At 71.0% G+C, this 56743-nt stretch carries 53 protein-coding genes (1 of these 53 cut by a window edge); 17 read left to right on the top strand and 36 right to left on the bottom strand.

What is annotated here, in order from left to right; genetic code table 11:
* Window positions 1–283, top strand: the final stretch of a protein-coding gene (locus tag AB0L64_RS40570) for a universal stress protein (RefSeq protein WP_359928858.1). 593 nt of this gene lie to the left of the window's left edge; 283 of the gene's 876 nt are visible here — the last part of the coding sequence; its start codon lies beyond the left edge, outside the window; the stop codon is at window positions 281–283.
* Window positions 284–379: 96 nt separating this feature from the next.
* Here the strand turns inward: AB0L64_RS40570 and AB0L64_RS40565 are convergent, their stop codons facing one another.
* A complete protein-coding gene (locus AB0L64_RS40565; RefSeq protein WP_363718333.1) occupies window positions 380–1429 on the bottom strand; it encodes a zinc-dependent alcohol dehydrogenase family protein in 1050 nt (349 codons plus the stop codon).
* A 162-nt stretch (window positions 1430–1591) separates the two neighbouring features.
* On the opposite strand from AB0L64_RS40565, the gene AB0L64_RS40560 reads away from it, so the two are divergent.
* From AB0L64_RS40560 to AB0L64_RS40545, 4 genes are read left to right on the top strand one after another with little or no spacing between them, the layout of a single operon-like run.
* Window positions 1592–2458 (top strand): universal stress protein, encoded by an 867-nt coding sequence (locus AB0L64_RS40560; RefSeq protein WP_363718331.1) that lies wholly within the window; start codon window positions 1592–1594, stop codon window positions 2456–2458.
* Between the two features lies 1 nt (window position 2459).
* A complete protein-coding gene (locus AB0L64_RS40555) occupies window positions 2460–3374 on the top strand; it encodes an ABC transporter ATP-binding protein (protein WP_363718329.1) in 915 nt (304 codons plus the stop codon).
* Window positions 3353–4156, top strand: coding sequence for an ABC transporter permease subunit (locus tag AB0L64_RS40550; protein WP_363718327.1), 804 nt, complete (start codon window positions 3353–3355; stop codon window positions 4154–4156). Before AB0L64_RS40555 ends, AB0L64_RS40550 begins: the two co-directional genes overlap by 22 nt.
* A 2-nt stretch (window positions 4157–4158) precedes the next feature.
* Complete coding sequence (locus AB0L64_RS40545; RefSeq protein ID WP_363718325.1) at window positions 4159–4509, top strand: hypothetical protein; 351 nt, start codon at window positions 4159–4161, stop codon at window positions 4507–4509.
* Window positions 4510–4520: 11 nt separating this feature from the next.
* Here the strand turns inward: AB0L64_RS40545 and AB0L64_RS40540 are convergent, their stop codons facing one another.
* The 8 genes from AB0L64_RS40540 to AB0L64_RS40505 all read right to left on the bottom strand — a co-directional run bounded on the left by AB0L64_RS40540 (window position 4521) and on the right by AB0L64_RS40505 (window position 12008).
* Window positions 4521–5012 (bottom strand): DUF2231 domain-containing protein, encoded by a 492-nt coding sequence (locus AB0L64_RS40540; RefSeq protein WP_363718323.1) that lies wholly within the window; start codon window positions 5010–5012, stop codon window positions 4521–4523.
* Window positions 5013–5081: 69 nt separating this feature from the next.
* Window positions 5082–5528, bottom strand: a complete 447-nt coding sequence (locus AB0L64_RS40535; RefSeq protein WP_363718321.1) for an FMN-binding protein — start codon at window positions 5526–5528, stop codon at window positions 5082–5084.
* On the bottom strand, window positions 5525–6058 hold the full coding sequence (locus AB0L64_RS40530; RefSeq protein WP_363718319.1) for an FMN-binding protein: 534 nt from the start codon (window positions 6056–6058) through the stop codon (window positions 5525–5527). Before AB0L64_RS40530 ends, AB0L64_RS40535 begins: the two co-directional genes overlap by 4 nt.
* Window positions 6059–6071: 13 nt before the next feature.
* Window positions 6072–7493 carry a ferredoxin reductase family protein gene (locus AB0L64_RS40525; RefSeq protein ID WP_363718318.1) on the bottom strand — a complete coding sequence of 474 codons (1422 nt, stop codon included), beginning with the start codon at window positions 7491–7493 and terminating at the stop codon, window positions 6072–6074.
* A 23-nt stretch (window positions 7494–7516) separates the two neighbouring features.
* Window positions 7517–8749 (bottom strand): HAMP domain-containing sensor histidine kinase, encoded by a 1233-nt coding sequence (locus AB0L64_RS40520; protein ID WP_363718316.1) that lies wholly within the window; start codon window positions 8747–8749, stop codon window positions 7517–7519.
* The gene (locus tag AB0L64_RS40515; RefSeq protein WP_363718314.1) at window positions 8746–9405 is read right to left on the bottom strand and encodes a response regulator transcription factor; all 660 of its coding nucleotides are present in this window, start codon (window positions 9403–9405) and stop codon (window positions 8746–8748) included. Before AB0L64_RS40515 ends, AB0L64_RS40520 begins: the two co-directional genes overlap by 4 nt.
* Window positions 9402–10151 carry an FAD:protein FMN transferase gene (locus AB0L64_RS40510; RefSeq protein ID WP_363718312.1) on the bottom strand — a complete coding sequence of 250 codons (750 nt, stop codon included), beginning with the start codon at window positions 10149–10151 and terminating at the stop codon, window positions 9402–9404. The genes AB0L64_RS40515 and AB0L64_RS40510 overlap by 4 nt, the downstream gene beginning before the upstream one ends.
* An 18-nt stretch (window positions 10152–10169) precedes the next feature.
* Entirely contained in the window at window positions 10170–12008 is a 1839-nt protein-coding gene (locus AB0L64_RS40505) for a copper resistance protein CopC (RefSeq protein ID WP_363718310.1), read from the bottom strand.
* A gap of 227 nt (window positions 12009–12235) precedes the next feature.
* Here AB0L64_RS40505 and AB0L64_RS40500 point away from each other — a divergent pair, with 227 nt between their 5' ends.
* Together AB0L64_RS40500 and AB0L64_RS40495 are read left to right on the top strand one after the other, a co-directional pair.
* On the top strand, window positions 12236–12901 hold the full coding sequence (locus tag AB0L64_RS40500) for a response regulator transcription factor (RefSeq protein ID WP_363718308.1): 666 nt from the start codon (window positions 12236–12238) through the stop codon (window positions 12899–12901).
* Window positions 12894–13994 (top strand): HAMP domain-containing sensor histidine kinase, encoded by a 1101-nt coding sequence (locus tag AB0L64_RS40495; RefSeq protein WP_363718306.1) that lies wholly within the window; start codon window positions 12894–12896, stop codon window positions 13992–13994. Before AB0L64_RS40500 ends, AB0L64_RS40495 begins: the two co-directional genes overlap by 8 nt.
* A 4-nt stretch (window positions 13995–13998) precedes the next feature.
* Here the strand turns inward: AB0L64_RS40495 and AB0L64_RS40490 are convergent, their stop codons facing one another.
* From AB0L64_RS40490 to AB0L64_RS40440, 11 genes are all read right to left on the bottom strand, one after another.
* Window positions 13999–14481 (bottom strand): hypothetical protein, encoded by a 483-nt coding sequence (locus AB0L64_RS40490; RefSeq protein ID WP_363718303.1) that lies wholly within the window; start codon window positions 14479–14481, stop codon window positions 13999–14001.
* Window positions 14482–14546: 65 nt separating this feature from the next.
* The gene (locus AB0L64_RS40485; RefSeq protein WP_363718301.1) at window positions 14547–17594 is read right to left on the bottom strand and encodes a multicopper oxidase domain-containing protein; all 3048 of its coding nucleotides are present in this window, start codon (window positions 17592–17594) and stop codon (window positions 14547–14549) included.
* A 10-nt stretch (window positions 17595–17604) separates the two neighbouring features.
* Complete coding sequence (locus tag AB0L64_RS40480) at window positions 17605–18894, bottom strand: multicopper oxidase domain-containing protein (RefSeq protein WP_363718299.1); 1290 nt, start codon at window positions 18892–18894, stop codon at window positions 17605–17607.
* Window positions 18895–18910: 16 nt separating this feature from the next.
* Complete coding sequence (locus tag AB0L64_RS40475; protein WP_363718297.1) at window positions 18911–20188, bottom strand: multicopper oxidase domain-containing protein; 1278 nt, start codon at window positions 20186–20188, stop codon at window positions 18911–18913.
* 72 nt (window positions 20189–20260) lie between these two features.
* Entirely contained in the window at window positions 20261–25621 is a 5361-nt protein-coding gene (locus AB0L64_RS40470; RefSeq protein WP_363718295.1) for a hypothetical protein, read from the bottom strand.
* Window positions 25622–25781: 160 nt separating this feature from the next.
* Window positions 25782–26393 (bottom strand): DedA family protein, encoded by a 612-nt coding sequence (locus AB0L64_RS40465; protein WP_363718293.1) that lies wholly within the window; start codon window positions 26391–26393, stop codon window positions 25782–25784.
* Between the two features lie 46 nt (window positions 26394–26439).
* Window positions 26440–27108, bottom strand: coding sequence for a CBS domain-containing protein (locus AB0L64_RS40460; RefSeq protein WP_363718291.1), 669 nt, complete (start codon window positions 27106–27108; stop codon window positions 26440–26442).
* The gene (locus tag AB0L64_RS40455) at window positions 27105–27953 is read right to left on the bottom strand and encodes a universal stress protein (RefSeq protein WP_363718289.1); all 849 of its coding nucleotides are present in this window, start codon (window positions 27951–27953) and stop codon (window positions 27105–27107) included. The genes AB0L64_RS40460 and AB0L64_RS40455 overlap by 4 nt, the downstream gene beginning before the upstream one ends.
* Window positions 27954–27967: 14 nt before the next feature.
* Window positions 27968–28861, bottom strand: a complete 894-nt coding sequence (locus AB0L64_RS40450) for a fructose-bisphosphate aldolase (RefSeq protein ID WP_359928885.1) — start codon at window positions 28859–28861, stop codon at window positions 27968–27970.
* 126 nt (window positions 28862–28987) lie between these two features.
* Window positions 28988–29929, bottom strand: a complete 942-nt coding sequence (locus tag AB0L64_RS40445; RefSeq protein ID WP_363718287.1) for a DUF2157 domain-containing protein — start codon at window positions 29927–29929, stop codon at window positions 28988–28990.
* Between the two features lie 139 nt (window positions 29930–30068).
* Entirely contained in the window at window positions 30069–30968 is a 900-nt protein-coding gene (locus AB0L64_RS40440) for a universal stress protein (protein ID WP_363718285.1), read from the bottom strand.
* 147 nt (window positions 30969–31115) lie between these two features.
* On the opposite strand from AB0L64_RS40440, the gene AB0L64_RS40435 reads away from it, so the two are divergent.
* Window positions 31116–31931 (top strand): sigma 54 modulation/S30EA ribosomal C-terminal domain-containing protein, encoded by an 816-nt coding sequence (locus tag AB0L64_RS40435; protein ID WP_363718283.1) that lies wholly within the window; start codon window positions 31116–31118, stop codon window positions 31929–31931.
* On the opposite strand, the gene AB0L64_RS40430 is transcribed toward AB0L64_RS40435, so the two are convergent.
* From AB0L64_RS40430 to AB0L64_RS40400, 7 genes are read right to left on the bottom strand one after another with little or no spacing between them, the layout of a single operon-like run.
* Window positions 31906–33540 carry an NAD(P)-binding protein gene (locus AB0L64_RS40430; RefSeq protein ID WP_363718281.1) on the bottom strand — a complete coding sequence of 545 codons (1635 nt, stop codon included), beginning with the start codon at window positions 33538–33540 and terminating at the stop codon, window positions 31906–31908. The two genes, AB0L64_RS40435 and AB0L64_RS40430, sit on opposite strands and share 26 nt — an antisense overlap.
* Window positions 33541–34530, bottom strand: coding sequence for a thiamine pyrophosphate-dependent enzyme (locus AB0L64_RS40425; RefSeq protein ID WP_363718279.1), 990 nt, complete (start codon window positions 34528–34530; stop codon window positions 33541–33543).
* A 21-nt stretch (window positions 34531–34551) separates the two neighbouring features.
* Complete coding sequence (locus tag AB0L64_RS40420) at window positions 34552–35727, bottom strand: transketolase C-terminal domain-containing protein (protein WP_363718278.1); 1176 nt, start codon at window positions 35725–35727, stop codon at window positions 34552–34554.
* Window positions 35711–36301 carry a 2-oxoacid:acceptor oxidoreductase family protein gene (locus AB0L64_RS40415; RefSeq protein WP_363718277.1) on the bottom strand — a complete coding sequence of 197 codons (591 nt, stop codon included), beginning with the start codon at window positions 36299–36301 and terminating at the stop codon, window positions 35711–35713. The genes AB0L64_RS40420 and AB0L64_RS40415 overlap by 17 nt, the downstream gene beginning before the upstream one ends.
* A 5-nt stretch (window positions 36302–36306) precedes the next feature.
* Window positions 36307–37272, bottom strand: a complete 966-nt coding sequence (locus AB0L64_RS40410) for a PEP/pyruvate-binding domain-containing protein (RefSeq protein WP_363718276.1) — start codon at window positions 37270–37272, stop codon at window positions 36307–36309.
* Between the two features lie 20 nt (window positions 37273–37292).
* Window positions 37293–38300, bottom strand: a complete 1008-nt coding sequence (gap, locus tag AB0L64_RS40405; RefSeq protein WP_363718275.1) for a type I glyceraldehyde-3-phosphate dehydrogenase — start codon at window positions 38298–38300, stop codon at window positions 37293–37295.
* A 36-nt stretch (window positions 38301–38336) separates the two neighbouring features.
* On the bottom strand, window positions 38337–39842 hold the full coding sequence (locus AB0L64_RS40400; RefSeq protein ID WP_363718274.1) for a DUF4389 domain-containing protein: 1506 nt from the start codon (window positions 39840–39842) through the stop codon (window positions 38337–38339).
* Window positions 39843–39991: 149 nt separating this feature from the next.
* Here AB0L64_RS40400 and AB0L64_RS40395 point away from each other — a divergent pair, with 149 nt between their 5' ends.
* Window positions 39992–40309, top strand: a complete 318-nt coding sequence (locus tag AB0L64_RS40395; protein WP_363718273.1) for a 2TM domain-containing protein — start codon at window positions 39992–39994, stop codon at window positions 40307–40309.
* A 31-nt stretch (window positions 40310–40340) separates the two neighbouring features.
* On the opposite strand, the gene AB0L64_RS40390 is transcribed toward AB0L64_RS40395, so the two are convergent.
* From AB0L64_RS40390 to AB0L64_RS40380, 3 genes are all read right to left on the bottom strand, one after another.
* On the bottom strand, window positions 40341–40952 hold the full coding sequence (locus AB0L64_RS40390; protein WP_363718272.1) for a hypothetical protein: 612 nt from the start codon (window positions 40950–40952) through the stop codon (window positions 40341–40343).
* Window positions 40953–41059: 107 nt separating this feature from the next.
* Window positions 41060–42022: a hypothetical protein gene (locus tag AB0L64_RS40385; RefSeq protein ID WP_363718271.1), complete on the bottom strand. Its 963-nt coding sequence runs from the start codon at window positions 42020–42022 to the stop codon at window positions 41060–41062.
* Window positions 42023–42045: 23 nt separating this feature from the next.
* Window positions 42046–43482 (bottom strand): DUF779 domain-containing protein, encoded by a 1437-nt coding sequence (locus AB0L64_RS40380; protein WP_363718270.1) that lies wholly within the window; start codon window positions 43480–43482, stop codon window positions 42046–42048.
* A gap of 115 nt (window positions 43483–43597) precedes the next feature.
* Between AB0L64_RS40380 and ppk2 the strand changes: the two genes are divergently transcribed.
* From ppk2 to AB0L64_RS40365, 3 genes are all read left to right on the top strand, one after another.
* On the top strand, window positions 43598–44392 hold the full coding sequence (gene ppk2, locus AB0L64_RS40375) for a polyphosphate kinase 2 (RefSeq protein ID WP_359928911.1): 795 nt from the start codon (window positions 43598–43600) through the stop codon (window positions 44390–44392).
* A gap of 107 nt (window positions 44393–44499) precedes the next feature.
* Window positions 44500–45309: a 2-oxo acid dehydrogenase subunit E2 gene (locus AB0L64_RS40370; protein ID WP_363718269.1), complete on the top strand. Its 810-nt coding sequence runs from the start codon at window positions 44500–44502 to the stop codon at window positions 45307–45309.
* On the top strand, window positions 45306–46088 hold the full coding sequence (locus AB0L64_RS40365) for a universal stress protein (protein WP_363718268.1): 783 nt from the start codon (window positions 45306–45308) through the stop codon (window positions 46086–46088). The genes AB0L64_RS40370 and AB0L64_RS40365 overlap by 4 nt, the downstream gene beginning before the upstream one ends.
* Window positions 46089–46101: 13 nt before the next feature.
* Here the strand turns inward: AB0L64_RS40365 and AB0L64_RS40360 are convergent, their stop codons facing one another.
* From AB0L64_RS40360 to AB0L64_RS40345, 4 genes are read right to left on the bottom strand one after another with little or no spacing between them, the layout of a single operon-like run.
* Window positions 46102–46620, bottom strand: coding sequence for a DsrE/DsrF/DrsH-like family protein (locus AB0L64_RS40360; RefSeq protein WP_363718267.1), 519 nt, complete (start codon window positions 46618–46620; stop codon window positions 46102–46104).
* 10 nt (window positions 46621–46630) lie between these two features.
* On the bottom strand, window positions 46631–46936 hold the full coding sequence (locus AB0L64_RS40355) for a TusE/DsrC/DsvC family sulfur relay protein (protein WP_363718265.1): 306 nt from the start codon (window positions 46934–46936) through the stop codon (window positions 46631–46633).
* Window positions 46933–48177 carry an FAD/NAD(P)-binding oxidoreductase gene (locus tag AB0L64_RS40350; protein WP_363718264.1) on the bottom strand — a complete coding sequence of 415 codons (1245 nt, stop codon included), beginning with the start codon at window positions 48175–48177 and terminating at the stop codon, window positions 46933–46935. Before AB0L64_RS40350 ends, AB0L64_RS40355 begins: the two co-directional genes overlap by 4 nt.
* Before the next feature lie 57 nt (window positions 48178–48234).
* The gene (locus AB0L64_RS40345) at window positions 48235–48660 is read right to left on the bottom strand and encodes an Hsp20/alpha crystallin family protein (RefSeq protein ID WP_363718263.1); all 426 of its coding nucleotides are present in this window, start codon (window positions 48658–48660) and stop codon (window positions 48235–48237) included.
* A 151-nt stretch (window positions 48661–48811) separates the two neighbouring features.
* Here AB0L64_RS40345 and AB0L64_RS40340 point away from each other — a divergent pair, with 151 nt between their 5' ends.
* On the top strand, window positions 48812–49822 hold the full coding sequence (locus AB0L64_RS40340; protein ID WP_363718262.1) for a YbhN family protein: 1011 nt from the start codon (window positions 48812–48814) through the stop codon (window positions 49820–49822).
* Here AB0L64_RS40340 and AB0L64_RS40335 read toward each other — a convergent pair.
* A complete protein-coding gene (locus tag AB0L64_RS40335; RefSeq protein WP_363718261.1) occupies window positions 49777–50523 on the bottom strand; it encodes a phosphatase PAP2 family protein in 747 nt (248 codons plus the stop codon). The genes AB0L64_RS40340 and AB0L64_RS40335 overlap by 46 nt on opposite strands.
* A gap of 265 nt (window positions 50524–50788) precedes the next feature.
* Here AB0L64_RS40335 and AB0L64_RS40330 point away from each other — a divergent pair, with 265 nt between their 5' ends.
* The 4 genes from AB0L64_RS40330 to AB0L64_RS40315 all read left to right on the top strand — a co-directional run bounded on the left by AB0L64_RS40330 (window position 50789) and on the right by AB0L64_RS40315 (window position 55386).
* Window positions 50789–51625: a lysylphosphatidylglycerol synthase domain-containing protein gene (locus tag AB0L64_RS40330; protein ID WP_363718260.1), complete on the top strand. Its 837-nt coding sequence runs from the start codon at window positions 50789–50791 to the stop codon at window positions 51623–51625.
* Complete coding sequence (locus AB0L64_RS40325; RefSeq protein ID WP_363718258.1) at window positions 51622–52245, top strand: glycerophosphodiester phosphodiesterase; 624 nt, start codon at window positions 51622–51624, stop codon at window positions 52243–52245. The genes AB0L64_RS40330 and AB0L64_RS40325 overlap by 4 nt, the downstream gene beginning before the upstream one ends.
* A 119-nt stretch (window positions 52246–52364) precedes the next feature.
* Window positions 52365–52691 (top strand): hypothetical protein, encoded by a 327-nt coding sequence (locus AB0L64_RS40320; protein WP_363718257.1) that lies wholly within the window; start codon window positions 52365–52367, stop codon window positions 52689–52691.
* Between the two features lie 85 nt (window positions 52692–52776).
* Window positions 52777–55386, top strand: a complete 2610-nt coding sequence (locus AB0L64_RS40315) for a cation-transporting P-type ATPase (protein WP_363718255.1) — start codon at window positions 52777–52779, stop codon at window positions 55384–55386.
* On the opposite strand, the gene AB0L64_RS40310 is transcribed toward AB0L64_RS40315, so the two are convergent.
* A partial coding sequence (locus tag AB0L64_RS40310; RefSeq protein WP_363718254.1) for a heparinase II/III family protein occupies window positions 55307–56743 on the bottom strand: 1437 nt, incomplete at its 5' end. The two genes, AB0L64_RS40315 and AB0L64_RS40310, sit on opposite strands and share 80 nt — an antisense overlap.

Genomic DNA, 56743 nt, shown 5'->3' with positions numbered 1-56743 from the left:
CGGCGCGTCGATGCTGCAGTTCGACGAGGCGAAGGTCCGCGAGGAGGCCCGGTTGCTCGTCGCGGAGTCCGTGGCGGGCGCGGCGGCCGACCATCCGGACGTGCACTGGACGACCGAACTGACGATGGGCGCCGCCGCCCAGGCCCTGGTCCGGCGCGCCGAATCCGCGGACCTGGTCGTCGTCGGTTCGCGCGGCCGGGGCGGATTCACCGGCCTGCTGCTCGGGTCCGTGGGCCAGACCGTGCTGCACCACGCCCACTGCCCGATCGCCGTCGTGCGCTGAGTACCCCGCAACGCACCGCGGTCCGCGACGACTCGTCGCGGACCGCGGTGCGTTGTCGTGTCAGTTGTGGTGTCAGTTGTGGTGTCAGTTGTGGTGTCAGAAGCCCTCCTCCCCGAACAGCGCGACCTTCAGCGCGCCCGTGGTGGCCGGGTCGGCGAACACGTCGTACGCGTCCTGCATCTCGTCGAGGCCGAACCGGTGGGTGATCAGGCCGGGCAGCTGCAGCCGGCCGGCCGCCAGCATCGACAGCAGACGCGGCGTGGAGAACGTGTCGACCAGACCGGTCGTGATGGTCACGTTCCGGATCCACAGGTCTTCCAGGTGCAGCGTCGCCGGAGCGCCGTGGACACCGACGTTCGCGACGGTGCCGCCCGGGCGGACGAGGCGGGTGCACAGCTCGAAGGTGGCCGGTACGCCGACCGCCTCGATCGCCACGTCGGCGCCGAGCCCGCCGGTCAGCTCGCGAACCTTCGCCTCGACGTCCTCGTCCGGACCGAGCGCCAGATCGGCGCCGCGGTCGAGCGCGGCCTTGCGCCTCGAGTCGGCGGCGTCGACGACCACGACCCGCGCGGGTGTGAACAGCTTGCTGGTGGCCAGCGCCGCCAGCCCGATCGGCCCCGCGCCGACGATCACGACGGTGTCGCCGGGCGCGACGCCGCCGTTCAGGACGCCGACCTCGTACGACGTCGGCAGGATGTCCGCGAGCAGCACCGCTTCCTCGTTGCTGACGTTGTCCGGCAGCTTGTACACCGACCGGTCGGCGAACGGAACGCGGACCTGCTCGGCCTGGGTGCCGTCGATCAGGTGGCCCAGGATCCAGCCGCCACCGCCGAGGCACTGACCGTAATGGCCTTGCCGGCAGTACTCGCACCGGCCGCAGGCCGTGATGCACGAGATCAGGACCCGGTCGCCGACCGCCACGCCGCGGACGCCGTCGCCGACGGCTGTGATCGTGCCGACCGCCTCGTGCCCGAGGATCCGCCCGGGCTCGACGGTGGGCACATCGCCTTTCAGGATGTGCAGGTCGGTGCCGCAGATCGTCACCGCGTCGACGCGCACGATCGCGTCCTCGGGATCCTGGATCACCGGATCCGGCACGTCGTGCCAGCTCCGCTTGCCCGGACCGTTGTAGACCAATGCCTTCATCACGAACCTCCCTGAGCGTTACGTCCCACCTCGACTCTGGCTCGCGGGCCGGACGCGGACAGCGGCCGAACAACACGTCCCGGCGGGACCTTCGGCCCTGCCCCGCCCACCGGCGTCCGGCTTGACTGGGACTGCGGTGGTACGACCTCGAGGAGGCGCCCGATGACCAGCGAACTGCCGGTACTGGCCGGGATCGACGGATCCCGCGACGGCCTGATCGCCCTCACCTGGGCCGCGTCGTACGCCGTCCTGCACGGCGCACCGCTGCACGCCGTGTACATCGTCGACGACGACCAGCAATCGCCTCCCGGCGCCCCGCTCGAAGGCCCGGACGACGGCACCGAGGTGCTCGACGACGCACTGCGAGAGCTCGAACGGATCGGCTTCCGGTCGGCGTCGCTCGAGGTCCGGCACGGGCACCCGGCGCAGGTGCTGCTCGAGCTCGCCGAGCGGTCGATCGCCCTGGTCGTCGGCCGCCGCGGCATGGGCGGCTTCGCCGAGCTGGTCCTCGGCTCCACGTCCCAGGTCTGTACGGCGCTGAGCACCGACGTGCCGCTGATCGTCGTACCGGACACCTGGGACCCGGCCGCACCCGCGCGCGGCCGGATCGTGGTCGGCATCGACGGATCCGTCGAAGGACAGGACGCGGTGCGGTACGCGTTCGAGCTGGCCGCCGCCACGCACGCGGGGATCGTCGGCGTGCACGCCGTCGAGCTGCGGGAGAACTACCCGGATCCGCGCGTGTGGCTCGACCCGGACCGGCAGCCGTGGATCGACCAGTCCGACGAACTCCTGGCCCAGACGCTCGACGGCTGGACCGCGAAGTACCCCGAGGTCGCGGTGCAGCGGCACAGCGTCACCGACCATCCCGTCCTGGTCCTCGCCCGCGAGTCCGCGGCCGCCGACCTGGTCGTCGTGGGAGGCGTCGGGCAGACCGCGTTCTCGGAGCTGCGGCTCGGATCCGTCGCGCGCGGACTGCTCTACCACTCGCAATGCCCGGTCGCCGTCATCCACCATCGGGAGCCGTGAGATGGACACCGTCATCAAGACCCGCGGGCTGACGAAGCGCTTCGGCCGGCGGACCGCCCTCGACGGGCTCGACCTCGACGTACCGCCCGGTGTGATCGTCGGGTACCTCGGGCCGAACGGCGCCGGCAAGACCACCACGATCCGGCTGCTCGCCGGGCTGATCCGCCCGACCGCCGGCTCCGCGATCGTGTTCGGCTTCGACGCCGCCGACCAGTACGACGCCCTGCAGCGGCGGATCGGCTACCTGCCGGGCGAGTTCGCGGCGTACCCCGACCTGACGGGCACGCAGTACCTGGACTACTTCGCCCACCTGTACGGCGGTGTCGACCGGGCCCGGATCGACCTGCTGGCCAAGCGGTTCGACCTCGATCTCGGTGTCCGCATCGGGGCGTTGTCGCGCGGCAACCGGCAGAAGATCGGGATCGTCCAGGCGTTCATGCACGAGCCGGACCTGCTGATCCTCGACGAGCCGACCTCGGGCCTCGACCCGCTGATGCAGCGCGAGTTCCGCACGCTGCTCCGCGAGACCAGCGACGCCGGCCGGACGGTGTTCCTCTCGTCGCACGTGCTCTCGGAGGTCGAGGCCGTCGCGGACACCGTCGCGATCCTGCGGGCCGGCCGCCTGGTCACCGTCCAGTCGGTGCAGGCCCTCAAGGACCGCGCCCGGCGCCGCCTCGACCTCACGTTCGCCGACGTACCGCCGGCTGCCACGATCCACGCCGTCCCCGGCGTTCACGACGTCGCCGTGGACGGCCGCACCGCTCGCGTCACGGTGACCGGGTCGACCGCCGAGCTGATCCGGGCGGTCGCGCCGTACGAGGTCACCAACGTGCTCAGTCACGAGGCGGATCTCGAGGCCGCGTTCCTCGACTACTACGACGGCCAGGAGGAGCCATGTTCCGCAACGTCTTCCTGAAGTCGCTGCACGACGCCCGCCGCGGACTGATCGGCTGGTCGATCGCGATCGCCGTCCTGGTCCTGCTCGAGTGCGCGCTGTGGCCCTCGGTGCGGGACATGCCCGACCTGAAGGACCTGTACTCCTCGTTCCCCGAGCAGCTACGCAAGTTCTTCAACCTGGAGGCGATGACGACCGGCGCCGGATTCCTCAACGCGGAGCTGTTCACGCTCCTGCTCCCGGCGCTGTTCCTGGTCTACGGCATCGGGCACGGCGCCCGGGCGGTGGCCGGCGAGGAGGAACGCGGCACGCTCGAACTGTTGCTCGTGACACCGGTCTCGGGCTCGCGGATCGTCGTCGACAAGGCAGCGGCCCTTGCCGTGTCGGTGACCGTGCTCGGCGTCGCGCTGTTCGCGGCGACGACGATCGGCAGCCTGGTCTTCGACCTCGGGATCTCGGTGCCGCAGGCCGCGGGCGGCGCGCTCGCGCTGACCCTGCTCGGCATCGAGTTCGGTGTTCTAGCGCTCGCGGCCGGTGCGGTCACGGGCCGTCGCGGCACCGCGATCGCCATCGCGGCGACGGCCGCCACCGCGGCGTACGTCGTCTACGCGATCGGGTTGATCCTCCCGCGGTTCGAGGCCTGGCAGCCGTACTCGCCCATCTACCAGGCCTTTCACGGCGGGCCCCTGGGCGCGGGGCTCCAGCTCAGCTACCTGTGGCTTGCCGCCGGGGCGGTCGTGGTCACGCTGTTCGCCCTGCCGGCGCTCGACGGCCGCGACATCTCGACCGCGCACGCAGGCTGACCATGGCCACCGTTCCCCGCCGCGACGTCCTCGCCTCGCTGCTGATCGCCTTCCTGCTGGCGGTCCAACTGCCATTCGTTGCGCTGAGCAACCGTGCGGGTGCCTGCCTGTCGCTGATGGCGATCGGCGGCGTCGTCCTGCTGCTCGGCGGCGCGCTGCACCAAGACCTCGGCGGATGGCTCGCCCTGTCCCTGGCCGTCGTGTCCGCGGTGACCGGCACGCTGGCGATCCCGCTACCGTCGGCCCTGGTTTCCACGATCTCGATCGGCTCGATCCTGGTTCTGTGGTCGGTCACGCTCACCTCACATCTGACCTTCCGCGCCCCCGAGCTCGACCCAGCCACCCGCCACTGACGGACCGCTGGTCAGGGGCGCGCGGCCCAGTTGCTCCAGCTCGCCTTGGCTCCGGAGTCACCGATCCGGACGACGTCGTACACCGAGGCAGCCGAGACTACGACCGCGAGCACCGTCAGCGTCACGGTGACGGCGTTCGCGGACGGGGCGAGAAACGTGCGCCGCGCCGGCGTCCGCCCGGAGCTCTCCCGCTGCCTCCACCAGATCACGAGCGCCAGCGCCGCGACGCCGATCGCCGCGTAGATGGCGGTGTCGCCGAGCTCGGCGTGCCGGTGGACGAGAGGGTTCGCCGCGACCCGGTGCTCCAGCCATTCACCGGCGCTCGTGGTGATCGGCACCAGCACGACGACCAGCACCGACAGCGCCGCGTTCGGCCCGGCGAGCCGCCTTCGGCCCGCGGGCCAGACCGCAGTCAGCGCCAGGAGTGCCGCCGACAACGGCAGCAGGACGACGATGGCGTGCACGAGGAGCACGTGGGCGGGGAGACCGTTGACAGTCTGCATTCAGGTTCCTTCGACTCGACTCGGAGGCCCCACACTGGCAGCCGGATCTTGGGGAATTCTTGGAACCCGTCAGCCCGCCGCACGGAAGTGCGCGGCGTCCAGGGCCGACTGGAGCGACCGGCGGTACCCGTCCGAGGTGAACGTCGCCCCGGACACCGTGTCGATGCGGCCACTCTGGGCGGCGACCGCCTCCTGCTCGAGCCGCGGCAGCGCGAACGAGCTGATTTCACGATCGCGCCCTCCGGACGACGGGTAGGCCACCGCGGTCACCGCCACCAGCCGCCGCCCGCGAATGGTGACCCGCACCTGCACCGGCCCGTACCGGGTGCCTTCGGATGTCCCGTTCACCGTCACCTCACCGGAGCCGGTGCTCACGATGCCTGGTGTCGCGGCGGGATGCGCGGGACTCGACACGTGGTTCCGGCTGGACGGGTAGAGGAACAGCAGCACCAGCAGTACGCCGGTGGTGCCGCCGACCACGATGTTGCGCCGCAGCCGTTGCGAATGCGCCGTCATCGCGCACCGGCCTGGTGCGCGGCGTCGAGCGCGGACTGCAGCGATCGGCGGTAGCCGTCCGAGGTGAACGTCGCGCCGGACACCGTGTCGATGTGGGCGCTCTGCGCCGCCGTCGTCTCCTGGTCGAGGCGCGGCACGGCGTACGCGTTGATCTGGTCGGTCTGCCCGTCGCCGCTCGGATGCTGCAGCGCGCGGGCCTCGGCGATCCGTCCGCCGCGAACGGTGATCTGCACCTGCACCGGACCGTACTGCGTGTCCGCCACGCCGCCGGCGACGACAACCGACTTCGCCGGCGCACTGGTGCTCGGCCTCGTCGACCGCGTCGGCTTCGTCGACTGGGTCGGCCTGGTCGGTCTGGCCGGTCGCGGTGCCGAGCGGGGCGTTGCCGCCGGTCGGGTACGAGGTGCGGCTTCGGGACTCACGATCGCTGCCCCTGGAGCGGTTGCCTGCGGCTGCAGGCTCGCCCGGAAGGCCACCGCCACCACGGCCGTTGTCGCGATCGTCATCAGCAACCTGATCCCGCGCCTCACCCGCGCTCTCCTCTCACCACGAGAACCGTTCCTGGTGCAGTTGTCCGGCGGGCAGCCCGGCGGCGAGCACAGCCGCGCAGGCCGCATCCATCCAGCGGTCCGGACCGCAGACATAGACGTCGTACCGCGGGAGTCCCGGCACCAAGCGGCGTACGGCGTCCGCGTCGGACCAGGACGCGGCGCTCTCGGGCAGCCACGACCTGCGCCCGCGCAGCCGCGGGCCGAGCAGGTAGTGCAGCGTGATGCCCCGGCGGCGGGCGAGCTGCTCGAGCTCGTCGCGGAAGACGAGGTCCTCGACGCTGTGCGCGCGGTACACCAGAACCGCGTCACCCGGCGCGTAGTCGAGCTCCTCGAGCAGCGCCCGCAACGGCGTGATACCGATGCCGCAGGCAAGCATCGCGACCCGGTCGGTGGCCCGCCGCTCGGCGGTCAGCCGACCGTACGGCCCCTCGACCGCGACCCGCGTTCCGGGCCGTAGCCGGGCGAGCCGGCTGCTGCCGTCGCCGGCGGCCTTCGCGGTCACCCGGAGCCGGTCCGGTGCGGGTGACGCCGACAACGAGTACGGGTTGCCCCGTGACCAGCCCGGACCGTCGAGGAACCGGAACACGAAGTACTGCCCCGCCCGGACCGGCATCCGGTGCAGTCCCCGTCCGCCGAGCGTGACGGTCACCACTCCCGGCGCTTCGTGGACGACCTCGCGCACCGTGAGGCCGTGCCGCAGCGTCCGCCAGAGCGGCAGCAGCAGCCGGTACAGCACGATCGCGCCGAGCGCGGCGCCGTACGCCGACCACCAGTACACCTGCGCGAGCCGAGAGGTCGTGAAGTCCGCACCGGTCCAGATCTCGTGCGGAATCGACAGCCCGACGCCCACGTACGCGTACAGGTGCAGCAGGTGCCACGACTCGTACCGCAGCGCCCGCCGCGCGACCTTGATCGACGTGAGCACGACCACGGTCAACGCGACACTCGCCGCCGCGGCCAGCAACATCCCGCCGTACGTCGTGACCACGGTCCAGGTCTCACGCAGGACGTTGTTGTGATCGCGCATCGTGTAGCCGACGAGGATCGCGGCGATGTGGACCAGCAGGAGGTTGAACGACCAGAAGCCGACCAGGCGGTGCCGCCGCGCCAGCTCGTCCTGACCGTAGCTCCGCTCGATCATCGGCACGCGCGCCATCAGGAACACCTGCACGAGCAGCAGATCCGCGGCCACCAGCCCGGACAACCGCCCGAGAGAGGTGAACAGGTCGGCCGGACCGTTCAGGAGCGTTTGGACGCCGCGCCCGGACACCCACAGCGCCACGACGACCAGCACGCTCGCCCAGCAGAGCACACCGGTCAGGTCCCGCCACCAGGACGGCGTCCGTCGCGGTCGCCGGCGGACATGCGCGATGCGCGGCCGGTTCGCCACCTGTGCAGCACCGCGGTTCGTCATACTGCGACGATGACCGCGGAATCTTAGACCTTCCTTGGACCGTCGTCCGGGAGCGCGGGCAGCACGAGTTCGAAGGTCGCGCCGATCTCGCTCGGAACGAGCCGGAGCTGCCCGCCGAGCCGGTTCGCGACGTCGTGGGCGAGCGCCAGCCCGAGGCCGTAGTGTTTCCGGCCGGACCGGTGACCACCGGAGTCGAAACGGCGCAGGACGCGCTGCGCCGCTTCCGGACCGATCCCCGGGCCGGTGTCGCTCACCGCGAGGATCACCTCGCCGCGCCGGCGGCGGACGTCGATCCGGACGTCGCCGTCGCGTGGCGTGTGGTCGATCGCGTTGTCGACGAGCGCCATCGTGGCCCGCCGGACCGCGCTCGGCGACCCCAGCGCGGCCGCAGGGCCGTCCTCCGCCGTCCATCGCAGCCGCACCCCGGCCTGCTCTGCGTGCGCGCCCGCCGCGGCGGCGACATCCTGCGCGATCCGTGCCAGGTCGACCGGCTCGTGGTCCTCGGCGCCGCGCGGATCGGCCGCGGCCAGCAGGTCGTCGACGACCTCGGCGAGCCGGCGCGTGTCACCGACCACGCCGCGCGCGTCGTCGAGCAACTGGTCCTCGGCGCCATTGCGTCGCAGGGCTCTCTCGAGGACCTGCGCACGCGTGCTCAGCAGCGTCAGCGGCGTCCGCAGCTCGTGCCCGGCGTCGGCCACGAACGCACGCTGCAGAGTGAGGGCCTGCGCCAACGGCCGTACGGCGCGCCGCCCGATCAGCACGCCCAGCAGGCCGGCCAGCAGCAGCGCGAGGACGGTCGCGAGCGCCATCGCCTGCAGGAGGCGAGCGCGTTCCTTGTGGGCCGTCGCGAGGTTCAGCACCGCTTGCACCGGCCGGGCTTTCACGAGACCGGTGGCGATGCGGTACTCGCCGTCGTCGTTCTCGACCGTGATGACCTTGATCTGTTCCGTGGCCTGGCCCCGCAGCGCCTCCAGCTCCGGCGCCAGCTCGTCGGGCAGGCCTGGTGAGCTCGTCGTGCCGGACGGTCCACTCATGACCAGCCAGGTCCCTGCCGGTGGATCGCCTACGTCGTCGGCGGTCGTGATCGCGGACCGGAGCAGGTCGTCCGCCGCGCCGGCCTGACCGCGCACGACGACCACGGTGACAAGGGCAATCAGCAGCAGCATCGCCAAGGCGACCAGAGCCGCTGCTTGGACGGCGACGCCGCGACCGGCCCGGCGTACCAAGACCTCGTCACCGATCGGGCTGCCGCTCACAGCTTCCCCAATCGATAGCCGAGCCCACGTACGGTCTTGATGACGTCACGCCCGAGCTTGCGGCGGCAGTAGTGCACGTAGGTGTCGACGACGGTCTCGGACTCGGCGGCGTCGAACACGCGGTCGAGCAACTCCGCCCGGCTGAACACCGCCGCGGGCCGCGCCGCCAGGAGCCCGAGCAGCGTGGCCTCCCGCTCCGACAACTCGACCGATCCGCCGTCGGTCCGCCTGACCGTCCGGGCGGCCAGGTCCAGCGCACCACCCGGGACGGCGAGCTCGACGGCATGATCCAGGTGACGCCTGAGCAACGCGCGCACGCGGGCCAGCAGCTCCGTCAGCTCGAAAGGTTTCGTCAGGTAGTCCTCGGCGCCCGCGTCGAGGCCGTCGACCCGGTCCGCGGTGCTGTTCCGTGCCGACAGCACGAGGATCGGCGTACCCACGCCGCGGCTCCGCAACCGCGCGATCAGGTCCAGGCCCTCCACAGCGGGCAGGCCACGGTCGACGATCATCGCGTCCACCGGCTGCGTCAGCGCCAGATGCAGTCCCCGTTGACCGTCGGGCGCCCACGTGACGGCGTACCCCTCGTCGGTGAGCACCCGCTCCAGGAGGCGGGCCAGGTCGGCGTCGTCCTCGATCACCAGGATCCTCGACGTCACTCCTGCCCCCAGCGCGTCGTGGCGAACAAGTTGCCGTCAGCAAGAACACCGAGCCCCTCGTAGCCCGGCGGCAGCACGGTGGGCCAGTCGTCACCGGCCACGAAGGCCGCCGTCGCCAGCACGTCGGCGCACTCCAGCGACGGACCGGTCACCGACACCGACAGCCATCGCGTGCCGGCCGGACGGCCCGTCCTCGGGTCGTACAGGTGCGCGCCCCGGGCAGCCGTCCCACTCGTCGCGACCGCTCCCCCGGTCCGCGGCACGCCGGCGATCACCTGGCCGGGATCACGCGGATCCTGGATGCCCACGGTGAACGGCTCACCGCTCGGACACACCACGAGGACGTCGCCGCCGGCGTTCAGGCACCAGTCCACCCCGCCGGCCTCCCGCAGTCGTTCACCGGCCCGCTCGACAGCCCACCCTTTCACCAACCCCGAAGGGTCCCAGCTGCCGCCGGGCACCTGCGCGTCGAACAATCCACCGGTCGCCTCCCGCGCGGCCACGCACCGCTCGGCGACCTCTCGCACCACCGCGTCGACCGAGTCCCAGCTCACCTCGCCCCGCGCCAGCAGACTCACCGCGCTGTCCTCCCGGTACGGCGAGAACACGCGATCGATCTCCACCAACTCCGCGAACGTCTCCCGCACCGCGGCCTCCGCCCGCTCGGACCCCGCCGCTGCGCCGCGCGCGAGCACGCTGATCGGCAGTCCCATGATCTGCTCGACCCAACTCCGGCGCCGCACCATGACGCAACGGTACGACGCTCACCGAACCCCCGAGGGAACCCGCTCCTCCCGCGCGGCCGCCGCCACCGGTGTCCGCGCGCGGCGGTGCCTGCGGACCAGGACAATGCAGACCCCCAGCGCGACGAGCGTGACCAGGACGGCTACGCCGTTCGTCCACGGGGCCAGACGGCTGTTCGACACCGCCACGGGACGTGGCGCGAGTCCCGACGGCACCATCCAGGTCGTCGTCAGGACGGCAGGACCGAGCTGGTTGCGACCGACCACGATCCGCAGCGGGATCGGCCCCGTCGCCTCGACGTCGACAGCTGCCTGCCAGCGCCCGCCGCCCTGTGCTGCGCCCGGAGTACGCCGCAGCGCAGTCCCGTTGCTCGTTCCCAGGTCTGCCGTCACTGCTGTGACCGGGCCCGGGGACGGACGCCGGCTACTCACCACATCGACCAGTAGCAGGCTTCGTCCGGGCTGGTTCGGCCCGAGTGAAACGGTGATCAGCAGGTCGTCCACCTGGTAGTCGGCCCGCGAACTCGCCGCCTCGGGCTTGTCGAACTGCGGCCCACGGGCCGGCGGTGTCACGGCCAGGACCACAGCGATCAGCACCGCGCCGATTCCGAGCAGCGGAGAGATCACCTGTGCCCGTGACGACGGCGCCGCGACCGGCCGGAGCGTCCCTCTCAACCAGGGATGGAGCCCCGACGCGTGTCTGAGGCCGAGGACCAACAGCGCAGCTGCCAGTGCAAGCTTGACCAGGAGAGCACGCCCATAGAGCGTGCCCAGTGCAGCGTCGACGGAGGCGACCTGGCGACCGGTCAGCAGCAGTCCGGAGATCACGAGAACCGCGACCGACGAGGCCGCAACCGGTCCGAACGCCCGCCACAGGTCGACGCGGATCATGCGCTGTCCAGCCAAGCGAGCGGTCAGGATGCCTAGGACGACAAGGCCGCCGACCCAGGTCAGGGCCGCAGCCTGGTGGAGCGCCAGCACGGTCAGCGAGAACGGTCCACTGCGCGCATGGCTACCGGCCGCCCTCAGGACCAGGTCTGCCAGCAGGAGCGCCGTCAGGAGAAGCGTCACCCTGCTGTTCGAGCCCACTCGGCGGGACTGCCGCACCAGGAGCGTACAGATGACGATCAGGACAACTTCACGGACCGACAGCCTGAGCAGCTGGCCCGAATCTCTGGCCACCGCCAGACCGGAGCCGGCTCCGGACGCCTCCGACCACTGCCGCACACCCCTGAACAGCGATGCGAACACCGAGAGCATGCCGAACGCGGCCGCCAACGCCCACATCGTGGCCAGCGGCTCCGCGGGCAAGGTGATCTGTCGCCGAGCCGCCGACGCAACCACGAGCACCCAGCCACACATGACCGCCGTCGCGCCCGCGTCGAACCAACCGAGGGCAGCGTCGGCCACGGTTCCCGCCGGACCGGTGACCGACTCGGCGGGCCGGCCGGACGACGTGGCAGCCAGCCCGACCCCGAACACCAGGGTCCCCTGCAGCCGGTGCAGGTCGTACTTCGACACTACGCTCCAGCGCAGCTCGTAGACCGACCGTGGAAGCTCCGGGAAGCCGGTCAGCACCACGTGGAGACCCTGATCCGCGATCCGCGCCGTCACCGGGAAGGCCTTGCCGTCGCGATCGGTGAGGACGAGATCGAGGCCCGCGGCCGTGGGCGGCTCGGAGAACCACAGGTCGAGCTGGCGCGGCGCCGTCCGGACCGTCTGCCCGTCCGAAGGCGTCGAACGCAGCAGCACGGGATGGGCCTGAGCCACTCCGGCCTGGCTCAGCCAGGCGAGTCCGGCCACGGCCAGCACGAGCAGCGCGCGGGCCGGCCACCTGGGTCGCCACCAGTCCCGATGCATGCCCGTGGTCACCCCCTTGGACACCAACAGTGCTGCTGGCGACGATCCCGCACCGCACCGGGCGGAGGCGTCAGATGACAGGACTTTCACCCGGTTGTCACCGTCCGCGAGGAGCGAACGGCCCGTACGGGCTTCCCTCCGCGTGACCGGCAGGTCACTATGTCCTTTGGGGATCGGGGGAGGATCCGGGACAGCGGGCGCGCCACACGGCCCACTGGGGGGAAGACATGACGACTGTGCTGGTGATCGACGACGAACCCGAGGTCGTGCGGTTCGTGCGCCGCGGGCTCGAGGCGGAGGGCTACCAGGTCCTGACCGCCACCGACGGCGGCGACGGGCTCCGGCTCGCCCTGACCAAGCGGCCGGACTTGATGGTCGTCGACCTGCGGATGCCCGAGGTCGACGGCGAGGCGGTGATCGCCGCGGTGCTCGTGAGCAGTCCGGAGACCCGCGTGCTGGTGCTGTCGGCGGTCGCCGACGCGGAGGTCCGGGTGCGTTGCCTGGAGCAAGGAGTCGACATCCTGCCGAAGCCGTTCTCGATCCGGGAACTGCTGGCCAGGGTCCGGTTCGGTCTGCGCGGCACCGGCGGGAAGACGTCGGAGGAGCTCACCCTGCGGGTCGGCCGCATCGTGCTCGACGTCCGGACCCGCAAGCTGCGCGTGGACGGCAGTGAGGCCGCCCTGTCCGAGCGGGAGTTCCTGCTCATGCAGCATCTGATGCGCAGACCCGACCGGGTGTGCTCGCGCAGCGAGTTGCTCTCCGCGGTCTGGGGGTACGACTTCGATCCGGCGACCAACGTCGTCGACGTCTACGTCCGCCGGCTGCGTGGCAAGATGACCCGCGACGTGATCCAGACCGTGCGCAATGTCGGCTATCAACTTCAGAGTGCGTGACGCCGCGCCGGTCGTGACCGGCCGGCGCAGCACGGCCCGGACCGGCCGGCCCTGGTACCGGCTCGTCGATGTGACGCTGGCCGTGTTCGTGCTGGGCATGCTCGCGCTGATGAACGCGATGATCGGCCGCGAGGTGATCCCGTACCACCTGCTGTTCCTCGGTCTGACGCTGGTGTACGGGTTCCGGGTCTGGCCGCTGCGGCCGACGCTGGTCGTCACGCTGCTGGTCACTGTGACGACCGGATGGGTCCTGGTCGACCACCAGCTCAAGGACGGCAGCAGCCGCGCGGAGTGGGCGGAGATCCCGCTGATGCCGTTGCTGTTCCTCGCGATGGTCTGGCACGCCCGCCGCCGCAAGGCCGCGCAGGACCAGGTCGAACTGATGTCGGAGGAACGCCTCGCGGTCTTCGAGCGGGAACGCGAATTCTTCCGTGAGGCCTCGCACGCGATGCGAACGCCCGTGACGATCGCCATCGGCCACCTCGAGCTCCTCGAGCCGACGCTCGGCACTCGGGAGTCGGCCGACGACTACGCGATCGTCCGCCGCCAGATGGGCCGGCTGTCGGCGCTCTCGACCCGGCTGCTCGCGCTCGCCAAGCTCGACTCCGGACGGGCCCTGCGTCCCGGCGACCTCGACCTCGGTGAGTTCCTCGCCGGCGTCGGGCGGAACTGGCGGGAGAGCGCCGACCGCGACTGGTCGATCGACCTGCCCGCGGGCCTGCGGGTCGTCCAGGCGGACCGCGCCTGGCTCGAGCTCGCGGTCGACGCGCTCGTCGAGAACGCCGTCCACTTCACCGCTCCTGGTGATCGCATCCGGTTGTCGTGCGAGCGGGCGGGACCGTGGTACGTGATCAGCGTGGCCGACGCCGGGCCGGGGATCCGGGCCGTCGACCTGCCACACGTCTTCGAACGCTTCTGGCACCGGCGCCCGCCGGGCGCGGCGCCGATGGGCAGCGGTCTCGGGCTGGCGATGGCCCGTGCGACCGTCCTGGCGCACAACGGCCGCATCGCCGCCGGCCGGGCTCCTGAGGGCGGCGCGCTCTTCCAGGTCTTCCTCCCGGCCGCGCAGAATCCGGAGCCCGCCGCCGTCTGAACCCTCACAGCACCGGCGCATGACGCAGGCGCAGGTCTCCCAGCTCGATGGACGCCTTCTCGCCGTGGCGCAACGCCCCCTTCGTGTTCTGGTAGACGAGGTAGTAGGTCTGTCCGGCACGTAACGAGTGACCTTGCTTCATCACCGAGATGCGCTTCGTGCTGCCGTCCCGCGCCTCGCTGACGAGCACGGGCGGGTGCTGTACGTCGGACTGGAAGCGCCCTGCCTTCTCGCTGTCCAGGACGACATAGGTCAACGTGATCAGCCCGCCGTCGCCGACCACGGCGATCCGGCTGAAGCGGACGCCGTACTGTTGCTCGATCGCCGTACTCTGCGGGAACGAACCGGCCTCGCCGGACGCCGACCAGACCTTGAGGCCGACCAGCAGGCCGGCCACCAGCGCCATCCCGAGCACCGCGCCCAGCACCACCAGGCGATTGACTCCCCGCGCCGGCCCGGCGGGCCGGCGCATCGTTGCTTCCAGCATGTGGTTCCCCTCCCACGGATCGGAGCCGAGGTCCTGGTGGGGGCAGGACCCCGGCTCCCCTGGTGCTACGGCATCGTGTACCTGGTCGAGTTGAAGGTGTCGAAATACGCCTGGCCGGCAGTGCTGGAGCTCAGTCCGGCCGACACCCCGAGCCAGGCCGTCTCGATCCGCAGCGTGCTGGTGTTCCCGGTCTGCAGCGAGCGGCTCACACCGTCGACGAGCAGGCGCAGAGAACCTGCCGAGCCACCCGTCGCCGGGCCGGACGTCCAGTCGACCTGGAGTGTGTGGTTACCCGGCGTCAGCGTCACCCAGGCACCGGTCAGCGTCCCTGCCCCGCTACGGGCCAGGACGGTCCGGACCTGCGCCGAACCCGCCGCGTACCGGTACTCCAGCGCGAACACCTGGCCGTTGGCCGCCGTCCGGCCCTGCAACAGACTCAAGGCCGTGTTCTGGTTGGTGCCCGAGACCAGCGTGTTCCGGTTGAAGACGAACCGGGCGTGGTACGACGTCTCCGCCGCCGGCGTGTTGTCGGTCAGGTAACCGGCGCCGGGCAGGGTGACCTGCAGGCCGCGCAGGCTCCCCGGCTCGAGCGGACCCGGCCGCGCGGCCGTCGTGGTGTTCGCGACCCCGCCGGTGCTGCCGCTCCAGAACCCGAATCCGCCGGACTCGAAGTCGTCGGAGAAGATCCGGTTCGGCCGCTGGACCGACACCGTCGTACCGACCGGCTTGCTCCAGTTGCCCGCCAGGTCCTGCACCCGGAGGTTGAAAACCTGGTTCCCCGGCGGCACCGACGTCAGCGCGACGGTGACCTGGACCTGACCGCCGACCACGCTGACCGGCACCGAGACACCTCGGCCCGCGCCCGGATCGGTACTGCCGAGCCAGTACTCGGCCTTCGCGATCAGCGAGGCGTCCGTCACCGGCGCCGTCAGGGTCAGCGTCTCCGCCCCGTTGGTCGGGTTCGGAGCGGCGGTGAGTGCCCCGAGCACCGGCGCCGTCTTGTCGACCACGAGGTTCACCGCGAACAGCGCGCCCCAGTTGCCGGCCGCGTCCTGACCGCGGACGTAGACGTGATGAGTACCGTCGGCCAGCGCCTTCACCTGGGTGAGCGGGATCAGCCCGTAGAACGTCTCCCCGGTCGAGTCGAGCTTGCCGTCGACCGGCAGCAGTTGCAGGCCGCTCCCGCCCGGCGGGTTCGGGACGGTCGGGTCGAGGAACGCCTCGGCGTCGACCAGCAGGCTCTGCGGTGCGCCGCCGGCGTCCTTGTCGGTGATCTCCGCGGAGATCAGCAGGTTGCCCGGGTGGCTCTTGTCGGCCAGCACGCCGTTGGTCGGGTTCGGCCCGACCGCGGCCGCGTCGACCGCGGGTCCGGTGACGTCGATCGGCAGCGGGATGTCGAGCAGCGGTCCCCACAGCCCCAGCGAGTCCTTGCTGTGCACCAGGACGTGATGAACGCCCTCGGACAGGGTCTGCAGTACGGCGGCGGGGATGTCGCCGTCCTCGGACACGACGGTCGCGCTGCGGTTCAGCGTGAGCGGCGTACCGGCGCCGTTCGCCGCCGGCGAGTCCAGGAAGTACTCGGCCGCGGTGATCAGCCCACCCGCGTCCGAGTCGTCGCCGGTCGCGGACACGGTCACCGGCGCCGTCGCGTTCGCGGGTACCTCGGCGATCGAGCCGTTGATCGTCTGCGGACCGGTCTTCGGCAAATTCAGGATGACCGAGCCGACGACACCCCAGTTGCCCGCGGCATCGAGGGCGCGGACGAACACCGTATGCCGGCCCGCGTCCAGCGCGGCCAGTGCCGCGGTCGTGACGGTGCCGGTGGCGCCGGTGACGGTCACGCCGCTGCTCGGCAGGCTCATCGGCGTACCGAAACCAGGTCCGACGGTGACCGCGTCGTCGATCACGAACTCCGCCTGGACCACCGCGGAGCCACCCGTGGTCGCGTCGCTCACGTCGGCGGTCACGACCACCGGCACCTGTCCGGTCGCCGGGTTCGGCGCGAGCCGCAGGTGCGTCGAGACCGGCCCGACCCCGTCGGTGCTCGGTGGCGGCGCGTTGGTGTCCAGGAAGGTCAGCATCCCCCCGAACGCGAACTGTGCCGGGTCAGCGGTGTGCTGCCCGTTGTTGTCGAGGTGCCGTGCCGGTTCGTAGAGCGTGAGCTTCGCCTCGGGCCCCGTCGGCATCGTGACCAGTGTGTCGAGCGTCTGCCCGGGATCGATGCTCTCGGCGGCCACCGTGGTCGCGTAGTGCATCGGGTGCCCGCCTTGGGCGATCTCGGTCTGCAGCCCGCCGAGCACGGTCATCGGGTGGGTGAGCGACCCGGCGTTGACGTAGCGCAGCAGCACCTTGTGGCCCTGGTCGGTCGCGACCGGATCGGTGGCCGGGAACGGCTTGCCGTTGATCAGCCGGTACTTCGGCGCGAATTTCCGCAGGTCGAACCCGGCCGGATTCGCGTTGAAGGCCGGATCGACCTCGCTCAGCACGACGACCGCGTCGTCGTCGTACGCGCTCGCCGGGTAACCCGCCGGCTGGGTGCCGTACGCCGTGCCGTCCGCGGGCAGCACGACCAGCGCGCCGGCGAGTCCCATCGCCACCTGGCGGGCGCCGGCCGCGGTGTGCCCGGCCTCGTACAGGAAGGTCCCGGCCCTGGACGCGGTGAACGTGTAGGTCCGGGTGACGCCCGGTGCGACGCCGACGGTGTCCTCACCGCCGGCCGGCAGGGGTTGTCCCGGGAACGCCAGCGCGACGTTCTGCCCCGGAACCTGGTTGTGCAGCGTCACGGTCAGGGCGTCGCCCTGGTGTACGACGAGCACCGGCCCGGGCGCGGTCGCCGTACCTGCGGCACCCGTCGAGGAGAATCCCCAGATCGGGACACTCGTCCCGAGCAGCGACGTCGTCCCTGCCATCGCGTACAGGTCGCAGGCAGCTGTACCGGCGGCGAACGTACAGCCCCGCGGCGTGAGCTTGCCGACGGCAACCGACGCCCGGGCAGCGAGGTGCGGCAACGGGGACGCGGCGCCCGCGACCGGCGTCACGAGCGGCGTCAGGAGTGCGGCGGCCAGCGCCGTGGCGGCGATGCCCACGGTGGCGATCCGAAGTCTGTTCGTCATCGTCGTGTCCTCACTGGCTCGCACAGCCGGCGGGCGGATCGATGCGGAAGACCGTCATCATGCCGCCGAAGGCTGCCCCGTAGTTGGTCGCCTGCTCGAGCGCGTGGCTGTGGGCGATGTGGTAGTACTCGCCGCACTCGTTGTTCTGCGTCAGGTTCGAGGGAACAGGGTTCTTGGTGCCCAGGTAGCCGCTCTCCGAGAACCAGGTGTCCGGGCCGACCAGCAACTGGTCGGTGATGGCCGGGATCTGGGTCGGGATCGGGTTGGTCGTCGCGTTCCAGTGCTCGACGTCACGCCAGTCCATCAGGACGTCGAGGGTCTGTCCCGGACCGACGTCGAGGTCGTACTTCAGGTAGGACAGGTCCTCCCCCGTCTGTCCCTGCAGCGCGTGCCCGTCGCGGTTGACGACCCGTTCGTCGCTGCCGTGCGGGTGGAACGGGTAGTTCACGCTGCCGGCGTTCAGGTAGTGAATGGTCGCCGGCAGCGGGTTCGTCGCGGCGTCGTACGGCTTGATGTGCACCAGGGCGCCGTACGGCTGGGCGGGCAGCCAGGGCGCGTAGTTGGGCGCCAGCGTGTCCGGCATGCTGCGGCCGTTGATCATGAAGTACCTCGACTTCGACGCGTTCACGTCGACGCTCTGGTGCCGCTCGACCGCGAGGTGGACGTCGGGGTCGATCTCCGACAGCAGGTAGACGTACTCCTTGCCGTCGGCGAAGGCCGAGTCGGGCCGGTCGTTCACCTGGTTCGGGTGCCCGGCCGGGCGGACCACGAGCGCGCCGTACAGCCCCATCTGGAGCTGCTTGTCCACGTCGGTGCCGGTCTCGTACAGATAACTGCCCGGGCTGCCCGCGGTGAAGGTGTACGTGACCGAGCCGTCGTTCGCCGCCGCGGACTGGACCAGGGAGGTGAGCGAGCCACCCGCGTCGAACTGCGGTTGTGCCGGGTTGCCGTTCGCCTTCACGGCGAGCTGGCCCGGGAACACGATCGAAGTTGCCTCCGGCAACGTGTTGTGCAGGATCACCGTGACTTGCCGGCCGGACTCGACGCACAGCGTCGGGCCGGGCAGCTGGAAGCTCCGCTTGCTGTTCGCGTAGCTCCACATGTAGATCGAGTTGCCGTCCGGGGTGGAGATGTACCCGTCACCCGCGGTGAGCGAGAAGGTCTGGTTGGCGTCGGTGTCGCAGACGGCGCCCTCGGACATCTCCGCGGCCGCGGCCTGGGTGCGGATCAGGACCGGTGCCGCCACCAGCAGCGCGGCCGCGCTCAGTGCCAGCACTCGTTGGACCGTGAGTCGTCTCATCGGATCATCGCCCCCGTCACGCGTTCGCCGCGGTCTGGGCGGGGTAGGTGCCCGGCGCGCCGACGACGATCTTCGTCATCATGCCGCCGTACCCGGCCCCGCCGCCGTTGTCCAGGTAGGAGTACTTGCGGTCGTAGAGCAGGTACTCCCCCGGCGAGGGTGCGACGAAGATCGCGTCGCGGCTCTCCCCCGGCCCCACCTCGACCGCGTTCGAGGTCAGGTAGTTCGTCGTACCGTCGCGGCCCTTCAGCAGCGCCGCGTCCTTGGCGACGACGGTCAGGTCGATGTTGTCGACCGTCAGCACGTGGTTCTGGTACCCGAGGTTCGACATCCGCAGCAGCACCCGGTCGCCGGCGTTGCAGCGGATCAGCGACGAGATCGGCTGGTACTGCAGCCGGCCGGCCGCCGTACTCAGCGGATCGCCGTTCGGTGCCGTCGTGTCCGGGTACGCCCGGCCGTTGAGCAGCCAGAAGCTCGGGTCGTAGTCGGTCCAGTCGTTCACCTGGATGTGCGCGTCCCGGTAGTGCGCGGCCGACCAGAGTTCGGTGATCATGAACGCGAACTCCCGGTCGTAGGCCGTCGAGCCGTCGCCGTCGTTGTACGCGTACCGCTCGCCCGGGTGCAGCGGCGTGCGGTTCTGCGCCGGGCGGACGAACACCATCCCGGTCATGCCCATCTGGACGTGCTCGACGTCCTCGAAGTGGCAGTGGTACATGTACGTGCCGGCGTCGTGCGGCCGGTAGAAGTACGTCAGGTCGCGGCCGATCGGGACCGCGAGCGACAGTTCGGGGACGCCGTCGAACAGCGGGATCGCGTTGACGAACCCGTGCCAGTGCAGCGTGTGCCCGTCGAAGAGATCCGGCCGCTGGGCCAGCCCCAGATTGGTCAGCGTCAGGTAGATGTCGTCCTCCTCGTCGAACGACAGCATCGGCGCGCTGAGCTGGGCCTTGCCGCGCTGCGCGGCGACCAGGTTCGACGTCATCCCGGTCACGTCCCGGAAGCCGAAGACGTAGGTGTTGAACGGGCTCGGCGCCAACGGATCCGGAAAGAACGGAGGGTCGGGCGGCGCGTCGCCGGGCATCCCCACCCAGCCGTCGGTACCTGCCAGATGCAACTGGCGCACCGGGTGGGCCGCGGCCGCCGACGCGCCGGCGACGGCCGCCGTCCGGCCGGGCGCGGCCAGTACTGTGCTGGTGGTCAGCAGCCGGCCGCCGAGCGCCACGCCCGCGGCGGCCGCCGCACCGGTCAGGAAAGAACGCCGCGTAGGTCCACGCGACACAGATTTGTCGGTCACAAGTGTCTCCCGTTGCTGGTTCGTGGTCCGAAGGAGTGCGGCCCGCCGCTAGGGAACGGCGGGCCGCACGACTCACGGCGTCATCTGGTCGGATCCGGCGTCGTACCGGCGCAGGGCTCCGGCGACCGTCGGCCGGGGCTGGCCGTCGATGTCCGGGCTGGGGGCCGTCACGGTGTAGCTGAAGCCGGTCGTCGCGGTCCCCCACCGGACGACGGTGTTCGCGCCGCCCAGGCCCCGCGCCGACGAGGCCGGGGTGCCGGTGGCCAGATGGAAGTCGCCCATCAGGTCGGGCGGCAGCAGTTGCGCCACGATGACCGCCTGGCGGAAGGCCGGGTAGGACCGGACCGCGAGGATGTTCACCGAGACCTCGTACGGCGACACGAACCGGGGGTCCGCCGACGAGTTGGTCGCGTCCGGCGCCGTCCCGGTGGTGTCCTGCAGCACCGAGTGCGTCGGTGTCAGCAGGGCGTCAGGTACGTCGGCCACGCCCAGATCCCAGGTGTTCACGGAGTTCGCCGTACCGTCGGGCAACTGACCGCCGATCCCGTACACGTACCCGCCCGAGAACGAGCCGGCCCGGTTGTCCCAGAACACGTCGTTCAGCAGCGTCGGCTTGCTGTACGTCGTGGCCGCCAGCGTCGCCGATCCGGGGAACAACGACGTGTTGCGCAGTCTCGCCTGCAACGGGTCGCTGTTGGCCGCGGTCGACAGGCCGGCCGGAGCCGGCAGACCGTTGCTGGTCACCGCCGAGGCCGTCGTCAGGTTCTTCGTGATCGTGTTGTTGACAACGTTGACGAACACCGCGTCGTCGAGCGCCAGCCCGCCGCCCTCGTGCGCCGAGATGTTGTCGGCGATCGTGTTGTTCGTGATCGCGACGGTCTGCGGATCGGACCGGGAGATGTGCGCCCCACTGACCTGGAGCAGCCGGATGCCGCCGCCGTCGTCGTTCGCGAGGTTGGCCTGGATCACGTTGGCGTCGATCGTCACCGGACCGGATCCGGGCGACAGCGCGGTCGGTGTGGCCGGCAGCTCGCCGGCGATCATCACGCCGCCGCCCTCGTCGTAGGAGGCGTTGAACCAGATCCGGTTGTTCGCGATCCGGCCGCCGGCGCTGCCGCCGGGATTCGCCATGTACCCGAAGGCGGTCAGCGCACCGCCGTACTCGGCGGAGAAGTTCCCGCACAGCGCGTTGTCGACGACCTGGTAGCCGTCGCTGCCGGTGAACAGCCCGATCCCGCCGGCCAGGTTGGTGCCGCCGTTGTCGCGGAGCTGGTTGCGCGCGATCACCGGGTCGTAGTTGCGGTTGTCGCCGACGTACGGCGTGCCGATCCGGACGCCGCCGCCGTACGAGCCGCCGTTGCCGTGGATGACGTTGTCGGTGAGCCGCAGGCCGCGGACGTTGGAGTGCACGTAGACGCCGCCGCCCTGCGTGACCAGCGCGCCGTCCGCGCCGTACGGCGTGCTGATCGCACCGGTCAGCACATTGACGTTCCCGGGGATGTCCGCCTGGGCGCCGCCGGTGATGCTCAGTCCGTCCAGCGTCACGGGCCAGCTCGCCGGGACGAACCCGGCCCGCGCCGGATCGTCCAGGACGGTGACGACCGCCGAGTCCGGCACCGCCGGATCACCGGAGTACCGCAGGCCGCTGAGCAGGTTGATCCACGCGGTCCCGTTCGGGTTGTCGAGGTTGAAGCCGGAGCCGTCGAGGATCGAGCCGGGGACCCAGGTGCCGGACGGGTCGAAGCCGCCTGGACCGACGCCCTGGATGCGTACCTGGTGATGCACGATCAGGTTCTCGTTGTAGTCGCCGCGCGGGTTGGCGCCGGTCTGCGCGTTCGGCCACACGACCACCAGCCAGTACGGGCGCAGCCGCGTCGGCGTCGCCGCCTCCAAGGCCGCCTGCACGGTCTTGTAGGTCTTGGCCGGTCCCGCCTCGGCGATCAGCGGGTTGGCCGCCGACGTCCCGGCCAGCAGCGGGATGTTCGGACCCAGCACCTGCAGGGTGAGACCGTTGACACTCTGTTTGCCGTTGTGCCCGGTGATCTCGAGTACGGCGGCACCGGTCGCGAAGCCCACCGGGACGGTGAAGGTGATCTTTTTGTCGGTCCAACTGGTGACCGACATCGTCGTACCGTTCAGCGTCAGCCTGTCCGGGCCGCCCGCGTCTCCGAAGCCGAAACCGGTCACGGTGATCGACCGGTTCGCGTCGCTGCGACGGATATACGGCCGGTCGACCGCCAGCAGTTGCGGGACGTTCGGGCCGAGGTCGCAGATGGTCGGGTTGACGGTCGTCGTGTCCGGTGCGAGCACGGTCGCGGCGACCTGTGTGGGTGCCTCGTCTGTCACGGTGAACAACCCGGGCCAGGCCTGGAAGTTCGTCGCGATCGTCCGGAACCGCGGGTTGTAGTCGGGATTCAGCGCGCCCGGCTGACCGGGATCGTTGCCGACGAACCGGTACATGTTCGGGCACGGGCCGGCCGGCAGCGGACAGTTGTAGGTGCCCGTCGACGGCTCCAGCGCCTCGTACAGTCCGTTGAAGTCGGTGTGCACGGTGTCCACCAGCCGGCCGGACCAGTCGTACAGGCCGACCGGGACGAACGGCAGGCCCTGCGCCTCGCCGTAGTTGACGCTGCGCTTGTCGAGGGTCAGGCCGAGGTCGTTCAGCGTCAGGCCCCAGAAGTGCGTCGGGATCGGCACATCGGTGAACAGGCTGAAGTTCGGCGCGGTCGCCTGGTTGGCGCGCAACCCGACCAGCTTCGCACCGCACGACGGGCGCTCGTAGCCCTGGAAGGGGCTGCCGCCGCCGGCGTTGAAGTTCGGGTTGGTCACGTTGACCGTGTGCAGCGGCCCGGCGCACGGCGAGATGATGCCGGCCTGCTGCGAGGGCGGCTCGGCGGGTGGCGTCGGCGTCGGGTCCGGCGGGCCGGCCGGGTCGTCGGCCTGTGCCGGGGTCGCCGGCGGGTAGTTCTCCTGCGGCAGGTAGGTGTCACCGTCGAAGACGTTCACGTCCTCCTCGCTGGTGACCTTGTACATCGGCTTGCCGTCGACCGGGTCGTTCGGGATGTCCACCGAGACGAGGTAGTCGCGGGCCGGCAGGTCCTGTTCCTGCCCGTCCGGCAGCGGCGCGTACAGCTCCAGCCCGTCCGGGTTGTGCACCGTGTCCGTCGGCGGGTACAGGTTGATCTTCGACGTGGTGAAGCCGTAGTTGCCGTTCACGGTCTGACCGCCGCCGGCCCGGTCGCTGGCTCCGACCGTGACGCCCATCATCGGCGCCTCCACGCACAGGCGGTTCTCGGTCGTCCCGAACGCGGGCAGCGCCTGCTGATCGGTCAGCGGCCGGCCGTCGTACGTCCGCGCCGTACAGCCACGCGGCGGCGCCCACTCCTCCGACGTGTACGCCTCCTGGACCTCGGGTCCCTTGACGAACGCGCCGTACGCCGGGTTGTCGACCAGCCCGCCGTTGCCGTCGGAGATCTGCTTCGGCTCGGTCTCGTAGCCTTGCCGGCAGAGCTCCGCCGGGGTGGTGTCCGTGCAAGCCTTCGGCAGGTACAGGCGCACCGGGACCCCGGGGATGCCCGGCTGGTACGGCTCGGTCGCCGCCATCGCCGGGTCCAGTTCGTTGCGGGTGGTGTCGTAGGTGACCGTGCCCACGATGCCGCCGTTCGTCCCGGCGTCGTACGGCTGGACACCCCAGTCGATCCGGCCGCGCAGGCCGATGATCGGCAGGAAGTTGATGTCCACCAGGCTGCCGAGCTGCGTGGTCGGCTTGGTCTCGTTGGCGGCCTGGTAGGTGATGCCGGTCGTCTTGTACCGGGTGTTGAAGCCCTCCAGGACCAGCCACTTCCCGAGCGGGTAGGTCTCCTTGATGTCGTAGTTGCCGGCCGAGTCGGTCACCACCGTGTTGGTGTACTGGTCCATCAGCGAGTTGTCGCGCTCGCGCACGGTCAGGCCGAAGCTCGGGACCGCCCGCTCGCCGGTGTCGCGCTTGCCGTTGCCGTTGGCATCGATGAACACGGTGCCGTTGATGTGCGTGAACCAGCCGACGAGCATCTTGTTGCCGACGTCGGTCACGTCGCCGTTGTGCACCTCGACGTTGAAGCTCCACAGGATGTAGTCCTGGTCGTCGTCCCACAACGTCAGCTGGTAGGTCCCGTCGGGCACACCGGTGATGTCGAAGCTGCCGTTCGCGGCGCCGCGGCCGACGTACACCGCCGCGTCGCCGGCATCGAGGTCGGACAGCGCGACCCACGGGTACGGGATCGGGCCGTCGGACTTCGCACCGGCGAAGCCCGTCTCCGGCACGACCTGGCCGTTCTGCCCGCCGATGTACGGCAGGCCGGCGATCGCGACGCCCTTGACCTCACCGGTGGTGCCGGCGGGCGACGTCATGGCCTTCGCGCGGACGAAGCCGAACTGCACGGCGGACACCAGCTCCGCCCCGCGAACCTGCTCGGTGTCGTAGCCGGTCTCGCCCTCCTGCTGCCAGATGTCGTGGTCGTGACCGCCCTCGAGCGTGGTGGTCTGCACCCACTGGCCGGCCTGCGCCGCGGGTGGCGTCACGGTGGCGGCGTACCGGTTCGGGCCGAGGTTCGGGATCACGATCGCGCCGGTCGCGTCACTGACGCACTGACCGGTGGACCGGGCGGTGTCGATGATCGGCCGGTTGTCCGCGTCGAACAGCATCGGGCCGGAGCCGTTCGCGTTCGCGTGCTTGTAGACCGTGCACAGCGGGTTGCCGTAATAGTCGGTGCTCACCAGTCCGAGGACGTCGGTGAGGCTCGCGGTGAAGCCCGCGAGTCCCTGCTCGGCGTCCGCCTCGTAGGTCCCGTCGACGGGGACGCTGTCGTTGAACACCTGCAGCCGGAGCGTGGTCAGCGGCAACGGCGTCGGGTTCATCCGGACCACGGCACGCGTGGTCTGCCCGGCGCTGATCGTGAAGTGCTGACCGTCGATCTTGAACCCGTCGGCGGTCACCGAGATCAGGTACTTGCCGGGCGGCAGTCCGGTCAGCGGCGTACTGTCGCCGAGGTCCGCCTCGGTGCCTTGGGCAACGATGGGGGCGAATCCCGACGTCGGCCGGGTCGACGGCCACGGGCAGGTGTCCGCGTAGTCCGGGTCGGCGGAACCGCCCGGTGCCGTCGCCGGCAGGCACCGGTCGGTCAGCTGGTTCGTCCGGGTGCCCGGGTCACCGGTGTCGTCGACGTTGATCAGCCACTTGTACCGCGGCACCGCATCGTTCTCGTGCACGAATCCGGGACCTGAGTTCACCGATCGCGCGCTGGCCACGTGCAGGGTCAGGCTCCCCGGCTCCGCGGCCCGCGCCGGCGCCGCGTTGCGGCCCAGTTGCGCCGCGGACGTCATGGCCGCGATCAGAACGAACGCGACCGCCATCCGCAGCCATCGCCGCGGCACGGATCTCCACTGCTGTGTCACGATCCCTCCCCCACTCGCGCGCCCCGTCGGGCGCCGCGCCGTCAGCGCAACAGTGGGGCAGGGCGAGCGGCGGCAGGATCGGATGACAGAGTTCTCATCGACTTCTCATCGGCCCCTCCGCCGGCAGCGGACCGTCCGACACTCATCCGTCATGGAGTTCTCAGGGGACACTCCGGCGCCGACGCCGGCGGTGAGCCACGAGCAGGGCAACGATCACGCCGAGGACGAAGGTGCCCAGCAGGAGCCCGCTGACGAGACCGAGGCGTTGTTCGAGGGCGCGGTACGAGGCTCCGGCGAGGTAGCCGCCGGCGGCGACGAGGACGGCCCAGGCGACGCCGCCGATCACGTTGGCGACGGTGAAGTGCGAGCGCCGCATGCGGCTCATGCCCGCGATCCCCGGCACGAGCGCGCGGAAGGCCGCGGTCCAGCGCCCGAGCACGACCGCGGCGGCGCCGCGGCGGGCAATCAGTGCCAGCGTCCGATCGATCTGCTCACGACGGCGCAACCTGCCCGGCAGCCGGCCGAGCAGCGCCGGGCCGTGACGTCTGCCGACGACGAATCCGATCTGGTCGCCGACGACCGCACCGACCGCGGCGGCGACCATCACGGCCCACAGCGGCAGGGCGCCGGTGTGCGCCGCGACTCCGCCGATGATGACCGCGGTCTCACCCGGGACGAGCAGGCCGAGGAAGGTCGATGCCTCGAGCGCCGGCAGCAGACCGGCCACCGTGATCACCAGCCACGGCGGAAGGCCGGCCAGCCAGTCGTACACCGCGTTCAGCGTCGAGACCGCCTCCTTCCACCCAGCTCTGGACCTGTCAGTAGAACGGTCCGGCCGCGCGGGCCGTGTCGTCGAACTCCCAGGTCAGCTCGTTGCGGACGCCGACCACGCCGTCCACGCCCGCGACCAGGCTGCCGGCCAGCGCGGCGGTGCTGCGCTGCGGGACCTGCCCGGACAGCGTCACGACACCTTCGAGGACGTCGATCTGGACAGCCAGCGGTTCGTCCCACAGCTGTCGTTCGACGACATCGCGGCGGACCCGCGCCAGGATCTCCTGATCCGGAGCGAGGAAGGCGCGCAGCAGATCGGACCGGGTCACGATGCCGGCAAGCTCGTCGCCGTCCATCACGACCAGCCGGGTGATCCGGCGTGCCGCCATCAGCCGGGCGGCCTCATCGAGCGTGCAGCCGCCTTCGATCGTCACGGCCGGGCTGGACATCAGCAGCTGGGCCGTCGTCGCGTCCGCCTTGGTCCGCGTCCCGCCGCGCTGCCAGGGACGGCGCGGCCGGCGCTGGAACTCCTCCTTCCGCAGCAGATCGGTCTCGGAGATGATGCCGACGACACCGCCGAACGTGCTGCGCACGGGCACTGCGCTGATGTGGTGCTCGGCCAGGACGGCGGCGACCGTCTTGAAGGGCGTGTCCTCGGCGACGGTGACGACGTCCTTGGTCATCACGTCGGAGGCCGTCAGGTAATGACGCATCATGACTCCTTGGCCCGGCGGACGATCGCGACCGGCGACGCCGCATGGTGGAGAAGACTCTGACTGACCGAGCCCATCAGCAGCCCGGCCACGCCGCCGCGACCCCGGGAGCCGACCACGACGAGCGAGGCCGTGTCGGACCACGCGATCAGCTGCGCGCTCGCGCGCCCCTCGAGGACGGACGCACGGACCTTCACCCGCGGAAACTTGTCCCGGTACCCCTGCAGACTCTCGGCCAGCCAGTCCTTCAACAGCTGGTGGGTGCTCTCGATGGACGCGTGGTGATCGGCCTGTGGCTGCCAGCAGTACACAACCTCGAGTGGATGATCGGCGCGGTCCGCCTGGTCGAAGGCGAAGGACAGGGCCCCCTCCGAGTCCGGTGACCCGTCGGTGCCGACGACGACCGGACCGTCGCGCCGTTCGCCGCGGACGACGACCACCGGGCACGGAGCCTTCGCCGCCACCGCAGTCGCCACCGAGCCCAGGAACGCTGCGGACGCCTTGTTCCGCGAGCGCGTCCCGAGGACCACCATCTCAGCGTGCTCCGCCTCGGTCAGCAGCGCATCCGACGGATCGGTGTTCGCCAGCCATCCCGAGCCGCGCTCGTAGCCGAGCCGGTCCCGCGCGTACCGCACCGCGGCGTCCAGTTGGTGCTCGAACCTGTCGAGCGGCATCGGCGGTGGGAGATATCCCTCGGCCCCGACAGCCGGCCAGCGGCTGGCCTCGTCCAGGTACGCACGGACCACCCGGACCGGCAGATCGCGCTCCGCGGCGGCTTCCACGGCCCAGTGCAGCGCGGTCTGCGCCTCGGGCGAGTCGTCCACACCGACGAGGATGTACTTCGACATGACGGGAATTCCTTTCATCGACTGGGGTGCTGGACGAGGATTTCCTTGAGGCCGTCGACGAAGGCCAGCGACTCGTCGTACCCGCGCTGCCAGACGTTGCGGCCGAAGATCAGCCCGAGCCCGCCGGCGTCCATCGCCTGCTCGGCCTTGCGGTACATCGCGTCGTCGCCGGCCCGCTCGCCGCCGGAGACCAGCACCAGCGTGCGGTTGGCGGAGCGGACCACGCCGTCGATCGCCTGCTGCGGCGAGAAGATCTCCTCGTACGGCGGTTTGACGGCGTCGCGCTTGTCCGGGTGCGGGAAGTTCACCTTCACCACGTCCGCGCCCAGCTCGCTCGCGACCCGCGCGGCGTAGTCGACGGCGTAGAACGAGTCCTTGCCGCCCTTCGCCTCGATCGCCGAGCCCCGCGGGTACGCCCAGACGACGAGCGGCATGCCGAACCGCTCGGCGTCGGCGCGGATCGTCCGGTACTGCGCGAAGTCCGCCTCCTGCGCGGGCGATCCGACGTACAGCGTGTAGCCGACCGCGTCGGCGCCCAGCCGGACGGCGTCCTCGACACTCGCGTGCACCGGGGACAGCGCGGCGGCGTCCGGCGGGATGTCGGTCTTGCCGTTCAGCTTCAGGATCAGCGGGATCTCACCGGCGTAGTCCCAGAAGAACTTCTCCGCCAGCCCGATCTGCAGCGCGACCCCGTTGAACTCGCCGGCGATCGCCAGTTTCATGATGTACGCCGGGTCCGACGCGACCGGGTTCGCGAAGAAGTCGCGCGGCCCGTGCTCGAGACCCTGGTCGTACGGAAGGAACAGCGCCGTACCGTTGCGCAGGCCGTGGTCGAACAGGATCCGCCGCAACCGCGCCTTCTTGCCGGCGTTCAAGCCGAGTTCGTTCAGAGCCGGCCTGGTCTGCATGATGCTTACCTCCACTCACTCATCCCCACGTCCACTGTCGTCCCGCCGCATTCCGGACGGCAGAGGCGACGGGCCCGGTTCCGCCGGGACCTTGGACTGATGGGCAGTCGACGTCGCTCGAGGGGCTCAGTCACGGTTGTGGCCCTTCCCTCGCTTGGCTGTGTAGACCGCGGCCGTGACGAGCAGGGCGCCGACGACCAGCAGCACCAGCGGGGCCGCGAGTTCGCCCGGGAACCACTCGTTGACCACGACCGGCAGCGTGTTCAGGGCGCCGAGCGCACCCACCGCGAGCAGCAGCAGGTCACTGACCACCACCGCCAGCACCACGACGGCCACGACGGTGCACAGCGCGAGCACCATCCCGACGTTCGTCGGCAGTGTCATCAACGCGCCGATCAGCGCGGCGGCGGCCGCCAGCGCCTGGACCTCGCGGCGCGGCTGCACCGTTCCGAACCACCCGAGCAGGAACCAGATCCCTCCGGTGGTCCAGACGGCCAGCCCCGGGAGGTGCGGGCCGGTGGTCAGCTGGGCGACGGTCGCCCCGGCTGTGACCATCATGGCCACGAAGAAGGCTGCCTGCTGCGCGAGGCCGGGCAGGCGCCACCAGAGCACCGCGGCGAGCGCGGCAGCTCCCCCACCTGCGACCATTCCGATCGCGCTGCCGTCCAGCTCCAGGACGATATCGGCGAACAGCGCGAGGAACGCCCCGGTACCTGCGGTGCACAGCAGCCACAGCACGGACCGCAGCCGGACACCGGGAGCGCTGTGGGCCGGAACCAAGGCGCCGGCCAGCAGCAGCGCGGCCGCGGCACCTCCGACGACTGCGAGCTGACCTGTGTCTCCCAGCTCGCTCCAGTACTGCGCACTGATCAGGCCGGCGGCCACCATCACGATCACGCCGCCGAGGTACGCGAGGGCTTCCACCACCAACGACGTACGGCCGCGGCCGTCGGCCGGAATATCGTGCGCGACGGGGTGCGGACTACCGTCGAGTTCGGCGCGCATCCGGTCGGCCTGCGCGGACGTGATGAGGCCGTCGGCCAGCCAGTGGTCGATGAGATTCGACATCGACCGTCGATCGCTGGCGGATGCCCTCATGTGTCCAGCATCGGTCGTACGGTCCGCGCCGAGCAGGGCCGAATGTCCTGTGCCGGGTAGGGCCGACGACTGCGCCGACGGTTCAGCCCTGCCAGTTCAGGCCGCCGGTTCAGCGCACCACGGCCACCGGGCAGGTTGCGTGGTGCAGGACGGCGCGGCTGACCGAGCCGAGCAGGAAGCCACGGATCCGGCCTCGGCCGCGCGACCCGACGACGAGCAGATCGGCGTCGCGAGACTCCTCCTCCAGCACCCTCGACGGCGCCCCGTGCACGACTGTCTCGGTGACCTTCACGTCCGGATGGTCGACCGTCTGACCGGCGACCGCCTCGCTCAGCAGGACTGCGCTGTCCTCCTCGAGCGCGTTGAGGTCGTGGACCGGGAACAGCATGTCGCCGGGGCCGGTGCTCTGCGGGTCGTGCCACGCGAGCACGGCCGTGACCGCGGCGTCGGTCTGCTCTGCGAACTCGAACCCGAACGCGACCGCGTTCCAGCTCTCCGCCGATCCGTCGACACCGACGACAACCTGGCGCGGGCCTTCCGGCCGCGGCTGCCAGTCCGCCGGTACGACGACGACCGGGCTGGTCGCGTGGGTGGCGATATGAGCCATCACCGAGCCTCCGGCGAGCTCACGCAGTTCGCCCAGACCGCGGGAGCCGAGCACCAGCAACGAGGCGCCGGCGGCTTCCCGCAGCAGCACCGGAACCGGGTCGCCGATCACGACCTCGGCGTCGATCAGCACACCGGGGTATTCGTGACGGATGTCCCGGCAGGACTTGTCCAGCAGCCGCTCGGCCGCCCGCCCGAGGGCATCCGTGCCAATGGCGACCGCGGTGCTGCCGCTGCCGCGCAGGGCCGGCCAGGGCATCACATGGATCATCCGCACCCGGCGCCCGACCCGCTGCGCCGCCCCCGCGGCCCAGCGCGCCGCCGCGTCACTGGCCGCCGAGCCGTCGTAGCCGACCACGATCGGCCGCCCCTCGAACCGTCGTACCTTGCCGGACCCGTCCACGGAAGCTCCTCTCGCCGTGCCCCGATCCTGACCGCCGGAACGCCCGTCGTGGCAGGGACCAACGGCCCTGTTTCGGGGCCCAACGGACCTGCCCGCCGGGCGGGCACGGTGCGACCGTGGGGGCTGTGGCCGAGATCAGGGGGGACGATGAGCACTGAGAGTCATGGCACGGTGCCGTTGCGCGTGGTACCGCTGCGGGCGGTCGCCGCGATCTCGGTCAGTACGGCGGGGATCCTGCCGACCGACGCCGCGGCGGTGGTCCGCGAGCACCTGGCTCCGATCCTCGGGACCTGGGCGCCGCACAGCCGGGTGCGACTCACACGCTTGACCGAGCCCGGTCTGCTCCGGCCGCTGGTCGCCCAGATCGACGTCCAGCTGAGCGGCGGTCATCGCGTCCGGGCGCAGGTCGCCGCCGCCACGATGTCCGACCTCGTCAGCCTGCTCGCGACCCGCACCATCGAGCAGTTGCACCTGTTCCCGTCCGTGCTCGCCGAGTGCCTGCGGCAACAGGTCACCACCCTGCCGCCGCCCTCGCCGCCCGAGCTCCTGCCGCCGGCCGGCCGGCGCGTGATCCGTCACAAGGGCTGCCAGCCGTCGGCAATGACGGCCGCCGAGGCGATCGCCGTTCTGGAGGCGATGGACTACCGCTTCCATCTGTTCCGCGAGAGGTACAGCCGCCAGGACAGCATCGTGATGCGCTCCGGCCCCGGCCGCTACCGGATCCTCCAGTCCCGGCCGAACCCGCTCGGCCTCGAGGCCACGTCACCACCGATCGCACTCGCGGTCGCCGAGCGGAGCACGATCCCGCAGGCCGTCGCCCGGCTCGACCTCACCGGCGCGCCCGTCGACATCTTCACCGAGAAGTTCACCGGCCGCCTTCACGCCCTCTACGCCCGCTACGACGGCCACTACGCCCTGCTCGGCTCCACCGCGCCCGTCACGAACGCTCACGGACCATGGTGATGGCTCCGCTCGGGCACTCGGCGGCACAGAGGCCGCAGCCCTTGCAGAAGTCCAGGTCGATTTCGTAGAGCTTGCCAGGCCCGAGCTTGATGACGGCGTTGTCGGGGCAGACGCCGAAGCAGTTGTCGCACTCCAGGCAGTTGCCGCACGACAGGCAGCGCCGGGCCTCGAACAGTGCGGTCTCGGCGGTCAGTCCGGCGGTCACCTCGTCGAACGTCGTGATCCGGCGCGCGACGTCCAGCTGCGGCCGTACGGTCGCCGGCGCGTCCGAGTAGTACCAGGTGTTCAGCCGGTCGTACGTCGCAAGCTCCGGCCGGTCCGGATGCGTGTACGCCGTACCCCGCAGCCACGCGTCGATGTTCCGCGCGGCCTGCTTCCCGTGGCCGACGGCAACCGTGACAGTCCGTTCGCCGGGCACCATGTCGCCACCCGCGAACAAGCCCGCCCGGCCCGTCATCATCGCGGAGTCCACCTGCACGACGCCGTCGGCGACGGTCACCTCGGGAAGGTCCTCGACGAGCGCCAGGTCGGCCTGCTGCCCGAGGGCGAGCACCACCGAGTCTGCGTCCAGCTCCTCGAACTCGCCGGTCGGCTGCGGGAACCCGGACTCGTCGAGGCGCATCTTCTCGATCCGCACCCGGTCGTCCCCGGCGTACACGATGGTCGACAGCCAGCGCATCCGGACGCCTTCCTCGAGCGCCTCCTGGACCTCGATGTCGTGCGCGGGCATCCGCTCGCGGGTCCGCCGGTACACCACGACCGCGTCCGCGGCGCCGAGCCGGCGCGCGGTCCGGGCGACGTCCATCGCGGTGTTGCCGCCGCCGTACACCGCGACCCGGCGACCCAGCAACGGCCGCTCGCCCTTCTCCAGGCCGGCCAGCATCGACACCGCGTCGACGATGCGTGCGGAGTCGCCGGCCGGGATGTCGGCCCGGCGGCCGATGTGCGCGCCGACCGCCAGGAACACGGCGTCGAACGCGTCCAGTTCACTGTCCAGGTCGGTGACCGCGCGGCCGAGTTCGAGCCGGACGCCGAGGTCGGCGATCCGGCGGATCTCGGCGTCGACGACGTCCCGCGGCAGCCGGTACGACGGGATGCCGTACCGCATCATGCCGCCGGCGTCCGGCGAGTCGTCCCGCACCGTCACCTCGTGCCCGAACCGCGCCAGATGGTACGCCGCGGAGAGCCCGGACGGTCCGGCACCGACGATCAGCACCCGCTTGCCGGTCGGCGCGGCCTCGACCGCGACGGACCAGCCCTGCTTGATCGCTTCGTCCCCCAGGAACCGCTCGACCGAGTTGATCCCGACCGGTTCGTCGAGCGTCGCCCGGTTGCAGGCGGTCTCGCACGGCCGGTAGCAGACGCGGCCCATGACCGCCGGGAACGGGTTGTCCACCATGATCCGGCGCCAGGCGGCCTCGTAGTCGCCTTCCTCGGCGTGCGCCAGCCACTCCTGGATGTTCTCCCCGGCCGGGCACGCGTCGTTGCAGGGCGGCATCCGGTCCAGGTACACCGGCCGCTCGGTCCGCCATGACCCGGTCTTGTTGGCCAGGCTCGATCCGACGTCCAGCGTGATCGCGTACGGGTGCACGCTGTTTGCCTCAGGCATCTACATCACCTCGTCGGGTTCGGTCAGGCCGAAGGTGCGGACGGTGCGGTCCGCCTCGGCCTGGATCCGGCTGATCACATCGTCGCTCGGGGTGTCGCCGAACAGGTGCGCGAACCGGCCCTGCGGCCGCAGGTAGTCGACCACCGGGCGGAGCCTGCGGATCCGCGTCACATCGGTCACCTCACCGTCGACGGCCTCGAACACCGGGAAGATCCCGGTCTCGGTGGCCAGCCGGGCGATCCGGATCGTCTCGTCGGACGCGGTCCGCCAGCCGAGCGGGCACGGCACGAGCACGTGCAGGTAGCGCGCGCCGTGATACCCCATCGCCTTGGTCACCTTGTACTCAAGGTCGCGCAGGTCGGCGACGGTCGCGGTGGCGACGTACGGGATCCGGTGCGCCATCGCGATCAGCGGAAGGCTCTTGCCCTGGCCGAACGAGTTCCCGGCCGGAGTCGTGGTCGTCACGGCCCCGTGCGGAGTGGCCCCGGACCGCTGGACACCGGTGTTCATGTAGCCGCCGTTGTCGTAGCACACGTACAGCACGTCGTCGTTGCGCTCGAACATGCCGGACAGGCACGCCATACCGATGTCGACCGTGCCGCCGTCACCGCCCTGGCCGACCACGCGGACGTCGGTGCGGCCCTTCGCCTTCAAAGCTGCTGCGACACCGGTAGCCACCGCGGGCGCGTTGCCGAACAGGGAATGCAGCCACGCGACCCGCCATGACGACTCGGGGTACGGCGTGGAGAAGACCTCCAGGCAGCCGGTGGCGTTCACCGTCACCGCTCGGCTGCCGGCAGCACGCATCACGGCGTCCAGCACGTACCGTGCGCCGAGCGCCTCACCGCAGCCCTGACAGGCGCGGTGGCCCATGGTCAGCGAGTTGGTGCGGTCGGCGTCGGCCTGTACCGCGCGCTGGTCGGGGGCGAGCAGCCGGTTCCCGACCGCGAAGCTGCCGGTCTGGTAGAACTTGATCCCTTCCGCAGGCATGATGCCTCCTCCGATCGCTGCTCAGCCCGTACGGCGCAGTTCGCGCTCGACCACGTCGTCCTTGAGATCCAGGAAGGTCAACGGGTCGAGCCGGCCGGCGGCGGCATCGGTCAGCATCGCCCGCAGCGACGCCTTCGTCACCGGTCGCCCGCCGAGGCCCGCGATCACCGTCGCGATCGACGCCTCCGGCACGCTCCCCCGGACGTCCGCGGCGACGATGCCGCCCATCCCCACCGCGAGCGCCCGCTCGAGCACGACCACCCGGCGAGCACCGCGCAGCACGGCCCGCACGGCACTCGACGGGAACGGCCGGAACGTCGTCACACCGAGCACCCCGATGTTCAGACCCTCCGCGCGGAGCTCGTCGACGGTGTCCTTCAGCGTGCCCAGCACCGAGCCGAGCGCCACCACCACCGTCTCCGCGCCCAGACATCCGTACGGCCGGACCAGACCTCCGGAGCTCCGCCAGAACTCCTGCGCGAACTCGTCGGCGATCCTCGGAATCACCGTCAGCGCCTCCCGGTGCCGCTGGTGCGCGAGGTACCGGACCTCCATGAACGCGTCCGGCCCGACCATCGCGCCGATCGTCATCGGGGCGTCGGGATCGAGCACCTGCCGCGGCCGGTACGGCGGCAGGATCGCGTCGACCTGCTCCTGCGACGGTACGTCGACGCCCTCGACCGCGTGCGTCAGCACGAAGCCGTCCATGCACACCATCACCGGAAGGGACAGCTCCTCGGCGATCCGGAACGCCTGCACGTGCAGGTCGGCCGCCTCCTGGTTGCTCTCGGCGTACAGCTGGATCCAGCCGGAGTCGCGTTGCGACATCGCGTCGCTGTGGTCGTTCCAGATGTTGATCGGGGCGCCGATCGCCCGGTTCGCCACCGTCATGACGATCGGCAGGCCGAGCCCCGACGCGTTGAACAGCGCCTCGGCCATGTAGAGCAGGCCCTGACTGGCGGTCGCGGTGTACGCCCGGGCGCCGGTCGCCGACGCGCCGATCGCGACCGACATCGCGGCGAACTCCGACTCGACGTTCACGAACTCGCACGGCGCGAGCCGGCCGGAGGCGACCAGCACGCTGAGCGCCTCCACGATATGGGTCTGCGGCGAGATCGGGTACGCGCAGATCACCTCGGGACGGCAGCGCGCGACGGTTTCCGCGACCGCGCGCGAGCCCTCAATCTGTGAGCGCATGAGCTGCCTCCTCGAGGGTCGCCCGGGCCAGGTCGTAGGCCGCGCGAACGGCCGCGACGTTGCCCTCGGCAACCTGTCCGGCGAAGCGTTCCCGGACGACGGCGACGACCGACTCCGGCCGCACCTGCCCGGTCAGCGCGGCGAACGCGCCGAGCAGGACGGCACCCGGCAGCGGACGGCCCAGATGGGTCAGCGCCAGCTCGGTGGCCGGCACCGTCAGCACCCGTCCGGACCGGAACCGCCGGACGAAGGCATCCAGCCCGAGCTCCGCGAGCGAACAGGACGTGTTGATCAGCAGGTACCCGTCGTCGCCGAGACCGCCGAACACGTCGATGTGATGGATCAGCGTGGCGTCCTGGACGATCAGCGCGTCCGGCTCCGCGACCGGTTCGTGGGTCCGGATCGGACGGTCGCCGATCCGGCAGAACCCGACCACCGGAGCGCCCGTGCGTTCGGAGCCGAAGGTCGGGAACGCCTGCGCGTGCCGGCCTTCGGTGAACGCGGCGACCGACAACAGCTCGGCGGTCGTCACCACTCCCTGCCCGCCGCGGCCGTGGATCCGGATCTCGAACACGACCGTCACCCGTGCCGCGGGACGGCGGCGGACCGGCCGCGCGCGGCGATGGTCACCGTGGGCACCGCCCACGGACGGACCTCGACCACGAACAGGCTCCCGGTCACCCCGTCCTTGGCCCACTCCAGCGCCATCGGGCGCCGGAAGTGCTTGTCGGCGGCCACCGACCAGGCGGCGATCTGCTGCAGCTCGTCGTCGGTCAGCACCAGAGCCATCCGCTCGTCGTACGTCGTCGGAACGGTCCGCGTCCCGCGCGGGTCGGCGTACACGACCTTGGTCAGCTTGGCGCCGCGGTGCCGCACGATCAGCGGCCGGCCGCCGGGGTGGACCGAGTACAGGTCGGCGTCACCGGCGGGCGGCTCGCCCAGGCCCCAGGTCGCCCGGATCCGGACGAACGTGCTCTCGCCCCGCGCCGTACCGGAGGCGCCGAGGTCGGCGCGCACCATGGTCTGCACGGTCACCGGCATCACGGCGTCGAGGTGGTCCAGGCCCATGGCTTCGCGGTTGCCGACGGCGACCGTGCCGAACAGCGACGCGAAGCACCGCCGGCAGGCCGCGACCACGTCCGCGCCGGTGCGCAGGTGCAGGAACACCTCGTCCTGCACACCGTCAGCCCCGTCGACGGGGCTGCACCGGACCGCGACGTCGGTGCCGTCGCCGCCCAGCTCGTCGTACGCGGCCAGGATCTCCTCGGCGAGCGCCGGCGGCATCGGCGCGTCGCGGAACGCCGAACGGATCTCGGCGGCGGCCACGACCAGATCGCAGCCGGCCCGGAAGCGGCGGATCCACTGCGCGATCAACGGGTCGAGCCGGGTCTCGCGGACGAACTCCCGGTACGCCGCCGCGGTCAGCGCGAACCCCTCGGGCACGCGGATGCCCTCGCCGGCCAGTGCGGCCAGCCGGCCGGCCTTGACCCCGACCCGCTCCGATCCGACGTCGCCGTCGAGCCGTACGACGTACTCGGTGTTCATCTCTCCTCCAGAGCTGCTGGTCAGAGCGAGGCGGCGACGAGCTCGGTCAGGTCGACCAGACGGCTCGTGTAGCCCCACTCGTTGTCGTACCAACCGAAGACCTTGACCAGGTGGTCCTGGACCTGTGTGAGCTGCGCGTCGAAGATGCACGACGCCGGGTCGCCGACGATGTCGCGCGACACGATCGGATCCGTGGTGTAGCGCAGGATCCCCTTCAGCGGACCGGCCGCGGCCTCGGCGAACGCCTGGTTCACCTGCTCGACCGTGACCGGCCGGGAGACCTCGGCCGCGAGGTCGGTGAGCGAGCCGTCCTCGATCGGCACCCGGACCGCGACGCCGTCGATCTTCCCGGCCAGCTCCGGGATCACCAGCCCGACCGCGCGGGCCGCTCCGGTACTGGTCGGGATCAGGTTGACGGCGCCGGACCGGCCGCGCCGCAGGTCCTTGTGCGGGGAGTCCAGCAGCACCTGGTCGTTGGTGTAACTGTGGATCGTCGTCATCAGCCCGCGCTCGACGCCGAACGCCCGGTGCAGCACCGACACCATCGGCGCCACGCAGTTCGTCGTGCACGAGGCGTTCGAGACGACGTCGTGCGCCGCCGGGTCGTAGTCGTCCTCGTTCACGCCGAGTACGACGGTCGCGTCGACGTCCTTGCCGGGCACCGACAGGATCACCTTGCGGGCGCCGGCGATCAGGTGCGCACCGGCGCCGTCGCGGGTGCGGAACTTCCCGGTCGACTCGATCACGATGTCGGCGCCGACCGCGGCCCAGTCCAGCCGCGCCGGATCACGCTCGGCGGTCGCACGCAGCCGCCGGCCGCCGACCGTGATCGTGTTCCCGGTGTGACCGACCTCCACCTTCAGGGGGCCGTACGTCGAGTCGTACCGGAGCAGGTGCGCGAGCGTCTCCGGTGGAGCGATGTCGTTGACCGCCACCACCTCGATGCCGCTGGATCCGCGCTCGAGCACACAGCGCAGGTAATCCCGCCCGATCCGCCCGAACCCGTTGATCCCCACTCGTACGCTCATGATCGGCCCTCCGTCGGTCGGCTGTGTTCCTCCTTCTCATTGCATCGGCGAAGGCGGCGGTGCTTGCAGGGCCGAAGGTCCCGGCTGCGGCCGCCGGACGACCGCGAGCACCACCAGCGCCAGCCCCAGCAGCAGCGTCAGACCGGCGCTCACGAGCACCACGATCCAGACCCACTCCAGCGCGGGTGCGGTCGCGCCGGCATCCGCGCGGACCGTGACGTTCCCGCTGCCGTCGGCGGCCATCACGACGAGCGTCCACTCGCCGTTGTCGATCGGCCAGGTGATCGACTGCTCCCCCGGACCGGAGGCCTGGACCCGCCAGATGCCGGTCTCGGTCGGCGGCACCGGCGGCGGACCGCCGGCGTGGTCCACGTACGCCGGCCGGTTCATCCCGATCGACCGGACGGTCGCGTAGCCGACACCGTTCAGGTACGTCCGCACGTCGGCCGACCTCGCCAGGCCGACGAACACCGGGATGCCCTCGGTCGAGGCCACCCGAACCCGTACGTCACCGAACCAGTCCCGTGGGACGTTCGTCGCGCCGGCGTCGATCGTGATGTTCTCGCTGACCAGCGCGTAGCCGCTGGTGCTCAGCGTCACGTGGCCGGAGTTGACGAAGCCGGCCGAGTCCCGGCGGGCCTCGTCGAGCCAGGCCAGCGTCCCGCCGACGGTCAGGCCGAGGACCGAGGCCAGTGTCACGACGATGCCGAGGACCAGCGCGACGACCCGTCCGGCCGTCATCCGTGGCCCTGACTGCCCGGGCGGCGCCGGCGGCGGCCCTGACTGTCCCGGCGGGCCTGACGGCCCGGACTGGATCGGCCGGTCCTGCGGCCGGTCGGCGAGCGGCGGGCCGCCGGGCGGCGGCTCGTGCAGCCTCGTGGTCCCGGGGTCGTCACCGCCCATGTCCAGGCGGAACGGCGGGTACTGGTCGACCATCAATCCGGCGTACGCCGCCACCCGCAACACCCAGCGGTTCATCCCGAGCACCAGGTCGAAGACCGAGCGCGGGTACTGCCCGGTGAACAGCAGCACGATCGCCGCCACCAGGACGAGCAGCCCCACCAGCCCGCCGCTCCAGGCCCAGAACCGGTCGTCCGCCTGCGTCGCGAACCAGGTCCCGCTGCCGACGAAGAAAGCGACCACGATGTACTGCGGAATCGCCAGCAACCACCACTTCACCAGCACCAGACCGCGCGACAGGTGCTCGGGGTACTTCACCTCGAGGTGCGCCGGGTAGTCCGGCACGTCCTGCAGCGTGAACGGCGGGTACTTGTCCGTGCCCAGAGCGCCGTACGCGTAGAACTGCACCCGCCACGACCAGCGCAGTACCCCGACGTTGAACTCGAAGATGCCCCGCGGGTACCGGCCGGTGAACAGGATCGCGAAGAACGCCACGAAACTCAGCAGCGCGAATGCGATCCACAACACCGCCAGCACGAACAGGTGCGGGATCACCAGCACCCACTTCACCAGCCACAACCAGCGATTCAGCCGGTCGTCGAGTGCCCCGTCCACCCGGACCGGGTACGTCGTCGTACTCATCACGTCCTCCCCTGCGTCCGTTGTCTGTGCGTCATCCGTCCCTGCCAGCGTCGAACCGGATCGGGCCGGACCAGCAGGGCCGAAGGTCCCGCCGAAGGCACGTCTTGCTCCCCTGACCGCCCACCCGCCGGCGGCGCACGGTGGAGATGATGAGCAAGGAGGCAGTGATGGACGAGAAGGTCGTCGATCGGCCGCTGCCGGCCGACGCCGACGAGAAGTTGCGCGAGCAGGCGGTCGAGGAGCTGCGCAAGCGTCGTGACCTGGCCGGTCACGTCCTCGCCTACCTGATGGTGAACACGTTCCTGGTGGTCATCTGGTACCTGACCGGCGCAGGGTTCTTCTGGCCGGCCTTCCTGCTGTTCGGCTGGGGCATCGGCCTGGTCTTCCACGCGTGGGACGTGTTCTGGCCGCAGCCGAGCGAGACCGCGGTGCGGTCCGCGATGGACCGGATCCAGCGCCGCCGCTGACGCTCACTTCCGGCCGCTCATTTCTGGCCGCCTATTTCTGGCCGCGCAGCCAGCGTGGGGCGATCGTCCTCCACTCGGCGTCCCAGGCTCGCAGGCGGCGACGGTCCAGCGGGATCCTGGCGAGGCGGAACAGGCCCCACAGCAGCAACCACGAGCCGAGGACGGTGAACGTCCCCGCGGTGGCGCCGTACGCCGCGTCGTCCGACGTGGAGCGCGGCGCGGCGACGATGGCGCCGGACCGGTCGAGCCAGACCGTCACGTCGGCGCCGGCCTTGGTGCCGCGGACGACGGTCGTGTAGCCCTGGCGTTGGGCGCCCTGGGCGTCGACGTACCCGACCTTGATGACGGTCAGTACGTCCCCGGGCACACTCGGTACGTCGTGCTCGGCGCTCTCCAGCGTCTGCGCCCGCACCTCGTGCAGCGCCGCCCGCTGCCGCTGCGACGACGCGTCGAGCGTGTTCCGTACGGCGTTGCCGGTCGCCGCTCCGATCGGAAGCATCAGCAGCGCAGCGATCAGCGCGCACCACAGCAGCGTGCTCTCGAGCCTGTCGGACCGACGCCGCATGGAGTTGCGGCCGATCCCGAGCCGACGCGTCTGCATGAGCACCCACAGCTCCCCGGACCGTTGCTTGGCGGCACTCATGAACACACCCTCCTGGCTGCGGCTCCCCCTACACACCAGGTTCGGCCTTCCGGCGCCCCCGTGGTCAGGGCCCAAGGTCCCGACCTTGGCGGACCACCGGGCCCACCTCATTCGCCGAGCAGTACGTCCTCGGCCGGGCGCCTCGGCGTCGGCCGCACCTGCGTGCCGTAGCCGAACCGGATCACCGACTGCGGCCGCTGCCATGGCCCGAGGGGATCGTTGATCTCGCCGCGCAGCTCCTCGTGCTCGATCGCCTGGTTCAGCATCGAGGTCGAAACCCCGCGGGCGGTGGCCTCCAGCAGGACGTGCTCCAGGGCCTGTCCGGCGCGCAGCCACTCGATCGGCCCGTCGAACCGGGTCGCGAGCACCGCCAGCTGCGGCTCCCGCTCGAAGTCGGCCGCCGGCCGCGCCGCGTCCGCCTCGGTCGCGGCCAGGTCCCGGACGACCGGGGGGCCACCCGCGGCCCGTGAACCCAGCGCGCTCGACGGGACGCCGTCGGCGGTCCGGTCGCCACCGACCCAGCGCCGGCGCTCGGCCGTCCGCGCCGTGTCCTCGTCGTCCGCGGTCACCGCCTCGTTCGTTGCCATCTGCAACCACCAGCGCCGGGTCGGCTTGTCGATCCACTGCAGGACCGCGCCCTCGACGCGGGCGCACAGGTCGAGCTCGACCCGCAGCTGCGCCGGCAGCCGCTGCTCGGTGAACGGCTCCCGGTTCGTCCGGCGCTCGGTCAGGTACGGCGCGAGCGCCGCCATCGGATCGTTCGGCGCCGCCTCGAGCTCCACGACGGCGACCAGGTCCGGCCGCCGCTGATCGACGAGATGCCTGACCACCGACCCCATCCCCCGGGCGGCCGCGGCCACCCGGAGGTTGAAGATCGCCGCGCCGAGCGACACGAACAGCATCCGCCGCGACGGGTCCTCCGCCGGCAGCTCGCGCTCCCGATCCCGGTACACCTCGACCGCCCGGTCCGCGAACCGGAACCGCCACGGCTGCGTGTTGTGCATCGACGGCGCCAGCACCGCGGCCGCCAGCAACGCCTTCCGGTCCTGCTCGCTCAGCATCTCGTCCATCCCGACCACCTTCGTCAGCAGGTTCAGAACCGGAACACCACGCGGGCCGGGATGTCGCCGGCCAGGACGGCCTCGATCGACTGGTTGACGTCGTCGAGCGTGCGGTCGACGGCGATGACCTTGGTCCGGCCGGCCGCGTGCAGCGCGAAGACGTCGGCCAGATCGTTGCGGGTACCGACGATCGAACCGATCACGGTCTTGCCGTTCAGCACCGTGTCGAAGATCGGCAGGTTCAGTGCCCCGTCGCCGGCCGGCAGCGCGACGCAGACCAGCCGTCCGCCCCGGCGCAGCGACCGGAACGCCTGGTCGAACGACCGCGGGTCAGCCGCCAGAGCGACCGCGACGTCGGCGCCGCCGAGTGCCTGGATCGCCTCGACCGGATCGGTGGTGGCCGCGTTCACCAGGTGATCCGCACCGAGCTGCTTGGCCATCTCGAGCTTGCTGTCCTCGATGTCGACGGCGATCGTCACGCCGCCGGCGATCCGCGCGTACTGCAGCGCCAGGTGCCCCAGTCCGCCGACGCCGAAGATCGCCACGGTCTCGGCCGGCGCGACACCGGCCACCCGGATCGCCTTGTACGTCGTCACGCCGGCGCAGGTCAGCGGCGCGGCGTCGCGGGAGGACACCTCGTCCGGCACCGGGTTCGCGAACGCGGCGGGCAGGACGGCGTACTCGGCGAAGCTGCCGTTCACGGAGTAGCCCGAGTTGCGCTGCTCGAGGCAGAGCGTCTCCCACCCGCCGATGCAGTAGCGGCACTTCCCGCACGCGTAGCCGAGCCACGCGATCGCGACCCGGTCCCCGACCGCCCGCTCCGTCACGCCGTCGCCGAGCTTCTCGACGATCCCGACGCCCTCGTGTCCGGGCACGAACGGCGGGCTGGGCTTCACCGGCCAGTCGCCGTGCGCGGCGTGGATGTCGGTGTGGCAGAGCCCGCTGGTCTCCATCCGTACCAGCACCTCGCCCGGCCCGGGCTCGGGAATCGGTACCTCCTGGATCTCCAGCGGTTTCGTGAAGTCGGTGACGACAGCTGCTTTCATGACAGTCCTTTCAGACCTTTCGGACGGACGGGAATCGGATGCGCGCACACGACCGGCCGGCCGGGTGACGAAGTGGCCGCCGAGCCCGGCGGGAAGCGAGAACCCCGCCGGACCGCCGGACGCGACGTCGAGCAGGACCGCGTCCCGGCCCCAGGCCTGGTCGAGCCGCCGGTCGATGTAGAACGGGCTGCCCTCGATCTCGCCGAGCAGCACGTCACCCGGACGGACCGGGAACTCGTGCTCCGGGTAACACATCGGGGTGCTCCCGGCGCCGCGGTCGGCGAACTGGACGAACATCACCGGCGCCCCGCGAGTGTCGGTCAGGTGACGGATCGCTTGGCGGGCAGCCTCGGTGGCGGTGATGCGACCGGCCGGCCTCAGGGACTCCGGAGCCTCGGAACGGCTGGGTGCGACGTACTGCATGGCCCTGCTCCTTCGGATCGGCGCGTCGTGCCCTTTGAGCGAACAGCCGCCGGGACGTCGCTCGTAGGGCCGAAAGACCTGTCCGGCGGGTGCCGGAATGCGGCATGGTTCAGGGATGGAGAAGTTGCCGAAGAAGGCCTACGAGCGCGAATTGCTGCGGCTGCAGGCCGAGTTGGTGAAGTTGCAGGAGTGGGTGCGCGTGGAGGGCGCCCGGCTCGTGGTCGTCTTCGAGGGGCGCGACGCCGCGGGCAAGGGCAGCACGATCAAACGCGTCACGGAGTACCTCAATCCCCGCGTCGCGCGGATCGTCGCGCTGCCCGCCCCGACCGAGCGGCAACGCACCGAGTGGTATTTCCAGCGGTACGTCGAACACCTGCCGGCGGCCGGCGAGATCGCCCTGTTCGACCGCAGCTGGTACAACCGCGCCGGGGTCGAGCGCGTGATGGGGTTCTGCACCAACCAGGAGTACGCCCGGTTCCTGCACCAGTGCCCGATCTTCGAACGGCAGCTGGTGGAGGACGGCGTCCTGCTGCGCAAGTACTGGTTCTCGGTCAGCGACAGCGAGCAGGAACGGCGGTTCCGCAGCCGGCTCGAGGACCCGATGCGGCGCTGGAAGCTGTCCCCGATGGACCTGGAGTCGATCACCCGCTGGGAGGACTACTCGCGCGCCAAGGACGAGATGTTCGTCCACACCGACATCCCGGAGGCGCCCTGGTACGTCGTGGAGAGCGAGGACAAACGCTCCGCGCGGATCAACATGATCGCGCACCTGCTGTCGACGGTCCCGTACCACGAGGTGCAGCGGCCGCCGCTCGCGCTACCGCCGCGGCCGCCGTCGAAGGGGTACGAACGTACGCCGCGGGAGATGCAGACCCAGGTGCCCGACCACGCGGCCCGCCTGCGCGACTGAAGATCCGTCCGAGAGTCCAAGGTCCTGCACGGAGAGGACCGACGGCCGGTGCGGACGGCGGCCCGGGAGGCCGATGCTCGGGTCAGATCGGCTCCAGGAGGTGGACCGTGGGCGCACAGATCAGAGCTGTGCCGTGGGTACGGCAGTTGGTCATCGACACCGGTCGCGCCGCACGGCGCAGGCACGCCATCCACGGCCTGTTCGAGGTCGACGTCACGTCGGCGCGCGACGCCTTGCGCCGTGAACAGGCCCACCAGTGGTTCACCGCCTTCGTGATCCACTGCGTCGCCGCGGCGGTCGCCGCGGATCCGGGCATTCAGGCGTACCGTAACCTGCGCGGCCGGGAGGTCGTGTTCGACCAGGTCGACGTGGGGCTGCCGATCGAGGTCGAGGTCGACGGGCAGCCGTTCGCGTTCACGCATGTGCTCCGCGACGCCGGCCGCCGCGCGATCAAGGACCTCCACCAGGAGATCCACGCGGTCAAGACCGATCCGCACCTCAGCCCGTCGGTGCACAAGGCGCCATGGGTGCACGCGTACCTGTTGCTGCCCGGCTTCGTCCGGGTTCCCCTGCTCGGAGCCCTCCACCGGCTCCCCCACCGTCAGCAGTCGCTGGCGGGCACCGTGGGTGTCACGGCGGTCGGCATGTTCGGCGCCGGAGCGGGCTGGGGCATCGGCTTCCAGCTGCACACCCTGAGCGTCGTGGTGGGCGGAATCGCCCGGCGGCCGATCGTCTTCCAGGGCACGCTCGTGGAACGCGAGTTCCTGCAGCTGACGGTCAGCGTCGACCACGACATCGTCGACGGCGCACCGGCCGCGCGTTTCATCAGCCGGTTGCGGGAACTGCTCCAAACCGGCGACGGCATCCCCACCGGCCGCGCGGGCGCCGCGCCCGTCCACTCCCGGAGGATCGGATGAAGCACCTCCCGGTCGTCGTCGGCATCGACGGCTCCCCCGCTGCGGACGTCGCGATCAAATGGGGCACGCAGGAGGCCGCGGCGCTGCGGAGCCCGCTGCACCTGGTCTACGCCCTCGCCCCGGGCAGCGCGCCGGCGCAGGCCGGGGAGGTCGTCTACAAGGCGGTGGCCCAGGCCCGCGGGCTGATGCCGGGGATCGTCATCGACTCCCGGATCGAGAGCGGCTCGCCCTCGGCGGCGCTGGTCAAGGCGTCCGGCTCGGCGGCGGTCGTGGTGATCGGCAGCCGCGGCCTCGGCGTGATGATCGGCGCCCTCGTCGGCGCCACGGGGCTCGACCTGGCCGCGAACGCCCGCTGCCCCGTGGTCGTCGTACGGCCCGATCTCGGCAGCATGGCCGGCGTCCGGGTGGTCATCGGGTACGACGGTTCGCCGGCCAGCGACACTGCCCTGGACTTCGGGCTGGAGCACGCGCGCCGGCACGATCTCGCCGTCCGGGTGATCGCCGCCGAACCCGCCGGGACCGCGTTGCACCGGATCAGCGAGAACGAACTCCGCGAGGCCGTCCACGCCCGCGGCGGGCACGACGCCGAACTGGTCCACATCACCGGTCATCCCGCCGAGCACATCCTGCGCCTGTCGTCCGACGCCGCGCTGATCGTGCTGGGCGCGCGCGGCCGCGGCGGCTTCGCGGGCATGCTCATCGGCTCGGTCAGCCAGACCGTCCTGCACCACGCCGACTGCCCGGTCGCCATCATCCCGGCCGCCGCAGCCGGCGGCTGACACCTCCGGGTGCTCAGATGAAGATGATCTGGGCGCCGTCGGTCTTCTCGATGAAGTCGGCGGCACTGATGATGCCTTCGACGTCCTCGGACAGGTCCGACTCGTCGAGGTGCATCATGTCGGCCGACATCCGGCACGCCCAGAGGTGACCGCCGGAGGCGACGATCTGCTCGAGGAACTCGGGGACGTCGGGGACGCCGATCTCCTGGATCTGCTTCTTCATCTGGTGCGTCGCCATCGCGGTCATCCCGGGCAGGCCGCCGAGGCCCTGCGGCAGGTGCGTCGCGGTGTTGCCGAGCATCGTGAACTTGAGGTCGTGCATCCGCGACTTGGTGATCATGTCGAAACCCCAGAACGTGAAGAACAGATGCGTCTCCACGCCTTCGCCGAGCGCGGCGTTGGCCAGGATCAGGCCCGGGTAGGCCATGTCCAGGTTGCCCTTGGAGCAGATGATGGCCAGCTTGCGGCCCTCGGTCGCCGTGTCGCCGAAGTCCGGCGTCACCAGCGACGAGGTGTCAATGGTCGTGGTCATGGTGTCCTCCTCAGACACAACCGCGGGGTTTCGGCAGGCCGGCGACGTACGCCATCTTCTTGGCCGGCTTGCCCGGGAACAGCACGAACAGTTGCTTCACCGGGATGCCGGCCAGTGTCGACACCCGGCGCAGCGTCGCGGTCTCGCCGTGCGCCGGGTAGTCCTGACGCAGGAACCGGATCGCCTTCCAGTGCTCGTCGGTGAGCTCGATGCCGATCCGCGCGGCGAGCTGTCCGGCGAGTTCCTCGGTCCACTCGTCGTACTCGGTGAGGAAACCTTCCGCGTCGGTGTGGATCGAAGGGTGCACGGTGGTCATGATCGGACCTCCTCGTCCGGTCGGTGTTTGCCGCTCATCGACATCCGGGTAGGGACCGGCAGCCGGTGCCCCGGGAGCAGCACGTTCCAGTAGATCCAGCGGAACGCGAGCTTGCCCCAGTGGTTCGCCTTCGTCTCGCGGAGCAGGGACAGCGGCCCGAGTCCGCCCAGTGGGTAGCGGCCGGGCAGCGGTTCGGTGTCGTAGTCGAAATCGATCAGCAGGCCCTTGCCGTCACCGGTCTCGACGAAGCAGTTGGCGTGCCCGTCGAAGCGGTGCGTCATCGCGCGCCCCTCGACGTACTGGCAGAAGTTCTTCACGAACACCTCGGCGGAGAAGTGCGCCACCGAGCCGGCCTTCGACGTCGGCAGGTCGTTGGCGTCGCCAATCGCGAAGACGTCCGGGTGTGCCGTGGACTGCAGGGTGCCCTTGTCCACCGGGACGTAGTTCAGCTCGTCGCCGAGCCCGGAGGCCCCGACGAAGTCCGCACCCATGTTCAGCGGAACCGTGACCAGCAGGTCGTACCCGATCTCGCGCTCGTCGTAGCTGACCAGCACCTTCCGGTCGGCGTCGACGCGCTCGACCAGGAAGTCGGTCTCGACCGCGATCTTGCGGTCGTCGAGCAGCCCGCCCAGGTACCGCGCCGCGATCGGCTTGGTGAACGCGCCGTCCAGCGGTGTCACGTAGACCAGCTCGACCTGGTCGCGCATCTCCCGCCGGCGGAAGAACGCCTCGGCGAGGAAGGTGAACTCCAGCGGCGCGACAGGGCACTTGATCGGTTGCTCCACGACGTGGACGACGAGGCGGCCGCCGGTGAAGCCCCGCAGGGCCTCGCGGAGCGCGAAGGCGCCGTCGTAGGTGTAGAAGTCGTGGATCGTGCGATGCCATTCGGTGCCCAGCAGTCCGGGAGTCTGGTCCGGCCGCGGGCTGGTGCCGGTGGCGATGACCAGGTAGTCATAGCAGACCACCTCCCCGTCGGACAGCCGGACGGACTTCCGCTCCGGGTCGACGGCGGCGATCTCGCCGATCAGCAGCTGGATCCCGTTCCGCAGCAGCCGGCGGCGCGGTTTCAGCAGATCCTCGCGCCCGCCGAAGGGGACGAACAGCAGGCCGGGCTGGTAGAGGTGATCGCGCTGGCCGTCGATCACCGTGATGCGCCAGTCGTCGAGCGGCAGGCGGCGGCGCAGCTTGTTGGCCACCATGGTGCCGGCCGTCCCGCCACCGAGGATCACCAACCGTCTCATCGTCAGGTCCTTTCTGGGCCCGGCCCGGTGCACCGGGCCGGGCCGGGTCGGAGGGCTTCAGTCGGTGTGCTCGATCGTGATGGTGCGGGTCTCGGCGGCCTTCGCCGAGATCGGCACGGTCACTTCGAGGATCCCGGCCCCGTACTTCGCGACGACGGCCTGCTCGTCCGCGCCCTCCGGCAGCAGCACCCGGCGGGTGAGCGTGCCGTAGTGGAACTCCGAGCGGGTACCTTCGCGCTCTTCCTGCTGACGGGTCGCGGTGACGGTCAGCATGCCGTTCGCGACCTCGACCTTGATGTCCTTGTCCGGATCCAGGCCGGGCAGCTCCGCACGGACGACGTACTTGTCGCCGTCGGCGAACTCCTCGATCCGGACGCCGCGCAGCGTCGCCGGCATCGTGAACAGGCTCGGCAGGCCCTCGGCCCAGTCGAACAGTTCCGCGAACTGCCGGCGGTTGTCCCTGTGCTGCAGCGTGCTCGCCATGGTGTCTCCTTCCTGTCGCCTTCACTTGCACTTCCACCACACCTCGCGGACGGTCACCGGAGCAGGGCCCTCCGCACCGGAACGGCCCGGACCTTCGGCCCTCCCCCGGCGGCGTTCGGAGAACGAAGCTGCGGAGAGGAAGGAGCGACGCATGCGCAGCGCGACGGGGACCCTGCCGGTCCGGTACCGCCGGGTCTGGTCCGCGGTCTCCCTCGTCCTGCTGGTCGCCCTGATCGAGTACGTCGTCCTCCCCAAGCTGGCTCCCGCGCGGGACTCCCTCGATCGGGTCACGCGGCTCGAGCCGCTCTGGATCGCCGCCGCGGTCGCACTCGAGGCCGCGAGCCTGGTCAGCTACTCGCTCGTCACCCGCGCGCTGCTGGGCGGGAGCCGAGTCCGGTTCTCGTGGATCCTGCGCTCCGACGTCACCGGGTACGGCGTGAGCCACGTCGTACCCGGCGGCGCGGCGACGGCGACCGCGCTCCGCTTCCGGCTGCTCCAGTCGGGCGGGGCGCGAACCACGGACATCACCGCGACGATCACGGCCGAGGCCATCGGTTCGTACCTCGCGCTGCTCCTGATCGCCTGGCTGACCTCGATCCCGGCGCTGTTCCTGCGCGACGCGACGCCGGCGTACCTGGCGATGTTCCTGATCGGGCTGGTCGCGATCGCCGCCGGCGTCCTCGCCGTCCGGGAACGTTCCGCCCTCGAACGGTTCGCGGCACGCCTGCTGCGGGTGCTCCTGCGCCGGCTCCCCCGCCGCGTGCGGCCGTGGGTGACGTCGGTCGCGCTCCGGCTGCGTGACCTGCTCGCCGCCCGCGAGGTCCGCAAGGCGTTCCTGATCTGGGGAACGCTGAACTGGCTTCTGGACGCGGCCGTGCTCTGGACCTTCCTGCTCGCGTACGGCGAACTCGTCGGTCCGGTGCCGCTGCTGCTCGCGTACTGCGCCGCGAACCTGGCCGCCGCCGTTCCGCTCACCCCCGGCGGCATCGCGATCGTCGAGGGGATCGCGATCTCCACCCTGATCGGCTTCGGCGTCCCCGGCGAAACCGCCGTCCTCGCCGTCCTGTCCTGGCGGCTGCTCCAGTTCTGGGCGCCGGTCCCGGCGGCTGGCCTGTGCTATCTGAGCCTGCGAGCCCAGCGCGGCTTCCTGCCCAGGCGGTAGGCGACCAGCAGCCCGAGCAGCGCGATCGCTCCGCCGGCGACGCCGTCGACGATGTAGTGGTTGGCGGTCAGCACGATCGCGCAGAACATCAGGACCGGCATCAGCCAACCGAACAAACGGATGATCCAGTGCGCGCCCAGGCCGGCGACCGCGATCCCCATCAGCAGGTTCCAGCCGAAGTGCAGGCTCGGCACGGCCGCGTACTGATTCACGAAGGCCGGCGGTTGCAGGACCCGGTACGCCGAGGTGCGCTCGGTGACCGTGTCGACGAAGCCGTACGCCGTCAGGAACCGCGGCGGCGCGACCGGGAACGCCGCGAAGATCACCAGACCGATCGCACCGGACAGCAGCATCGCGTTCCGGAACGTCCGGTACGCCTCGCGTTGCCGGATCAGCAACCACAGCAGCGTGACCAGCACCACCGGCCAGTGCCCGTAGATATAGATGTATCCGAACAGCTCGGCCAGCCAGTCGTGCTGGATCACGGTCTCCTGCAGCCGCGGTTCGACGAAGATCCCGGTCGACTGCTCCAGGGCGACGACGTTCTCGGCGTTGCGGTAGGCGATGTCGATCCGCGTCGTCATCAGTCCGCGAACCACGAAGTACAACAGGATCGCCGCCGTGATCACGAGCAGCTCGCGAGCCACGTGACGCATCCGGTCCGTCACCCGCAGCACCGCCGTCACATCCCCTGCCACCATCGGCCGCACCTCCTCCGTCCACGCTGGCAACCGGCGGGTCCCGCGACCTAGAGGCATAGCGCCCGGCCGGGCCGGGACGAAGGTCCACGACAGGCGCCGAGATGCCGGATTTGCATCGGCCGGTTATGGTCCTGGCATCGCATTGCCGGGTGGCGCGTCACCGTGCGTCGCACCGGAGGCCCCGGAAGGACCCCTCATGCAACTGGGCCGAGAACATTTCACACGTCTGGGGCGTGGCGGCCGAAAGATCATCACTCATCGCGGCGTGCGCCTCGTCGCACTCGTCACAGCGGTCGTCGTCTCGCTGTGGAACGTCGAACGCGTCCCGCACACCGCCGTACTACCGGCGGTGCTCGGTCTGCTGCCGTTCGCGATCGGCAAGTACGTCCTGTGTCCGCTGCGGTGGCACGCGATCTCGACCAGCGGCCGGACCCGCCGCTGGCACCTGCGTGCGTACGCGGAGAGCGAGATCCTCGGGCTGATCACGCCCTGGCACGCCGGCGCCGACCTCTGGCGGGTGCATCGGCTCGAGACCACCGGAGTACGCCGGGCCAGCGCGGCCGCCGAGGTCGCGCTGGACCGCTTCGTCGGCGCGGTCGGTCTGGTCGTCGCGGTGGCGGTCACCGGAGTGACGCTGCCGTGGACGGTGCTGGCCATCGCTCTCGGCGCCGCGGCGCTGGTCCTGGTGGCGGCCCTCGTCGTACGACGGCGGCGTCCGAGCCTCACCGGCCGCTGGCCATGGCCGTCACCGAAGGTGTTCGCGCTCGGCGTGCTGCTGTCGATCGGCTACCAGGCGACGATCCTCGGCCTGCTCGTCGGAGCCATCGCCGCGGTCGGCGGCCCGGTGCCCGGGCTGCAGCTGGTGGCGGTGTTCGGAGCGAGCCAGGTGGCCGGCGTACTGCCCGGCGTCCACGGCGCCAGTCCACGAGACGGAGCCCTGGTGGCCGGGCTGGCCGCGATCGGCGTCTCGTGGCGCGAGGCGTTCGGCGCGGTCGCGCTGACCACGTTGCTGTACTGGATTCCGGCGTTGCTGATCGGCGGCAGCCTGATGTTCCTGCGCTGGCGCGGCTGGTTCACCGAACGGCACCCCGAAACGGCATGATGCGACCACTCGCCATCGCACACCGCGCCGGCAACGACCTCGGCCTGCTGCGGTCCGCCCTCGACGGCGGCGCCGACCTCGTCGAGGCCGATATCCATGCGTATCGCGGCCGCTTGGAAGTACGGCACCGCAAGACGCTCGGGCCGTGGTGGCTGTGGGAGCGTGGCGAGCTCGTGCGGCGCCGCGACGTACAGGTGCCCGAGCTGCACGAGCTGCTGACGGCGGCTGACGGCGATCCGCGGTTGATGCTGGATCTCAAAGGGATCCATCCGTGGCTCGCGCGGCGGCTGGCGGCCGAGCTGCCCGGGACCGCGATCACCGTCTGCACCCAGCACTGGTGGATGCTCCGCGCCTTTCGCGACCTGGCGAACGTGCGGCTCGTCCTGTCGGCCGGAAGCCGCCGCGGCCTCAGGCGGGTGCGCGCCCGGCTCCGGCGGCGGCCCGCGTACGGCGTCTGCGTCCACCGGCGGCTGCTCACGCCCGAGACGGTGACCGAGCTGCGACGGACCGCCGACGTGGTGTTCACCTGGCCGGTCGACACCGCGGCCGACCTCGCCGACGCGCACCGCCTCGGAGTCGACGGGGTGATCGGCAAGAACCTCGGCGTCCTGGCCCGCTGACCGGCCTGCCGAGACAGGTCCAACGCCCCCTGTGACAGCGCGCCCCGCGACGGATGCTCGAAGTGAGGACGGCGTCGTCCCCTGCGGCCGCCGCCCCGAGCCTGCCGGAGGGAGTCGCCATGTCCAAGCCGTCGACCGCAAACGCGACCCGCGGAGTACGGCGGGTGCCTCCGTCGTCGACCGGATGGTTCGTCTGGATGACCGGGCTGTGGATCGTCTTCTTCATCCTGCTCTCCCAGGGCCGGCTGGACGATCTGGCCGCCTGGATCCGCGACCTGCCGCTGGTGGCCGAGATCCTCGTCTGGATCGCGTTCTTCCCCCAGGTCCTCGCGACCGCCGTCTGGACCAGTGACTGGTCCGACGCCCTCCGGACCACACTGGTGGTCCTGTTCGCCGCCGTCTGGACCATCGTCTCGATCCCCAAGCCCAGGTCCGGTCGGAGGTGAAGGCGATGCGCCTCCGCGTCCGCGACATCCTCACAGTGGATCTGCTCGACCGTGGCAGCCCGCGGCATGACGCCGTAGATCGCCGATGACCGTTCAGCAGACCTCTCCGCGTGGCTTGTCCGCGGATCAGGCCGCACTGCGGCTTGCCGAGCACGGACCGAACAGCATTCCGGCACCGCGGCCGCCGTCGCCGTGGCTACGCGTCCTCGTCCAGCTGCGGGATCCGATGATCGTGCTCCTGATCGCGGCGGCGATCCTCACCGCGAGCCTGCGCGACTTCACCGACCTCACGGTCATCCTCGCCGTCGTCGTCCTCAACACCACCGTCGGCGTCGTCCAGGAGATCCGCGCCGAGCACGCGCTCGCCGCGCTCAGCCGCCTGGCGGCGCCGCACGCCACCGTACGGCGCGGCGGCCACACCACCGTGGTGCCCGCCGCCGACGTCGTACCCGACGACGTGGTCCTGCTCCAGGCAGGTGACGTCGTACCGGCCGATCTCGTCCTGTTCGACGCCGTCCAGCTGCAGGCCGACGAGTCCACCCTCACCGGCGAATCCGTTCCGGTCGAGAAGGACCCGGCCGACGAGGTGTTCGCCGGAACCGTCGTCACCCGCGGCCGCGGCACCGGCACAGTCACCCGGACGGGACCCGGAAGCGCCCTCGGCCAGATCGCCGCACTGTTGTCGAACCAGCGCCCGCGAGCGACGCCGTTGCAACGCAGGCTCGCTGGGCTCAGCCGGACACTGAGCATCGTCGTCGTCGCGCTCTCCGCGATCGTCGCAGTAGCCGGCCTGGTCCGCGGGCTGCCGCTGCCGAGCATGGTCGTGACCGCGGTGAGCCTGACGGTGGCCGCCGTCCCCGAATCGCTCCCCGCGGTGGTCACCCTCGCGCTCGCGATCGGCGCGCACCGCATGGCGCAACGCGCCGCGGTCGTCCGCAAGCTGCCGGCCGTCGAGACCCTCGGCGCGGTCACCGTGGTCGCGACCGACAAGACCGGGACGCTCACCGAGGGCATCATGCAGGCCGAGCGGCTCTGGACCGAGTCGGGCGCGGCCACCGCGACCGGCGTCGGCTACGAACCTGCCGGCGAGCTGCGGCCGCCCGGTTCCGGCGCCGTCCGGCGGCTGCTGCGTGACGTTGCCTTGTGCAACGACGCCGCGCTCCGGCCGCCGCCGGCCGACCCCGCCGACCCTGCCGACCCCGCCGACCCCGCCGACCCCGCCGACCCTGCCGACCGTGCTGCCTGGCAGCCGATCGGCGATCCGACCGAGGCCGCGCTCCTCACCCTCGCGCACCGCGGATCGGTCGACCCCGACGAGCTGCGCGCCGCGTATCTGCGGACCCACGAGGTGCCGTTCGACAGCACCCGCAAACGCATGACCACGTTCCATGAACAGCCCGGCAGCGACGACCTCCTCGTCATCGGCAAGGGAGCACCCGAGGTCATGCTCACACCCGACGTCACGCCGTACGGCGACATCGCGCGGGCGAAGGACGTCGCCGCGGAGCTGTCGGAGGCCGGGTACCGCGTGCTGGCGGTCGCCGACAACACCCTGCCGCCCGGTGCGCCCCGGACCGAGAACGGCCTGCGGCTGGCCGGGCTGGTCGCGATCACCGATCCCGTGCGGCACAACGCCGCCGAGGTGGTCGCGTCGTTCGGCCGGGCCGGCATCGGCCTGCTGCTGATCACCGGCGACGCCCCGGGCACCGCGCTCGCGGTCGCCGAACGTATCGGTGTCCACGACGGCCAGGTCGTCACCGGAGCCGACATCGACGCCGGCCAGGACCCGACCGCCGGTCGCGTGTTCGCGCGGATCCGGCCCGAGCAGAAGCTGGGCATCGTCCGCGCCTGGCAGGCCAAGGGCCACGTCGTCGCGATGACCGGCGACGGCGTCAACGACGCGCCCGCGCTGCGGCGCGCCGACATCGGCGTCGCGATGGGCCGCGGCGGCACCGAGGTGGCCCGCCAGGCCGCCGACCTGGTGCTGACCGACGACGACCTCGGCACGGTCGAGGCCGCGATCGAGGAAGGCCGGCGGATCTACACCAACATCCGCACCTTCCTGCGGTACGCGCTCGGCGGCGGTCTCGCCGAGGTGCTGGTGATGCTGATCGGCCCGCTGCTCGGCTTCGCCGTACCGCTGCTGCCCGGGCAGATCCTGTGGATCAACATGCTCACGCATGGTCTCCCCGGCGTCGCGATCGGCGCCGAACCCGCCGATCCGCGGGCCATGCGGCAACCGCCGCGGTCGCCGCAGGAGCAGATCCTGGGTGCGGGCCTGTGGCAACGAATCGCGTGGACCGGCGCCCTGATCGCGACCGTGACGCTGACCGCGGCCCTCTGGGCCCGCAGCGCCGGTGCGCCGTGGCAGACCCTGAGCTACCTCGTCCTCGGGCTTGCCCAGCTCGGTGTCGCTCTGGCGTTGCGCCGGCCGACTCCGTCGGGCGGCCGACGCCTCCGCTTCCTCGACCTCGCGGTCGCCGGCGCCGTGGCGGCCCAGGTGCTGCCGCTGATGCTCGCTCCGCTGCGCGACCTTCTCGGGCTGCAGGCAGTGACAGGCACCGAGGTCCTGTACGCGGCCGCACTGGCCTCGGTGCCTGGTCTGGTCACCGCCGTCAGCCGGCTCGGTAGAGCGAACCGCCGCCGGAGATCGCGATGGCTGCCGCCTTACCGCCCACGTTCAGCGAGACGATGAACGTCGAACCGGACGAGCGCGCCTTGAAGGTGACCGCTCCCGACGCCCGGACCGGGACGACGAACGACAGGATCGACGCCGTCTTGCCGGAGCGAGCCATCATGATCGTCGGTGCGGACCTCCGGACGTAGCTGCTCGGGTAGGTCCAGCCCTGGATCGGGCTGCTCTGCCCCTGCTTCACCAACGTCGCTCCGGCCGGCAGGGCCTGCTTGAACGGCACCTGGAACAGAACCGTCCTCGTGCTGTCACCAGACGCGATCGCGGTTGCGGTCGTCCGCGAGTAGACGGTCGCGCGCTGATCCGAGGGCAGGTGCCACAGCGTCTGGAACGACTGAGCGGTCCGCGCGGAGGCAACGTCCCACGTGACGATCAGGTCCGGGTTCTTCAGCACCAGAACCCGCCGTACCCGGCTGATCCCACTGCCCGGTGCGTCGGTGAACACGTACGACTCCGACGTGGTCTTCACCGAGTACGCCGCCAGCCTGGTGGTCGGGTTCGTGTACGTCGACATCGGTGTCGTCATCATGCTGTGCGCACTGGGGCCGAGCGTCCACGTGCGCCAGACTCCCGCGTTGTACGCCGCGTACCCGCCGTTGATGACGATGTCGCGACCACGGGCCGTGTACGTGATGCCGGTGTGGTCGAAGTGTCCGTGGAACGCCCGCGGCGGGCCGTACCTGATGCTGTACGCCGACTCGCCCCTGAAGCCCCTCGTGGGATCGGTGCCCCACCCGGTCCGGCCGAACACGTAGCCCGCCGAGTAGACCCCGACCCGCCACAGCGGCGCGGTGCCCTTCGTACCGAGCGAACCGGCGTACTCCATCGGCGTCCCCGCGTACGGGTAGGTCGCCTGGAGCTCGGTGTCGCCGATCTGGGGCAGCCTGCCGACCGAGTTCGTCGCCAGCGTCAGCCACTTCGCCAGGAGTGCGCGTCGCGTCTGGATCGTCGTACCGGGAGAGACACCGCCGTTCTGCAGGACGGCGATCGCGCGGCCCCACAGCCGGTAGTTGAACGCCGCGTACCCCGTCGACTGCTCGTTCGTGGAACCTTGCGCGTCGATCGAGGTGGTGATGCCGGCCGCGAGACGTTTGACCGCGAGGTTCTTGTAGTCGCTGCGATTGAGGGTGACGCCAACGCCGAACAGCGCGATGCTCTCGTCGGTGCCGTGGTTCCACGCGCCGCTCCAGTAGTTGGTGAGGAACCGCGCGTGACTCAGCAGCGCCGCGTCCACCCACGCGTACCGAGCCGGGACCGCGGTCACCTTCAGCCCGGACAGGATCGCCTGCCGCAGGCAGATCAGCACGTTGGTGCGGTGCATGGTGGACTCCCACGCGCCGACGTTCGCCTTCCACGAGTA

The organism is Kribbella sp. NPDC051936, assembly GCF_040680955.1.
In the GTDB taxonomy this organism is placed as follows: Bacteria; Actinomycetota; Actinomycetes; order Propionibacteriales; family Kribbellaceae; genus Kribbella.
The sequence above is the reverse complement of the archived record's forward strand: the minus strand, read 5'-3'. Positions and strand labels throughout refer to the sequence as shown.

Coding starts and splice junctions, on each gene's coding strand:
- AB0L64_RS40565 (WP_363718333.1), bottom strand. CDS start 1,429: ATGAAGGCATTGGTCTACAACGGTCCGGGCAAGCGGAGCTGGCACGAC.
- AB0L64_RS40560 (WP_363718331.1), top strand. CDS start 1,592: ATGACCAGCGAACTGCCGGTACTGGCCGGGATCGACGGATCCCGCGAC.
- AB0L64_RS40555 (WP_363718329.1), top strand. CDS start 2,460: ATGGACACCGTCATCAAGACCCGCGGGCTGACGAAGCGCTTCGGCCGG.
- AB0L64_RS40550 (WP_363718327.1), top strand. CDS start 3,353: ATGTTCCGCAACGTCTTCCTGAAGTCGCTGCACGACGCCCGCCGCGGA.
- AB0L64_RS40545 (WP_363718325.1), top strand. CDS start 4,159: ATGGCCACCGTTCCCCGCCGCGACGTCCTCGCCTCGCTGCTGATCGCC.
- AB0L64_RS40540 (WP_363718323.1), bottom strand. CDS start 5,012: ATGCAGACTGTCAACGGTCTCCCCGCCCACGTGCTCCTCGTGCACGCC.
- AB0L64_RS40535 (WP_363718321.1), bottom strand. CDS start 5,528: ATGACGGCGCATTCGCAACGGCTGCGGCGCAACATCGTGGTCGGCGGC.
- AB0L64_RS40525 (WP_363718318.1), bottom strand. CDS start 7,493: ATGACGAACCGCGGTGCTGCACAGGTGGCGAACCGGCCGCGCATCGCG.
- AB0L64_RS40510 (WP_363718312.1), bottom strand. CDS start 10,151: ATGGTGCGGCGCCGGAGTTGGGTCGAGCAGATCATGGGACTGCCGATC.
- AB0L64_RS40505 (WP_363718310.1), bottom strand. CDS start 12,008: ATGCATCGGGACTGGTGGCGACCCAGGTGGCCGGCCCGCGCGCTGCTC.
- AB0L64_RS40500 (WP_363718308.1), top strand. CDS start 12,236: ATGACGACTGTGCTGGTGATCGACGACGAACCCGAGGTCGTGCGGTTC.
- AB0L64_RS40490 (WP_363718303.1), bottom strand. CDS start 14,481: ATGCTGGAAGCAACGATGCGCCGGCCCGCCGGGCCGGCGCGGGGAGTC.
- AB0L64_RS40485 (WP_363718301.1), bottom strand. CDS start 17,594: ATGACGAACAGACTTCGGATCGCCACCGTGGGCATCGCCGCCACGGCG.
- AB0L64_RS40480 (WP_363718299.1), bottom strand. CDS start 18,894: ATGAGACGACTCACGGTCCAACGAGTGCTGGCACTGAGCGCGGCCGCG.
- AB0L64_RS40460 (WP_363718291.1), bottom strand. CDS start 27,108: ATGATGCGTCATTACCTGACGGCCTCCGACGTGATGACCAAGGACGTC.
- AB0L64_RS40455 (WP_363718289.1), bottom strand. CDS start 27,953: ATGTCGAAGTACATCCTCGTCGGTGTGGACGACTCGCCCGAGGCGCAG.
- AB0L64_RS40450 (WP_359928885.1), bottom strand. CDS start 28,861: ATGCAGACCAGGCCGGCTCTGAACGAACTCGGCTTGAACGCCGGCAAG.
- AB0L64_RS40445 (WP_363718287.1), bottom strand. CDS start 29,929: ATGTCGAATCTCATCGACCACTGGCTGGCCGACGGCCTCATCACGTCC.
- AB0L64_RS40435 (WP_363718283.1), top strand. CDS start 31,116: ATGAGCACTGAGAGTCATGGCACGGTGCCGTTGCGCGTGGTACCGCTG.
- AB0L64_RS40430 (WP_363718281.1), bottom strand. CDS start 33,540: ATGCCTGAGGCAAACAGCGTGCACCCGTACGCGATCACGCTGGACGTC.
- AB0L64_RS40425 (WP_363718279.1), bottom strand. CDS start 34,530: ATGCCTGCGGAAGGGATCAAGTTCTACCAGACCGGCAGCTTCGCGGTC.
- AB0L64_RS40420 (WP_363718278.1), bottom strand. CDS start 35,727: ATGCGCTCACAGATTGAGGGCTCGCGCGCGGTCGCGGAAACCGTCGCG.
- AB0L64_RS40410 (WP_363718276.1), bottom strand. CDS start 37,272: ATGAACACCGAGTACGTCGTACGGCTCGACGGCGACGTCGGATCGGAG.
- gap (WP_363718275.1), bottom strand. CDS start 38,300: ATGAGCGTACGAGTGGGGATCAACGGGTTCGGGCGGATCGGGCGGGAT.
- AB0L64_RS40400 (WP_363718274.1), bottom strand. CDS start 39,842: ATGAGTACGACGACGTACCCGGTCCGGGTGGACGGGGCACTCGACGAC.
- AB0L64_RS40395 (WP_363718273.1), top strand. CDS start 39,992: ATGAGCAAGGAGGCAGTGATGGACGAGAAGGTCGTCGATCGGCCGCTG.
- AB0L64_RS40390 (WP_363718272.1), bottom strand. CDS start 40,952: ATGAGTGCCGCCAAGCAACGGTCCGGGGAGCTGTGGGTGCTCATGCAG.
- AB0L64_RS40385 (WP_363718271.1), bottom strand. CDS start 42,022: ATGGACGAGATGCTGAGCGAGCAGGACCGGAAGGCGTTGCTGGCGGCC.
- AB0L64_RS40380 (WP_363718270.1), bottom strand. CDS start 43,482: ATGCAGTACGTCGCACCCAGCCGTTCCGAGGCTCCGGAGTCCCTGAGG.
- ppk2 (WP_359928911.1), top strand. CDS start 43,598: ATGGAGAAGTTGCCGAAGAAGGCCTACGAGCGCGAATTGCTGCGGCTG.
- AB0L64_RS40365 (WP_363718268.1), top strand. CDS start 45,306: ATGAAGCACCTCCCGGTCGTCGTCGGCATCGACGGCTCCCCCGCTGCG.
- AB0L64_RS40360 (WP_363718267.1), bottom strand. CDS start 46,620: ATGACCACGACCATTGACACCTCGTCGCTGGTGACGCCGGACTTCGGC.
- AB0L64_RS40355 (WP_363718265.1), bottom strand. CDS start 46,936: ATGACCACCGTGCACCCTTCGATCCACACCGACGCGGAAGGTTTCCTC.
- AB0L64_RS40350 (WP_363718264.1), bottom strand. CDS start 48,177: ATGAGACGGTTGGTGATCCTCGGTGGCGGGACGGCCGGCACCATGGTG.
- AB0L64_RS40345 (WP_363718263.1), bottom strand. CDS start 48,660: ATGGCGAGCACGCTGCAGCACAGGGACAACCGCCGGCAGTTCGCGGAA.
- AB0L64_RS40340 (WP_363718262.1), top strand. CDS start 48,812: ATGCGCAGCGCGACGGGGACCCTGCCGGTCCGGTACCGCCGGGTCTGG.
- AB0L64_RS40335 (WP_363718261.1), bottom strand. CDS start 50,523: ATGGTGGCAGGGGATGTGACGGCGGTGCTGCGGGTGACGGACCGGATG.
- AB0L64_RS40325 (WP_363718258.1), top strand. CDS start 51,622: ATGATGCGACCACTCGCCATCGCACACCGCGCCGGCAACGACCTCGGC.
- AB0L64_RS40320 (WP_363718257.1), top strand. CDS start 52,365: ATGTCCAAGCCGTCGACCGCAAACGCGACCCGCGGAGTACGGCGGGTG.
- AB0L64_RS40315 (WP_363718255.1), top strand. CDS start 52,777: ATGACCGTTCAGCAGACCTCTCCGCGTGGCTTGTCCGCGGATCAGGCC.